The sequence below is a fragment of the Myroides albus genome (assembly GCF_009711045.1).
GTDB lineage: Bacteria > Bacteroidota > Bacteroidia > Flavobacteriales > Flavobacteriaceae > Flavobacterium > Flavobacterium album_A.
Genome location: NZ_WMJX01000019.1, coordinates 1 through 54,972, shown reverse-complemented (window position 1 = coordinate 54,972; position 54,972 = coordinate 1). Strand labels below are relative to the sequence as shown.

52 protein-coding genes are annotated in these 54,972 nt (G+C 33.4%); 21 read left to right on the top strand and 31 right to left on the bottom strand.

The annotated features are described in order from the left end of the window. Positions 1-17: 17 nt before the first annotated feature. Positions 18-329, bottom strand: a complete 312-nt coding sequence (locus tag GJV76_RS09960) for a hypothetical protein (RefSeq protein ID WP_155092468.1) — start codon at positions 327-329, stop codon at positions 18-20. Between the two features lie 423 nt (positions 330-752). Here GJV76_RS09960 and GJV76_RS09955 point away from each other — a divergent pair, with 423 nt between their 5' ends. Together GJV76_RS09955 and GJV76_RS09950 are read left to right on the top strand one after the other, a co-directional pair. Further along, positions 753-1,190 (top strand): hypothetical protein, encoded by a 438-nt coding sequence (locus GJV76_RS09955; protein WP_155092467.1) that lies wholly within the window; start codon positions 753-755, stop codon positions 1,188-1,190. A gap of 154 nt (positions 1,191-1,344) precedes the next feature. Then, a complete protein-coding gene (locus GJV76_RS09950) occupies positions 1,345-1,875 on the top strand; it encodes a hypothetical protein (protein WP_155092466.1) in 531 nt (176 codons plus the stop codon). Between the two features lie 58 nt (positions 1,876-1,933). On the opposite strand, the gene ytxJ is transcribed toward GJV76_RS09950, so the two are convergent. Further along, a complete protein-coding gene (gene ytxJ, locus GJV76_RS09945; RefSeq protein ID WP_155092465.1) occupies positions 1,934-2,272 on the bottom strand; it encodes a bacillithiol system redox-active protein YtxJ in 339 nt (112 codons plus the stop codon). Between the two features lie 301 nt (positions 2,273-2,573). On the opposite strand from ytxJ, the gene clpB reads away from it, so the two are divergent. Continuing rightward, positions 2,574-5,165, top strand: a complete 2,592-nt coding sequence (gene clpB / locus GJV76_RS09940; RefSeq protein WP_155092464.1) for an ATP-dependent chaperone ClpB — start codon at positions 2,574-2,576, stop codon at positions 5,163-5,165. Between the two features lie 73 nt (positions 5,166-5,238). Here clpB and GJV76_RS09935 read toward each other — a convergent pair whose 3' ends face one another. Both GJV76_RS09935 and GJV76_RS09930 read right to left on the bottom strand, forming a co-directional pair. After that, complete coding sequence (locus tag GJV76_RS09935; RefSeq protein ID WP_155092463.1) at positions 5,239-5,688, bottom strand: DUF4442 domain-containing protein; 450 nt, start codon at positions 5,686-5,688, stop codon at positions 5,239-5,241. Positions 5,689-5,753: 65 nt separating this feature from the next. Next, a complete protein-coding gene (locus GJV76_RS09930; protein WP_155092462.1) occupies positions 5,754-6,716 on the bottom strand; it encodes an NAD(P)H-dependent flavin oxidoreductase in 963 nt (320 codons plus the stop codon). A gap of 250 nt (positions 6,717-6,966) precedes the next feature. On the opposite strand from GJV76_RS09930, the gene GJV76_RS09925 reads away from it, so the two are divergent. Further along, positions 6,967-7,518, top strand: a complete 552-nt coding sequence (locus GJV76_RS09925; RefSeq protein ID WP_155092461.1) for a thioredoxin family protein — start codon at positions 6,967-6,969, stop codon at positions 7,516-7,518. A gap of 37 nt (positions 7,519-7,555) precedes the next feature. Here GJV76_RS09925 and GJV76_RS09920 read toward each other — a convergent pair whose 3' ends face one another. After that, on the bottom strand, positions 7,556-9,487 hold the full coding sequence (locus GJV76_RS09920; RefSeq protein ID WP_155092460.1) for a DUF262 domain-containing protein: 1,932 nt from the start codon (positions 9,485-9,487) through the stop codon (positions 7,556-7,558). A 239-nt stretch (positions 9,488-9,726) separates the two neighbouring features. Here GJV76_RS09920 and GJV76_RS09915 point away from each other — a divergent pair, with 239 nt between their 5' ends. Then, positions 9,727-10,143 carry a CBS domain-containing protein gene (locus GJV76_RS09915; RefSeq protein ID WP_155092459.1) on the top strand — a complete coding sequence of 139 codons (417 nt, stop codon included), beginning with the start codon at positions 9,727-9,729 and terminating at the stop codon, positions 10,141-10,143. A gap of 690 nt (positions 10,144-10,833) precedes the next feature. Here the strand turns inward: GJV76_RS09915 and GJV76_RS09910 are convergent. Beyond that, on the bottom strand, positions 10,834-11,544 hold the full coding sequence (locus GJV76_RS09910) for a hypothetical protein (protein WP_155092458.1): 711 nt from the start codon (positions 11,542-11,544) through the stop codon (positions 10,834-10,836). A gap of 789 nt (positions 11,545-12,333) precedes the next feature. On the opposite strand from GJV76_RS09910, the gene GJV76_RS09905 reads away from it, so the two are divergent. Beyond that, entirely contained in the window at positions 12,334-12,708 is a 375-nt protein-coding gene (locus GJV76_RS09905) for a hypothetical protein (protein WP_258204423.1), read from the top strand. Between the two features lie 114 nt (positions 12,709-12,822). Then, complete coding sequence (locus GJV76_RS09900; RefSeq protein WP_155092457.1) at positions 12,823-13,101, top strand: DUF3817 domain-containing protein; 279 nt, start codon at positions 12,823-12,825, stop codon at positions 13,099-13,101. A gap of 106 nt (positions 13,102-13,207) precedes the next feature. On the opposite strand, the gene GJV76_RS09895 is transcribed toward GJV76_RS09900, so the two are convergent. Next, positions 13,208-13,630, bottom strand: a complete 423-nt coding sequence (locus tag GJV76_RS09895) for an NUDIX domain-containing protein (protein ID WP_155092456.1) — start codon at positions 13,628-13,630, stop codon at positions 13,208-13,210. A 167-nt stretch (positions 13,631-13,797) separates the two neighbouring features. Between GJV76_RS09895 and GJV76_RS09890 the strand changes: the two genes are divergently transcribed. The 3 genes from GJV76_RS09890 (at position 13,798) to GJV76_RS09880 (ending at position 17,575) form a co-directional block, all read left to right on the top strand. Continuing rightward, positions 13,798-15,030, top strand: coding sequence for an OmpA family protein (locus GJV76_RS09890; protein ID WP_155092455.1), 1,233 nt, complete (start codon positions 13,798-13,800; stop codon positions 15,028-15,030). Between the two features lie 103 nt (positions 15,031-15,133). Continuing rightward, on the top strand, positions 15,134-17,119 hold the full coding sequence (gene uvrB, locus GJV76_RS09885; RefSeq protein ID WP_155092454.1) for an excinuclease ABC subunit UvrB: 1,986 nt from the start codon (positions 15,134-15,136) through the stop codon (positions 17,117-17,119). Positions 17,120-17,152: 33 nt separating this feature from the next. Further along, on the top strand, positions 17,153-17,575 hold the full coding sequence (locus GJV76_RS09880) for a DUF1456 family protein (protein WP_155092453.1): 423 nt from the start codon (positions 17,153-17,155) through the stop codon (positions 17,573-17,575). 101 nt (positions 17,576-17,676) lie between these two features. On the opposite strand, the gene sucC is transcribed toward GJV76_RS09880, so the two are convergent. The 3 genes from sucC to GJV76_RS09865 form a co-directional block, all read right to left on the bottom strand. Further along, a complete protein-coding gene (sucC, locus tag GJV76_RS09875) occupies positions 17,677-18,870 on the bottom strand; it encodes an ADP-forming succinate--CoA ligase subunit beta (RefSeq protein ID WP_155092452.1) in 1,194 nt (397 codons plus the stop codon). A 150-nt stretch (positions 18,871-19,020) separates the two neighbouring features. Beyond that, positions 19,021-19,641: an L-threonylcarbamoyladenylate synthase gene (locus GJV76_RS09870; RefSeq protein WP_155092451.1), complete on the bottom strand. Its 621-nt coding sequence runs from the start codon at positions 19,639-19,641 to the stop codon at positions 19,021-19,023. A 16-nt stretch (positions 19,642-19,657) separates the two neighbouring features. Then, on the bottom strand, positions 19,658-21,991 hold the full coding sequence (locus GJV76_RS09865; protein WP_155092450.1) for an ATP-dependent helicase: 2,334 nt from the start codon (positions 21,989-21,991) through the stop codon (positions 19,658-19,660). 120 nt (positions 21,992-22,111) lie between these two features. Here GJV76_RS09865 and GJV76_RS09860 point away from each other — a divergent pair, with 120 nt between their 5' ends. Continuing rightward, entirely contained in the window at positions 22,112-22,642 is a 531-nt protein-coding gene (locus tag GJV76_RS09860) for a DUF7935 family protein (RefSeq protein ID WP_155092449.1), read from the top strand. A gap of 35 nt (positions 22,643-22,677) precedes the next feature. Next, a complete protein-coding gene (locus GJV76_RS09855) occupies positions 22,678-23,496 on the top strand; it encodes a DUF4197 domain-containing protein (RefSeq protein WP_155092448.1) in 819 nt (272 codons plus the stop codon). 160 nt (positions 23,497-23,656) lie between these two features. Here the strand turns inward: GJV76_RS09855 and GJV76_RS09850 are convergent, their stop codons facing one another. The 8 genes from GJV76_RS09850 to GJV76_RS09815 all read right to left on the bottom strand — a co-directional run bounded on the left by GJV76_RS09850 (position 23,657) and on the right by GJV76_RS09815 (position 32,204). Continuing rightward, positions 23,657-24,457, bottom strand: coding sequence for an ABC transporter substrate-binding protein (locus tag GJV76_RS09850; RefSeq protein WP_155092447.1), 801 nt, complete (start codon positions 24,455-24,457; stop codon positions 23,657-23,659). Then, positions 24,454-25,275 carry an orotidine-5'-phosphate decarboxylase gene (gene pyrF / locus GJV76_RS09845; RefSeq protein ID WP_155092446.1) on the bottom strand — a complete coding sequence of 274 codons (822 nt, stop codon included), beginning with the start codon at positions 25,273-25,275 and terminating at the stop codon, positions 24,454-24,456. The genes GJV76_RS09850 and pyrF overlap by 4 nt, the downstream gene beginning before the upstream one ends. 72 nt (positions 25,276-25,347) lie before the next feature. Further along, positions 25,348-26,421, bottom strand: coding sequence for a peptide chain release factor 1 (gene prfA, locus GJV76_RS09840; RefSeq protein ID WP_155092445.1), 1,074 nt, complete (start codon positions 26,419-26,421; stop codon positions 25,348-25,350). Between the two features lie 96 nt (positions 26,422-26,517). Beyond that, entirely contained in the window at positions 26,518-27,114 is a 597-nt protein-coding gene (locus GJV76_RS09835) for a YceI family protein (RefSeq protein ID WP_155092444.1), read from the bottom strand. 143 nt (positions 27,115-27,257) lie between these two features. Then, positions 27,258-28,454: an aspartyl protease family protein gene (locus GJV76_RS09830; RefSeq protein WP_155092443.1), complete on the bottom strand. Its 1,197-nt coding sequence runs from the start codon at positions 28,452-28,454 to the stop codon at positions 27,258-27,260. Between the two features lie 155 nt (positions 28,455-28,609). Further along, entirely contained in the window at positions 28,610-30,082 is a 1,473-nt protein-coding gene (locus tag GJV76_RS09825; RefSeq protein WP_155092442.1) for an aminoacyl-histidine dipeptidase, read from the bottom strand. Between the two features lie 159 nt (positions 30,083-30,241). After that, a complete protein-coding gene (locus GJV76_RS09820; protein WP_155092441.1) occupies positions 30,242-31,735 on the bottom strand; it encodes a S41 family peptidase in 1,494 nt (497 codons plus the stop codon). Positions 31,736-31,940: 205 nt separating this feature from the next. Continuing rightward, positions 31,941-32,204, bottom strand: coding sequence for a (2Fe-2S) ferredoxin domain-containing protein (locus GJV76_RS09815; protein WP_155092440.1), 264 nt, complete (start codon positions 32,202-32,204; stop codon positions 31,941-31,943). 68 nt (positions 32,205-32,272) lie between these two features. Here GJV76_RS09815 and GJV76_RS09810 point away from each other — a divergent pair, with 68 nt between their 5' ends. Then, positions 32,273-33,382, top strand: coding sequence for a DUF3810 domain-containing protein (locus GJV76_RS09810; protein WP_155092439.1), 1,110 nt, complete (start codon positions 32,273-32,275; stop codon positions 33,380-33,382). Between the two features lie 66 nt (positions 33,383-33,448). Here GJV76_RS09810 and GJV76_RS09805 read toward each other — a convergent pair whose 3' ends face one another. The 5 genes from GJV76_RS09805 to guaA form a co-directional block, all read right to left on the bottom strand. Then, complete coding sequence (locus GJV76_RS09805) at positions 33,449-33,739, bottom strand: hypothetical protein (RefSeq protein ID WP_155092438.1); 291 nt, start codon at positions 33,737-33,739, stop codon at positions 33,449-33,451. Positions 33,740-34,143: 404 nt separating this feature from the next. Further along, a complete protein-coding gene (locus tag GJV76_RS09800; RefSeq protein ID WP_155092437.1) occupies positions 34,144-35,451 on the bottom strand; it encodes an NAD(P)/FAD-dependent oxidoreductase in 1,308 nt (435 codons plus the stop codon). 303 nt (positions 35,452-35,754) lie between these two features. Next, positions 35,755-35,982, bottom strand: coding sequence for a DUF3820 family protein (locus tag GJV76_RS09795; RefSeq protein WP_155092436.1), 228 nt, complete (start codon positions 35,980-35,982; stop codon positions 35,755-35,757). Continuing rightward, positions 35,983-38,019, bottom strand: a complete 2,037-nt coding sequence (locus GJV76_RS09790) for a LysM peptidoglycan-binding domain-containing protein (protein WP_155092435.1) — start codon at positions 38,017-38,019, stop codon at positions 35,983-35,985. Between the two features lie 72 nt (positions 38,020-38,091). After that, positions 38,092-39,618, bottom strand: a complete 1,527-nt coding sequence (gene guaA, locus GJV76_RS09785; protein ID WP_155092434.1) for a glutamine-hydrolyzing GMP synthase — start codon at positions 39,616-39,618, stop codon at positions 38,092-38,094. A gap of 249 nt (positions 39,619-39,867) precedes the next feature. Here guaA and gltS point away from each other — a divergent pair, with 249 nt between their 5' ends. Continuing rightward, entirely contained in the window at positions 39,868-41,073 is a 1,206-nt protein-coding gene (gltS, locus tag GJV76_RS09780; protein ID WP_155092433.1) for a sodium/glutamate symporter, read from the top strand. Positions 41,074-41,139: 66 nt separating this feature from the next. On the opposite strand, the gene GJV76_RS09775 is transcribed toward gltS, so the two are convergent. Both GJV76_RS09775 and ettA read right to left on the bottom strand, forming a co-directional pair. Next, the gene (locus GJV76_RS09775) at positions 41,140-41,871 is read right to left on the bottom strand and encodes an MBL fold metallo-hydrolase (RefSeq protein WP_155092432.1); all 732 of its coding nucleotides are present in this window, start codon (positions 41,869-41,871) and stop codon (positions 41,140-41,142) included. Between the two features lie 134 nt (positions 41,872-42,005). After that, the gene (ettA, locus tag GJV76_RS09770) at positions 42,006-43,694 is read right to left on the bottom strand and encodes an energy-dependent translational throttle protein EttA (RefSeq protein WP_155092431.1); all 1,689 of its coding nucleotides are present in this window, start codon (positions 43,692-43,694) and stop codon (positions 42,006-42,008) included. Between the two features lie 295 nt (positions 43,695-43,989). Here ettA and GJV76_RS09765 point away from each other — a divergent pair, with 295 nt between their 5' ends. Then, a complete protein-coding gene (locus GJV76_RS09765) occupies positions 43,990-44,172 on the top strand; it encodes a hypothetical protein (RefSeq protein ID WP_155092430.1) in 183 nt (60 codons plus the stop codon). A 102-nt stretch (positions 44,173-44,274) separates the two neighbouring features. On the opposite strand, the gene GJV76_RS09760 is transcribed toward GJV76_RS09765, so the two are convergent. The 3 genes from GJV76_RS09760 to holA form a co-directional block, all read right to left on the bottom strand. Next, positions 44,275-45,069 carry a YoaK family protein gene (locus tag GJV76_RS09760; RefSeq protein ID WP_155092429.1) on the bottom strand — a complete coding sequence of 265 codons (795 nt, stop codon included), beginning with the start codon at positions 45,067-45,069 and terminating at the stop codon, positions 44,275-44,277. A 377-nt stretch (positions 45,070-45,446) separates the two neighbouring features. After that, the gene (locus GJV76_RS09755; protein ID WP_155092428.1) at positions 45,447-45,635 is read right to left on the bottom strand and encodes a CAL67264 family membrane protein; all 189 of its coding nucleotides are present in this window, start codon (positions 45,633-45,635) and stop codon (positions 45,447-45,449) included. Between the two features lie 11 nt (positions 45,636-45,646). Beyond that, positions 45,647-46,651 carry a DNA polymerase III subunit delta gene (gene holA / locus GJV76_RS09750; RefSeq protein WP_155092427.1) on the bottom strand — a complete coding sequence of 335 codons (1,005 nt, stop codon included), beginning with the start codon at positions 46,649-46,651 and terminating at the stop codon, positions 45,647-45,649. Positions 46,652-46,708: 57 nt separating this feature from the next. Here holA and GJV76_RS09745 point away from each other — a divergent pair, with 57 nt between their 5' ends. From GJV76_RS09745 to GJV76_RS09725, 5 genes are all read left to right on the top strand, one after another. Further along, positions 46,709-47,176 (top strand): type I restriction enzyme HsdR N-terminal domain-containing protein, encoded by a 468-nt coding sequence (locus GJV76_RS09745; RefSeq protein ID WP_155092426.1) that lies wholly within the window; start codon positions 46,709-46,711, stop codon positions 47,174-47,176. Then, a complete protein-coding gene (locus GJV76_RS09740; RefSeq protein WP_155092425.1) occupies positions 47,173-48,165 on the top strand; it encodes a glycosyltransferase family 2 protein in 993 nt (330 codons plus the stop codon). Before GJV76_RS09745 ends, GJV76_RS09740 begins: the two co-directional genes overlap by 4 nt. Before the next feature lie 82 nt (positions 48,166-48,247). Further along, positions 48,248-49,084: an OmpA/MotB family protein gene (locus GJV76_RS09735; RefSeq protein ID WP_155092424.1), complete on the top strand. Its 837-nt coding sequence runs from the start codon at positions 48,248-48,250 to the stop codon at positions 49,082-49,084. Between the two features lie 243 nt (positions 49,085-49,327). After that, positions 49,328-50,275, top strand: coding sequence for a metallophosphoesterase (locus GJV76_RS09730; protein WP_155092423.1), 948 nt, complete (start codon positions 49,328-49,330; stop codon positions 50,273-50,275). Between the two features lie 94 nt (positions 50,276-50,369). Then, on the top strand, positions 50,370-50,783 hold the full coding sequence (locus tag GJV76_RS09725; protein WP_155092422.1) for an EamA family transporter: 414 nt from the start codon (positions 50,370-50,372) through the stop codon (positions 50,781-50,783). Positions 50,784-50,821: 38 nt separating this feature from the next. Here GJV76_RS09725 and GJV76_RS09720 read toward each other — a convergent pair whose 3' ends face one another. After that, the gene (locus GJV76_RS09720) at positions 50,822-52,324 is read right to left on the bottom strand and encodes a hypothetical protein (RefSeq protein ID WP_155092421.1); all 1,503 of its coding nucleotides are present in this window, start codon (positions 52,322-52,324) and stop codon (positions 50,822-50,824) included. A gap of 323 nt (positions 52,325-52,647) precedes the next feature. On the opposite strand from GJV76_RS09720, the gene GJV76_RS09715 reads away from it, so the two are divergent. Further along, on the top strand, positions 52,648-53,139 hold the full coding sequence (locus GJV76_RS09715; RefSeq protein ID WP_155092420.1) for a hypothetical protein: 492 nt from the start codon (positions 52,648-52,650) through the stop codon (positions 53,137-53,139). A gap of 164 nt (positions 53,140-53,303) precedes the next feature. On the opposite strand, the gene GJV76_RS09710 is transcribed toward GJV76_RS09715, so the two are convergent. Together GJV76_RS09710 and GJV76_RS15720 are read right to left on the bottom strand one after the other, a co-directional pair. Beyond that, positions 53,304-54,560: a hypothetical protein gene (locus tag GJV76_RS09710; RefSeq protein ID WP_155092419.1), complete on the bottom strand. Its 1,257-nt coding sequence runs from the start codon at positions 54,558-54,560 to the stop codon at positions 53,304-53,306. Between the two features lie 24 nt (positions 54,561-54,584). After that, positions 54,585-54,972: hypothetical protein (locus GJV76_RS15720; protein ID WP_394367067.1), on the bottom strand; the 388-nt coding region annotated here is incomplete at its 5' end.

Sequence of the window (54,972 nt, the reverse complement as noted above, 5' to 3'; positions counted from 1 at the left end):
AAAGTGCATAGTTTTAACTACAGTCTGCGACCAATAAAAGTAGACTTCTTTACTTTTCTACTAAACCCCTTCAATTCATTTCCATTCTTCTTTTCAAGAAAAACCCCATCTCCACCTGCTAACACATAAATAGTGTCGTTTCTTTCAAAATAATCGTAGTACTCTTTTTCATCTAAAATAGCAGTTCCTTTTCCGTCAAATTCTAAAGATGTATTATAAAAACTCCAAAAGGATTTGTTTTTATACTTTCCAACTAAATTATTTGAAGCTTTTTGCCCGAATGCAAAAACAGATTGTAAAATAATTACAAGTAATAGTAGTCTTTTCATGTCAATTCTTTTTTTCAAACTTAGGTAAATATATTAAATATTCGAAGAATCTTTACCTTTAGTTATAAAATTAAAAGAACAAAAGAACATTAGAGTCAATAGCAACTATTTATAATTACTTGATACTACACGAATCACCCTTACAACCAAAGTTAAAAAAAGCTTGTAAAAACAAATACAGAGCCGGTATCATCAAAACCCATAGCTCATTATCTATACTTTGAAAAACAATAAAAACTCCAAGGATTAATCGAATCCATCTTATTGCAGTCCATTGCTTAAAATAATTAATCATAACGTCTTTGATTTTCATTATCTACAAAACTAATCATTATAAAAATGGCAATATGTAACAATTGTTACTGTCAGACTATAGTAGATATAGTACTTTGGTCCAAGTAATAATTAATAACATTTATAGAGATGAAGAAAATAGTTTTGAGCTTAGCTCTAATTTTATCAATGAATACAATATCATTTGCATCAACTTCTATTTCAGAAAGTACAGAGAGTGTATTATTTCAAGAAACTAAGGGCAAAAAGTTTGCTATTCTTGTTCAGTCTACAAAAAACCTACGTTCATCTATAATGACGGCTTCAGAAATGATTAAAGATAATCCTGCTGTTAATTTTGAAATCGTTATAATGGGACAAATGGTACAAGAACTAAATAACGCAGAATTAAAACCTGAGTTAGACGCTGCTGATAAAGCTGGTATCAAACTAGTAGTTTGTGAATTTGCATTAAAAGTATACGGTGTTGAATTAAAAGATTTGCCTTCGTATTTTATAGGGACACCAAATGCTCATAAATATATGTTCCAATTGCAAGAGAAAAATTATAATACCTTATCAATATAAGTATTAAAAAAACTCACACTACAATTATCCATAGACTTATGTAAACTTTTGAAAGGGCTTTTTTTAAAAAAATGCCCTTTCTTTATTTTAAATTTAACATGAGTTAGCTTTGTTTTTTGTAATTTTAGGAGATAACCGTAAAAGAAATTCTAAAATGAAAAAGCTAATCTATTTATCCTTATTGCTATTGCCTATTTCTTCTATAGCAATTGCTAACAATACAGCAGCACATGCTACTACTGCTATCAATCAAAAAGCTACAAAGGAGTTCACTATTAAATACACGTCAGAATCAACCGATTTAACGCAAAAAGCAACAGAACTTTACCAACAACTGATCAGCTTTATTTCACAAGAAAACGAAGCGAAATCATTTAGAAGCGTCTCTTTCCTTACGCAAATTAATGAAAACACAAAAGAAATCACTATCAAAAACATACAATTTTCTCAAGAGAATTCATATGCAACTGCCTTGCAAAAATTACTCAAAAACGACAATGATGCAACAAAGATCTTAGAAGTGGATGGAGTATCCATTGAGGCTAATGAAGATACTAAAGAAATAGATTTAACTAAGGCTACTACTTTAGCCACTAACTTTGTAGAAGCTGTTAATTCTTCAAACTATGAAAAGGGAACTAACGTATCTTCAAGCATTGATATAGAGTACCACACTATTCAATAATAAAAATGTCCGATTATTCAAATCGGACATTTTTATTCTATACTTCACTTACGAGTGATTACAAACGCAATAATAGTTTTTCAACTTGAGCGCCGTCAATACTTTCATGAGATGTATTAAAAACTGCTTGTCCTTTTGAAACAATAAGGATTTGTGGTGATTGATGTTCAACCTTGAATACCTCTGCTATTTCTAAAGAAATTAAGCGATCAGCAACAACATCAACCATATAACAAGATACATGTGTTGAATTACTAAATGAACTTTGGAAATTCTTTAATGCAAACTTGCTAATAAAGCATCGTGTACTATTCTTAAAGATAACAACTGCCTTTTCTTGAGATTCTGCAATTAAATCTTCTAATTGTGAGCTTTTCGTTAATTGTATCCAGTCCATAGTTTCGATTATATTAAATTATTACGCTAAATTAAATAAAAATACACTACCCTCCTATTGTTTACCGTTATCTCCTGACTCTTTATACTCTATAGTCTTTCTTACTTCTATAACACTTAAAAATACAACCAATCCAAACAAGACAAAATGACACTAACAACGGCTAACAACCCCACCTATATATGACTTTTTGTCAATTTCTTGCAATAGTTTTCTCAAAAATTATGTCAATTAGACCATTTAGGTACATTGGAACATCTATTGCTTAAGTTATAACACAACAAAAAAAATACGCTTAATTATGAATTTGAACAATTTTACAATAAAATCACAAGAGGCTCTGCAACGTGCACAGGTAATTGTACAAGGGGCTGGCCAACAACAAATAGAGAATGAACACATTTTTAAAGCTATTCTTGAAGTAGATGAAAATGTAACCCCATTTATTCTCAAAAAGCTAAATGTAAATCTTGATACCTTCAAAAAGGTCTTAGATGCTACAATAGAAAGTTTTCCAAAAGTAGCTGGGGGACAAATGAGTTTATCACGAGAAGCGGGTGTAGCTGTAACAGAAGCACAAGCTATCGCAACAAAGATGAAAGACGAATTTGTTTCAATAGAGCACTTAGTATTAGCTATTTTTAAATCAAAAAGTAAAGTAGCTCAAATATTAAAAGATCAAGGTGTAACTGAAAAACAATTAATAGCTGCCATTGAAGAAATTCGAAATGGAGCAAGAGTTACATCAGCATCAGCAGAAGACACATACAACTCTTTGAATAAATATGCTAACAACTTAACTCAATTAGCCAATGAAGGTAAGTTGGACCCAGTAATAGGTAGAGATGAAGAAATTAGACGTGTATTGCAAATCTTAAGTCGTCGTACTAAAAACAACCCTATGTTAATTGGGGAACCTGGAGTTGGGAAAACAGCTATAGCTGAGGGATTAGCGCATCGTATTGTACAACAAGACGTTCCTGAAAACTTAAAAGATAAACAAATCTTTGCCTTGGATATGGGAGCACTAATTGCAGGTGCAAAATACAAAGGTGAGTTTGAAGAGCGATTAAAATCTGTCGTAAAAGAGGTTACTTCTGCTGAAGGAAATATTATTCTATTTATCGATGAAATACACACCTTAGTAGGTGCTGGTGGTGGTGAAGGTGCTATGGATGCAGCAAATATCCTAAAACCAGCTTTAGCTAGAGGTGAATTGCGCTCTATAGGAGCAACTACACTTGATGAATACCAAAAGTACTTTGAGAAAGACAAAGCTCTTGAAAGACGTTTCCAAAAGGTTGTCGTAGATGAACCTGATACAGAAAGTGCTATTTCAATCTTGAGAGGTATTAAAGAGAAATATGAGGCTCATCATAAAGTAAGAATTAAAGATGAGGCAATTATCGCAGCTGTCAATTTATCTGAAAGATATATTACCAATCGTTTCTTACCTGATAAGGCTATTGACTTAATGGACGAAGCTGCTGCTAAATTGAGAATGGAAATCAACTCTAAACCTGAAGAACTCGATGTGTTAGATCGAAAAATCATGCAGTTAGAGATTGAGATTGAAGCAATCAAAAGAGAGAATGACGATGAGAAATTGAAATCTCTGGGACTTGAACTTGCTAATTTAAAAGAAGAACGCAATGAAATCTTTACTAAGTGGCAGGGTGAAAAAGAAGTTGTCGATCGCGTTCAAAATATTAAACAGCAAATAGAGGCTTATAAACTGGAGGCCGAAAAAGCTGAACGTGAAGGTGATTATGGTAAGGTAGCGGAGATTCGATATGGCAAAGTCAAAACGGCACAAGAGGAGCTTGAACAAGCACAAAAGCAATTAGACGAAAACCAAAGTGGTCAATCACTTATCAAAGAGGAAGTGACAAGTGAGGATATCGCTGAAGTAGTTGCGAAGTGGACTGGAGTTCCTGTTGCAAAAATGCTACAAAGTGAAAGAGAAAAACTCTTACACCTTGAGGACGAACTACACAAACGCGTTATTGGTCAAGAAGAAGCGATTGAAGCAATTAGTGATGCTGTGCGTAGAAGTCGTGCTGGGTTACAAGATCCGAGAAAACCAATTGGTTCATTCCTATTTTTAGGAACAACTGGTGTAGGTAAGACAGAACTTGCTAAGGCACTTGCAGAATATCTATTTGATGATGAAAACGCCATGACTCGTATTGACATGAGCGAATATGGAGAAAGACACAGTGTGAGTAGATTGGTAGGAGCGCCTCCAGGATACGTAGGTTATGATGAAGGTGGTCAGTTAACTGAAGCTGTTCGAAGAAAACCTTACTCTGTTGTACTTTTAGATGAGATCGAAAAAGCACACCCAGATACTTTTAATATCTTATTACAAGTATTAGATGAAGGACGCTTAACAGATAACAAAGGTCGTTTAGCTGATTTTAAAAACACAATCATTATTATGACTTCTAATATGGGAAGCCATATTATACAAGAGAAATTTGAATCTATTTCAAATGTAGAACAGGCCTCAGAGGAAGCAAAACAAGGAGTGCTTAATGAATTAAAATTAACAGTGCGTCCTGAATTTCTTAACCGTATTGATGAGATTGTAATGTTTACACCATTGTCGAAAGGTAATATCCTCAACATTGTAGATATTCAGTTGAAAAATGTCATCAAGATGTTGAAACAACAAAATATCATTATGGAAGCGACACCAGAAGCTAAGGAGTTTTTAGCAGATAAAGGATATGATCCTGAGTTTGGTGCGCGTCCAGTTAAGCGCGTTGTTCAAAAAGAAGTTTTAAACCGCTTATCAAAAGAAATACTTGCTGGGCATGTAAAAGCAGATAGTATTATACTATTAGATTCATTTGACAATGAATTAGTTTTCAGAAACCATGAAGCTTAATAGCTTGTTTATAAATTCGTTTTTACAATAAAATAGAGGTTGCTCAATGAGCAACCTCTATTTTTATTATCAATTAGCCTCTTGCTTTGATACTCCACGTAAACAAAAACTTTGCTACTACATCACCTTGTTCGTCCTTAGCAATTGTTGTCAATGGGATTACTACTCCTTCTTTTGTTTCTATTGCTCTTTGTATTGCCTCGTCAATTTTTTGTCCTTCATCGCAGGTAAATGTAATTTTACCAACTGCTTTTTTAGTAAACTCCATCTCGTTCTTCACAACCAAAGAAGCTATATTCTGACCAGACATTTTAATTTTTGTCAATAGCATTAAGCCTCCCGAAAACTCAGCAGCCATTCCCTGTACTGCCCAAAACATACTCTGAAATGGATTCTGATTTAAAAAGTCAAACTCTACATATGTTATCACTTCGTCTTTTTTAAAACTTTCTAAGCGAACACCTGCAATCCAAGCAATTGGAATTTGCGTTGTTAGAATTTGTTTAAATGTCTCTTGATTCATATTCTATTATTTATTTTTCAGTTAATTAAGTTACTAATCTAAAAGCTCTCGCTTATCCTATGTAATTAGAATTTTAATGATTCTAAAATTTCTTTATTCTTGCACAGAGATTCTTTATACTCTCCTTTTAGTTGCTCTACCAAATCCCTGACTGTCAAAACACTTGTAATTCCAGCTGTCCCATGGCCTGCAGACCAAATATCTTTCCATGCTTTGCTATTTGCCGCAGTCAATTGAGAGAAATCTTCTTCTTTTTTGACACTAAGATCTAAACCTGCTTTCTCGATACTTGGTTTTAGAAAGTTTGCATTTACCCCTGATACGCCATCTGTATACATTATATCATCAATACCTGAATCTACGATCATTTGCTTATATTCATCTACTGCATCACATTCTTTTGTTGCTATAAATCGCGTTCCCATATAAGCAAAATCAGCTCCGATATTCTGTGCTGCTAAAACATCACTCCCCTTATCTATACTTCCCGCCAAAAGCACTACTCCATCAAAGAAACTCTTTATCTCCGCTATCAGTGCAAAAGGGCTTGCTGTACCTGCATGTCCTCCAGCTCCCGCAGCTACACAGATTAAACCATCTACTCCTGCCTCAGCTGCCTTTTCTGCATGGCGCTTTTTGATAATATCGTGAAAAACTAATCCTCCATAACTGTGAACTGCATCTACTAAGTCTTTGACAGCTCCTAAAGAAGTAATGATAATAGGTACTTTGTACTTAATACAAAGCTGTAAGTCAGGCATTACTCTTGGATTTGTCTTATTGACAATGATATTAACTCCAAATGGTGCTGGCTTCTTCCCTGTCTCTCTTTCAAACTTGTCCAGTTCTGTCGTAACTTCTATAAGCATTTGTTCAAAATCTTCTGTACTTCTACCATTCAAAGCTGGAAAAGTTCCTACTATTCCATTCTTACAGCTCTCTATCACTAATTTGGTTCCAGAAACAATAAACATTGGGGATACTACAATAGGTAATACTACCCTATCTTTTAACTCTTGTATTGTCATAATTAATTTATCGTTTTTTTTAATTGTGTAATTTAATCTAAAATAACAAGATTTCTAAACATATCCACTCTATTTTTGATTGAAAATCCCCTCATTTCAAGCTTTTAACACATAAACACACCTACTTTCTTACCTTGAAGGAAAGGAAGCACAAATTACCTACTCATTTTGATCAAAACACTTGATAGTATATCTCTAATTATTTTTTTACTTTGCAAGGTAAAATAAACAATGATAGATTAAATTTAATATGAAAAAACTAACATACGCTTGTTCCCTTGTACTCTCAGTGATGTTATTGGGTAGTTGTAATCAAAAAGCAACAGAAAGTAAAACTGAAGCCAAAACCGAAGAAGCTACTCCTACAGTAGAGAAAGATGAAGCTAAATCGGAAAAAGAATCCCTTTCTCAACCTTATAATGAGGAAGAAGATGCAGATGAGAAATTAAACGAATTAATCGCACAGGCAAAAAAAGAAGGAAAGAAAGTTTTTGTACAAGCGGGAGGAAACTGGTGTATCTGGTGTTTGAGATTCAATGATTTTGTTCAAAAAACAGAAGAACTTAAATCTATTGTAGATAAAGAATACGTGTATTACCATTTGAACTATTCAACTAAAAACAAGAACAAAGAGGTATTTGATAAATATGCGCCTGAGGGAAAGAAATTAGGTTTTCCTTTCTTTTTCGTGATTGACCAAGAAGGAAAAGTAACTAATATCATCAACTCTGTAGACTTAGAATTAGACAAAGGATATGATGTTGAGAAAGTAAAACAAATGTTTTTAGACAACGCCTTATAAACAAGAAAAAGAAACTCTCGATTGAGAGTTTCTTTTTTTATACCTCATACAACAACAACCTTCTCATCTCCGTATCCTGTATATCAGGAAGTTCCCAATGGGATATAAACTGTTCCATCATCTTACGCCCTCTATCCTCAATGCTATACTTATCCCATGTTTCATAACTCAATATTTCTTTCTCGAGCTCTGTAAGTCTATATTCGTGCTTAACTGCATTTTCTATTTTATGCTGGATTCTTTCAAAACTACTGGGTTCATAGCGATTAAAAGCCAAAATCATATTTCCCAATGAATAACTATACCTATCGCGATTCACTTTTTGCATGCTATTAATATCCTTGTAGGTACTTCGTTCTTCATAATGCCCTTCTTCTGGATATATTAGATAAACTTTAGGGTCTACATGACTTAACCCTCCTCCATTTAATTCTTCGATTGTCTTTAAAAAATAGTCTAAACCCGCCCAGGTTTTGAAGCGATTACCTTTGTGAATGTGATTGATTACCTCTTTCCATCTAAAGTGACTAACTCGTTGTTCCAACAGTACATTTATCAAATATTCATTGGTATGAGCCCTACCTCTTAAATAATAAAAATTAATATCTCTAAAAGTATCTTCTAAATTCAAGTTGGAATTATTGCCCTGCAATAAAAAGCACATAATATTATGTCGTTCTATTGCAAATAATAACCGCTCAATCTGATCTAACTTTTGCTGAACACTATAGTCTGTTTCCTCACCTGATTTCTGTGGTAAATCACGCATAAAAATAGACAATATTAAATTCAACATATACTTTCCATATCCCCTTGGAAAATTGTTTATCCTTAGTAGTGACTTTTGCAAAGCAACTGTGTAGTGAAAGTCAAAATCAATATCTGTATCAACTGCATAAGGATTATTGATAAAATACCACAAAACAACAGCTTTCTTCATACTTCCCAACCACTCGTTCAGTACTTTATAATCGACATAATTAATTAGCTCATTATCCTTTTCCAATTGAAAATCTACTGTAAAAAGTTGCTTTTGATAAGACTTAAAATCATTAGAAACCATAGTCGAATTAGAAAAATACAGAAGCCAAAACGCTTTTAAGAAGGCATCATCATCCATAGCCTGCGATGGATTCCTCCCAAGCCACTTATAAACTTCCAACCAAGCTTGATTCACTTTCTTCCTACTCCGATCTATAGTAGAAGAAACAGTTAACTGTTTCGATACAATGTACAATACCCGATTCTTTAAACGTTCCAGGCTTGACAATTGCTTTCCTCTAAAATTTAATGTTTCAAAAACCATAGAAACATCTAATGGACGTTCTTGAGACTCGCTCAAATCCAGAATAGAGAAAAGTAAATGCTTTGTAATCTTATTAATCCAGACTTCAACTTCTACCTGAGAAAGACTTTTAACTTGTTGATAAAAATAAGTCTTTGCTATGGATAAATTATGCGTGTATAGTGTTTCAGTTTCTTCGACCTGGTAGTCTTTCTCTGAAAAAATCTCTCTAATCAAGTAATTGTGTGACGGCACATCAATGTGATAACCAAAAATATACTTATTGACCTCGTTCTCTCTATGTCTAAAATAAGTATTTTCTAAGGCTGCTTTTAACTCTACATTATCTAAAACATTCACAAGTTCAGACAATAAAATCAACAAAGTAGTCAAACGCTGCTGCCCATCTACTATATTACAACCCGTATAAAATTGTCCTTTAATCAAAAGTTTGTTACTTCTAACTGTAAAACCTTCTTTGCGAATGCTTTCAAAATCTGCTGTAGTAAATGCATTTAGCGTTAAAATACCAGTGAAGTGAAATGTATTTCGATGATGATGTGTATTATAAAGATCATACCACAATTCGCTCAACTCTTTCTTTGTCCATGAATATCCTCTCTGATAATCGGGTATCCTAAAAATTCGGTCCTTAAATACTTCTTCAAATGCAATAATATTCATCCCTCAATTTGCTAAAAAATGCAGGCAAAAATAACTCAATTCGCCCTCTTTAGCTATATTAATTTGTTAACTTTTAAAAGTGTTATGATTGCAATATCTAAAGCTAATATTGAGAAGTTTAGCAATTATAGAAGATACAAAATTAATATGTCTTTTCCAATGTCTCTTATCATACTTTTTGTTGTCATATAACCCAATATTTGTAATATAAAAATATAACAACCTAAAGTAGAAACACTATGAAACAAAGAGTTCCAGTATCTCAGATTATGGCTAAAGTATTAATAGCTGTACCATCAACAAAAAAAATTAGTGAAGTAAATCAACTGTTTGCCGACTATAATATCCGACATATACCAGTAGTTGAATCAGAAAAACTCATTGGAATTATCAGTGTCAATGATATTCTAAAAATAGGATATAGCAACGCTGATATGGATAAAGACGCACTAAACGATATTTACGATGCCTATAAGCTCGAAGATATCATGACTAAAAATCCATTAGTTGTTACAGAAGACACAATCATTAAAGAAGTAGCTGAACTATTTTCAAAACAAAGATTCCACTCACTACCTATCACGGACAAAGCAGGAAAATTAGTTGGAATAGTCACAACTACAGATTTAATAAATTATTTAATTGCGCAATACTAATTGAACAATTCACACCTTTTTCAAGGTATAAAATGTATTTCAACGAAAAAAGACTATCACTGTTTGTGATAGTCTTTTTTACATAACTTCATTTCCCCTATTGAGAACAAAGTTAATTCAAGAGTTACCTCTATCAATATCTAAACTCTGTAACACCACACAAAAAGTATAAGCAACCCAAAGAAAAAAATCTTCTTATCCCTAAAATAATTGTGAATACATCCGTTAGAACTGCAAACTGCTTTGTCCCAATGTATCACACAAGTCTAATTACAATACTTCCACGTTATCCATCAAATTTCCGAAGCACTTATACACTCACTTACCACAAAAAAAGCGATACATTCTTGCGTCTTTCACTCAGTTTTCTTGCAGCATCCTTGCAGTTTTATAGGCGAAAAGGTGTGTTTTCCCAAGGAAACCCCAAGCAAACTGCAAGAAAACCCCAAGGAAGTGCAAGCATTACTACACCAATTCACGACCAATGAGGTAAAACAAATGTTATCAATTTAAAGTGAACTTAATCGTTAGACTTTGCGTATCATTTAGACAGATGCTCTATTACCAGTCTTGACTTTGTCGCTTTTGACAGATAGTCCAAGCTACTTTTGCTATCCTATGGCTATTTTTGAGTTAAAGACCAAAATTGTTCTACACTTTACAAAATGTTCTAAGGTTGATCGGATCCGATCAACCCTTATATACCAATTTACTTTTTATTTGTGCTGAATCAATTGCCACAAATTCAAACTGATCGAAATGAGTCAATACTTTACTGAATTTTTCCTCAGCTTCTTTTCTACTCCAATCTTCAGGATAGGTAAAACCAATAAACGAGATACTTTCTGCGACTATGCTAAACGCATGATCGAATTCTTCAAAACCACCATAAGTCAAAGCAATCTGACCTTTCCAATGTATTGTATATTTCTTGTCATGCTGTTTAGAAAACGTAATATTGTGATTTGCACACTGGTCATGACCTAACAAATAAATACTAAAGCTTGGCTCGGACTCATAAAAATCTTCCGCTAATGGCAGTACATCAAGTTGAAAACCAAACTCATCTTTGTCAAATAAATCAACCTTTTTTGATCCATCACTTAACAGGATTCCCTGCTCATCAGACCAATAGGTTGAGGATAAAATACACTGATGATAGTTATCCCAAACAATCTTCGATTTCCAGTGTAATTCGCTTGTATAAGGTCCATCAAAATCTTCTTCTTCATAGTCATCTTCCTCATCTGTGTTTTCTTCAGAATCATAGTAATCCTTGCTTTTCAAATGTAAATCAAACCACAAACGACCTTCCAAATCCATTCGTCCGGACCAAACAAACTCCTTTAATTGATGTGGTTCAGGATAAGCACTATCTTTAAACACAATCTCTCTTTTCATACCTATTTACTATTTCTATTATAAACTCACAAAAGTATGCATGTATGCGAAAAAACCAACCATACGAACATATAAGTTATCCCACTTTTTAATTGAGAAAAAAACAAGGAGCAACTTTAGTTTATACCTAAACAAAATTGTATTTATAATTCTCCCTTTATAGCTTAGAGAAAGCTTAATAACAGGTAGAAACGAGCACTTCAATTATCACAACTAAAAAAAACAGTAAATTTACTTTTGTCAGTTGCTATTCTTCTCTATTTTCCATTTTGCACAATGATTAAGTAACTAACTATTTACCACTCACAAATAATTTAAAACATAAGGGATCCGTTCACAAACGTTTCTGTAACAAGAAAAGAGGTCATGGCGTGTAAAAAACAATGAATGTATTGACCATTGAATCGACAAATAACACTATGGATTGCTCCCCAACTTCTCACTTTTCATTTATCAAAAGAATTTTAAATACAATCAAAAATCAAATCGCAACAATCAATTACTCAATGCGAAATTTATAACGCTCTTTAGAAAACACCTAATTTAGCAACCATTAGACTATAATCTATAGAATATACTTTAGTTTGAAACTCAAGAAATGAATGGCTTTAATGACAGGTAAATACAACTCCAAAAAGAGTGGACAAGAACAATAATAGTAACCTGTCCACACTTGTACACATGGTTGAATAAAACATATTCCAAAAAAATTCATTGTTTTATTCGTTTTTTAATAAGTAAAAAGATTACTTTTGCACCGAAATAATTTTTTATTAAAAGATTTATACTGTGGAAAACGCTAATGCCTTAAAATTAATCAAGCAAATTCAATCAGACCTAATCGCTAATGGTCTTGTTGTAGAATCAATTGTTGAAGATCTTAAGAAACTAAGAGAATTTGCTCTATTAGAAGAGAAACCAGTTTTAGTAAAAGGACTGAGATTAACTTATGAGCACATTGAAAACAATCAAGCTTTTTTAATTCCAATTCCATCAGACGAACCAATTGAAGAAGGAGAAGAAAGTACAGTAGAAGCATCGAAATCGACAGAAAAAACAGATTTAGAAAGTCTTCAATACTTATTATCACTTTTCAAAGATGTGGATAACAAACACAATCTTGCAGATTTAAGAGAATATAATAGTAGATTTCAAGCTTTCTAAGAAAGTCTACAATTTGAAATATAAAAAAGGTCTAATTTGGAAAAAATTAGACCTTTTTTAATTTATATACCATAAAATTCTATTTTAGCCTTTCAAACAATTAATATACACAAAATGCTTAAAACATTCAAATTCATCGCATTATTAGAAGGACTATCACTATTGGTATTATTGTTTATTGCCATGCCTTTAAAGTACATTTGGAAACAACCTGAATTAGTAAGTCAAGTAGGAATGGCTCACGGAGTTTTATTTATTGCATACATTGTTTTTGCAACTGTATTAAAATCTGATCAGAAGTGGAGTATGAAAACTTATGCCCTAATTTGTATAGCATCTATTATTCCTTTTGGAACATTTGTGATGGAAAAAAGAGTTCTAAGCAATGCTTAAAAAAAACAGTTCTCATGTAAATCAATAATTTAATCTGAGAAAAATACTATAACGAAATTATCACAAACACAAAATTGTGATTTATCTAAAAACCAAAAGCCATACTTTAAAGTATGGCTTTTTTAATAGCGTCTTGTAAGATATCACCATGATCAAATGCCAGCTCAGGCAATTCGTCAAGTGAGAACCAATCTAATTCCTTAGCGTCATCTGCAGCCTTTCCCTTCGTCTTAGTATCTACTAAACCTATATAAGCGACACTAACAACATGCGAGCGTGGATCTCTAAATGGTTTGCCGTAAGCACCTAATTGACTTAAACTTTTACAGTCAATTGTAGTTTCTTCCAATAATTCGCGTTTTGCGGCTACCATTAAATCTTCATTTTCATCGACAAATCCTCCAGGTAAAGCCCATTTATCTTTAAATGGTTCATTTTTTCTTTTAATCAACAGTACTTTTACTTCAGTATTTTCTTTCTTAAGTAAAACAATGTCAACAGTGACAAATATTTTTGAGATATAAGACATATATGATTTTAATAAATTTAATTAGTCAATTTCTGCGTGTTTTTTATAAAAAACTTCAAAAAATAAAGATAATCAAAATCTTTCTATTATATTTGCCTTGTAAAGCAATTAGTAAAAAGTGAGATAAATGAATAATCTTACTTTTAAAGGAAATTAAAATGATAACTATGAAAAAATTAACATTACCGTTATTAGCTTCTCTATTTGTATTTGGTACTGCTTCTGCGCAGGACTATAACAAATGGTCTATTGATTTAAATGGTGGTTTTGCAAAACCTGCAAGAACTCTTTCACCAGGATTTGCTGGAGAAACATTTAAAAATATGCACTTAGATGGAGGTGTACGTTATAGTATCAACAACAAATTTGGTGTTAAAGCATCATTTGGATACGATAGACTTAATGAGTGGACTAACAAGGCTGACATTGAGACAAACCACTACAGAACAAGTTTAGAAGGAGTTGTAAATTTAGGTAGAGTATTAAACTTCGAAAGCTGGACTAGTGTATTAAATGCACAAGTACACGCAGGGGGGGGATACTCTTGGATGAATGGAGACAAATTCAGTGGAACTGATAACATGGGACACTTAATGGCTGGTTTAACTGGACAAATTAAAGTTCACCGTAGAATCGCTTTAAACGCTGACTTTACTGTTATTCAAAGTTTACAACAAAACAATAACTGGGACGGTGTAACTGCAACTAATAGATCTGTATTCCAAGGAACTATGTTCAACGCAACTGTTGGGGTTTCTGTTTATCTTGGAAAACACGCTCAACATGCTGACTGGTATGCTGAAGCTGCTAAAGAAAACGAAGTTATTGCTGAGTTAACTAACAGATTAACTAAAATCGAGAATGATCTTAAAGACACTGACAATGACGGTGTGCCAGATTATTTAGATTTAGAACCTAATACACCTGCAAACACTTTAGTTGATTCTAAAGGAAGAAGTATCGATTCTAACAACAATGGTATCGCTGATAACATTGAGAAATTTATCGATGAGAAATATGGTGATTTAAACAAAGGAGTTAGTGCTGATGACGCTGCAATGATCAAAGAATTAGTAAACAAAGGATATGTTGCTGCTTACTTTGACTTTGATAAAGCTCAACCAACAACTGTTGACGGAATCAACTTTATCGTTAACTACTTAAGAAACAATCCATCTGCTTCTGTTGAAGTTATCGGATATGCTGATGCAGTAGGTAACAAAGATTACAACAATAAATTATCTGAAAGACGTGCAAACGCTGTTAAAGATATCATTGTAAAATCTGGAGTTAGCGCTTCTAAAGTTTCTGCTAAAGGAAACGGAATCGATGACGCTGTTTCTAAAGATTCAGCTGCAGCTCGTAAGATTGCAAGAAAAGTTGTTTTCAAAATCAACTAATTAAATTAAAACATTCTGTTTTTATATAGAAAGCGCAAGGTAACTCTTGCGCTTTTTTGCTTTATATTAACTAACTTTGCATATTCTATTATACCGTTTGAATATGAAGTTTGAAGTTAAATCAGATTACAACCCTACTGGAGATCAACCCCAAGCAATACAAAAGCTAAGTAAAGGAATACTTGACGATGAAAAATATCAGACTTTAGTCGGAGTGACTGGTTCAGGTAAAACATTCACAGTAGCCAATGTTATCCAAGAAGTACAACGCCCTACTCTTGTACTTGCGCACAATAAAACACTTGCAGCACAATTGTATTCAGAGTTCAAAAGCTTTTTTCCTAATAATGCAGTGGAATACTTTGTCTCTTACTATGATTACTATCAACCAGAAGCATTTATACCTGTTACAGGACAATATATAGAGAAAGACTTATCAATAAACGAGGAATTGGAGAAAATGCGTCTAAGCACCACCTCTGCCCTTTTATCAGGACGCAGAGATATATTGGTAGTCGCATCAGTATCGTGTCTTTATGGTATAGGAAATCCTACAGAATTTCAAAAGAATGTTATTTCTTTAGAATTAGATCAGCAGATAAGTAGAACTAAACTATTACATAAATTAGTTCAAAGTCTATATTCAAGAACAGAAGCTGATTTTACACCAGGAAACTTTAGAATCAAAGGAGACACTGTCGAAATATTTCCAAGTTATGCAGACGATCCTTTCCGAATTCACTTTTTTGGCGATGAGATTGAAGATATTGAAGTATTTGATAAGAACACTTCTCAAGTAATTGAAAAATACACACAACTGACCATCTATCCCGCAAATATGTTTGTTACTTCTCCCGATGTACTACAAAAAGCCATTTGGGAAATACAACAAGATATGGTAAAACAAGTAGAGTATTTCAAAGAAATTGGAAAACACCTCGAAGCAAAAAGGCTGGAAGAAAGAACGAATTTCGACCTTGAAATGATACGCGAATTAGGCTATTGTTCTGGTATAGAAAATTACTCAAGATACCTGGATGGCAGAGACCCTGGGACTCGCCCTTTCTGCTTATTAGATTATTTTCCAAAAGATTACTTGATGGTTATTGACGAAAGTCACGTAACAGTTTCACAAGTACACGCAATGTATGGAGGCGATAGATCAAGAAAAGAAAACTTGGTAGAATACGGTTTTAGATTACCAGCAGCTTTAGATAACAGACCTTTAAAATTTGAGGAGTTTGAGGCTATGCAGAATCAAGTCGTATATGTTTCGGCCACTCCTGCAGATTACGAATTACAAAAATCAGAAGGTATATATGTAGAGCAATTGATTAGACCGACAGGCCTTCTAGACCCTATTATAGAAGTACGACCAACCGAAAATCAAATTGATGATCTAATCAACGAAATACAAGAGAGAGTTGAAGTAGACGAAAGAATTCTTGTTACTACACTAACCAAAAGAATGGCAGAGGAACTTGCTAAATACTTTACCAAAGTTGGTGTTAGATGTAGATATGTACACTCAGATATTGACACCCTTGAAAGAGTTGAAATCATGCAAGATCTGAGAAAAGGATTATTTGATGTACTAATCGGAGTGAACTTGCTTAGAGAGGGATTAGACTTACCTGAAGTTTCCCTTGTAGCTATTTTGGATGCGGACAAAGAAGGGTTCCTAAGAAGTCACAGGTCACTTACTCAAACAGTTGGTAGAGCAGCCCGAAACGTTCATGGAAAAGCAATCATGTATGCAGACAAAATTACCGATAGCATGCAGAAAACTATTGACGAAACAAATTATCGCCGAAGCAAACAAATTGAGTACAACACCAAAAATAAGATAACTCCTCAGGCTATTCACAAGAAGATTGGAAGTGATTTACTAAAACCTACTTATGAAGAAAACCAACAAGCTATCTTGCAAAAAGCTGCAGAAAATGAAATAAAATACAAGTCAAAAGCAGATATAGAAAAAATGATTAGAGAGAAAAGAAAGGAAATGGAAAAGGCTGCGAAAGATCTTGACTTTATAAATGCTGCTCGTTTAAGAGATGAAATAAAAGCTTTAAAAGACAAACTGTAAATATTTTACTTACCTTTGCAAAAATCAGAGAGAATGAACAATAACGATATATTAAAAAAGCTGAGAGTCGCATTGCAATTGCGCGATGATCAAATAGTAGAGATTTTAGAATTAGTTGACTTTAGAATATCTAAAGGAGAAATAGGCAATTTCTTTAGAAATGATGAACATCCTAAATATGTAGAATGTGGTGATCAAATCTTGCGTAATTTCCTTAATGGATTAGTAATCCACCTTAGAGGTACGAAGGAAAACCCTAAGAATCCAAAAGAAGTTTTAGAAGGACATAAAAAAACTTTTACTAAAGATAAAAAAAGTACTACTGTCAACTCAAAAGAAGATAAAGACAATAAGTCTAAGTCAAGACCTAAAACTACAAATTCAAGTAAGAAGAACAATCCTAAAACACCGCTTTCAGGATTCAAGTTTAATAATGGAAAACAAAAAAGAGATTAAGTAATCTCTTTTTTTTTAGACCCGCTAATTACATTAGTAGAAAGCAAAAAAAAGAGCTATCAATATTGATAGCTCTTTTTTATTTTGTGTATGTAAATCAATTAAGATAATGCAACTTTAACTTGATCTGCAGCTTCTTGGAAAGCAACAGCTGATAAAATAGGCATACCTGATTTGTCAATTAATTCTTTTGCCAATTCAGCATTTGTTCCTTGTAAACGTACAATAATAGGCACTTTAATATCGTCACCCATGTTTTTGTAAGCATCAACAACACCTTGAGCAACACGGTCACAACGAACGATACCACCAAAGATATTGATTAAGATAGCTTTTACGTTTGGATCTTTTAAGATAATACGGAAAGCAGTTTCAACACGTTTTGCATCAGCTGTACCACCTACGTCTAAGAAGTTTGCAGGTTCAAAACCAGCATACTTAATTAAGTCCATTGTAGCCATTGCTAATCCAGCACCATTAACCATACAACCTACAGTACCATCTAAATCAACATAGTTTAACCCTGCTTCTTTAGCCTCAACTTCGATAGGTCTTTCTTCTGTAATATCTCTATACTCTGCATAAGTTTTCTGTCTGTATAATGCATTGTCATCTAAAGTAACTTTAGCATCAACAGCTAAGATTTTATCATCTGATGTTTTCAATACTGGGTTAATTTCGAACATTGAAGAATCACTTCCAATGTAAGCTCTATATAAAGCATCTACGAATTTAACCATCTCTTTAAAAGCATTACCAGATAACCCTAAGTTAAAAGCAATTCTTCTTGCTTGGAATCCTTGTAATCCTACAGCAGGATCAATTTCTTCTTTAAAGATTAAATGTGGAGTTTTCTCAGCTACTTCTTCGATATCCATACCTCCTTCAGTAGAGTACATAATCATATTACGTCCTTTAGCTCTATCAAGTAATACAGACATATAGAATTCACTTGTTTCGCTTTCACCTGGATAGTAAACATCTTCAGCTACTAAAACACGATTAACTCTTTTACCCTCTGGTGGAGTTTGTGGAGTAATTAAATCCATACCGATAATCTTACCAGCGATTTCTTTTACTTCGTCTAAGTTTTTAGCCAACTTAACTCCTCCTCCTTTACCTCTTCCTCCTGCGTGGATTTGAGCTTTAATTACATACCAACTTGTACCAGTTTCTTCTGTAAGTTGTTTAGCTTTTTCAACTGCCTCTTCTGCGTTGTTAGCCACTAATCCACGTTGTACTCTTACACCGTAGCTAGCTAATATTTCTTTACCTTGAAATTCATGTAAATTCATAGTGTGATACGTTTAGCTTTTTAAATAAACAGATACAAAAATAACAATTCAGTTTGAATTCCCCTAATTTAAAATAGGGAACTGTCATATTTTACAGTCTATTTAACCTTGTTTTATCTATTTTATTAATTAATTCTAATTTTTTGTTGATTATAATATATCAATTTCTCCTTTTCCCTGGCGGATAACCTCTGGTTCGTAGCCAGATAAGTCTATTACTGTAGACGCTGTATTATCTCCATAACCTCCATCAATAACTACATCAACAAGATTTTGCCATTTTTCGAAAATAAGTTCTGGATCAGTTGTATACTCAAGTACTTCATCTTCGTCATAAATTGACGTTGATACAATAGGATTTCCCAATCGCTTAACTATATCCCTTGCAATATTATTATCAGGTACGCGAATACCTACTGTCTTTTTCTTTTTAAACTCTTTAGGCAAATCATTATTTCCCGGAAGAATAAATGTATAAGGCCCAGGCAGGGCTTTCTTAAGAATTTTAAAAGTAGAAGTATCTATTTGCTTTACATAATCAGATATATTACTTAGGTCATAACAGATAAAAGAAAAGTTTGCTTTCTCTAACTTCACTCCTTTTATCTTTGCGATCCTTTCTAAAGCCTTTGTATTGGTAATATCACACCCTAACCCATAAACCGTATCGGTAGGATAGATAACAAGGCCTCCATCTCGAAGGATTTTCACGACCTTGTCTATTTCTTTTTCATTAGGATTATCTGGATATATCTTTATAAACTGTGCCATAACTTTTTATTACAATTTACGATAATACACGTAGCTTAGCAAATCTCAACAGTAGTTTTTTAATTCCTCCTACATCAAATCTAATCTCAGCTTTTCGATCTGCTCCTACACCTTCTAAGTTTAAAATTTCTCCCTTACCAAAACGCTCATGCATGACCATATTCCCTACTGCCAAATCTCCATTATTCACATTACTCACCTCCTTCTTACTACTGTCAATTGGCTTTAACCTTCTAATATTTCTATCAACTTTTGGTTCTTCATTCTCCGTAATATAAGCTGGAGGAGTTCCTCCTACTGGTTTTTTTAATCGCAGCTTACTCTTATCCGCATCTCCAAAAATATCAGTATTCATCATAGGCTTATATCGATAATTAGTCTCAACAGGAGTTAAGTACTCTAAGTACTGATCATCAATCTCATCAATAAAACAAGAAGGATCACTATCTACCAATTTACCCCAACGGTAACGAGATTGCGCATAAGTCAAATAAGCTTGATGTTCGGCCCTTGTCAATGCCACATAGAACAACCTTCTTTCTTCTTCTAATTCTGCTCTTGTACTTTTACTCATTGCACTTGGGAATAAATCTTCCTCCATTCCCACGCAAAATACCGTAGGAAATTCTAACCCTTTTGCCAAGTGAATAGTCATAAGCGCTACTCTATCATCATCTCCATTGTCTTTATCTAAATCCGTAGCCAAAGCAACATCCTCCAAGAACTCCCCTAAAGCACCTCTTGCTCCATCAATCTCTTTTTGACCTTCAATGAAATCTTTGATACCATTTAACAACTCCTCAATATTCTCCATTCTTGTAATTCCCTCTGGAGTAGTATCTTTTCTCAATTCCTGAACAAGTCCCGTTTTCTTTACTACATGTTCAGTCAATTGATAAGCATCCATCGTCTGTTCTTGTGCTTGAAATGCTTTAACCATGTTGACAAAGTCAGATAATTTACCTCTTGTTCCTGCAGTTATCTTAAGATCAATCTTATCGATATGTTCCATAACTTCAAAAATAGATCTCTTGTAGTGATTTGCAGCAATAGTAAGTTTATCCAGTGTCGTAGCTCCAATTCCTCGAGCAGGATAGTTAATTACGCGAACTAATGCCTCTTCATCTTTTGGATTAATGATCAAACGCAAATAACTAAGTACATCTTTAATCTCTTTTCGCTGATAAAAAGATAAACCTCCATAAATTCGATAAGGAATGTCTTTTTTACGCAAAGCATCTTCCATCGCACGAGATTGTGCATTGGTTCTATACAATATAGCAAAATCACTGTTGTTTTTTTGCCCTTGCATTTTCTCCTCAAAAATCGTTGAGGCTACAAATCGCCCTTCTTCACCATCGGTTAAAGAGCGGTGCACTTTAATCTTCGGTCCGAAATCATTTGCTGTCCAAACAACCTTTTCAAGTTTAACTCTGTTTTTATCAATTACAGTATTTGCCGCTTCAACAATATTGCGTGAAGAACGATAATTTTGCTCTAATCGATACGTTTGAACCCCCTCGTAGTCTTTTTGGAAATTCAATATATTATTAATATTTGCTCCCCTAAAGGCGTAAATACTCTGTGCATCATCACCAACAACACAAATATTCTGAAATCGATCAGACAAAGCCCTAACAATCAAATATTGTGAGTGATTTGTATCTTGATACTCGTCTACCAAAATATATCTAAAGCGATCTTGATACTTAGCCAACACATCTGGAAACATATTCAACAGCTCATTTGTCTTTAACAATAAGTCATCGAAGTCCATAGCTCCCGCTTTAAAACACCTATCAACGTAGTTTTGGTAAATATCACCGATTCTCGGACGTTTACTCATAGCATCCGCTTCCAGAAGCTCAGGATTTGCAAAATAATCTTTAACTGTAACTAAACTGTTTTTATACGACGAAATTCTACTGAGAATTTCCTTTGGTTTATATACATCTTTGTCAAGCTGCATTTCCTTGATTATTTGCCCGATCAAGCGTTGACTATCTTGAGAATCGTAAATAGAAAAGTTACTTGGATAACCCAATCGATCAGCTTCACTTCTCAAAATTCTCGCAAATACCGAGTGGAAAGTACCCATCCACAAATTCTTTGCTTCTGTACTCCCTACGATTTGTGAAATCCTCGCTTTCATTTCTCGTGCTGCTTTATTGGTAAAAGTTAGCGCGAGAATGTTAAATGCATCTACACCTTGATGCATCAAGTATGCTATACGCAAAGTCAATACTCTTGTTTTTCCTGAACCTGCACCAGCAATCACTATCATCGGCCCCTCTTTTTGTAAAACAGGCGCCCTTTGTGCTTCATTTAACTGATCAATATAATTTTGCATATCCTTTTTTCATAAAAAGCCAAAAATACAATTACTCTCCCTTTATAACAAGTTTTTTGAATACATAAAAAAGTTTATGCCCAAGTATTATATTGTTTATTTTTGTAAAAATTTCGCATTATGAACTTAACTTTTTTACTTGAATTAATTAGTTACACTATTCCTGCTTTGGTTGTTGCCGCATTATCTTATGTTTATTTTGACGCCATTCTGAAAAGACAAAGTCAAAGAGATAAATACATCATCGATTCCCTACAAAACAACAAGACAATTGATACAATAGCTTTGCGATTACAAGCTTATGAGAGATTAACTATTTTTATTGAGAGAATTGATTTGCAAAAATTACTATTGAGAATACAATTGCAAACAGATGACAAAGCTTTGTATAGCTTAGCACTGATACAACACATTACACAAGAATACGAGTATAATATTTCACAACAAGTATATGTTTCTGAAGAACTGTGGACTTTGCTTACCCAACACAAAAATGCAATTGTCAGCTTGATACAGCGTTCTTCAAACCTACATAATATTGACAATCCATTGAATTTACAACATTTATTAATAAAGGAAAGTCAAACTATGGCTAACAGTACTTCTATTTGTTTAACCGCAATCAAAACAGAAGCTAAGCAATACTTATAAAAAATAAACACTATATAAAACATAAAAAATCTACTATGAAGAAAAACATCATTATCCTAAGCACTTTGGCACTTTTTTTAAGCTCTACCCTTACAGAGAATGCTTATGCCCAAAAAGTAACAGACATTATTGGCAATATCAGTCAAGATAAAGTAGCAAAAGGATTAAAAGAAGCTTTAGATAAAGGGATTGAACAACAAGTTAGTAAACTAACTGAAAAAGATGGTTTTTACAAAAACGAATTAGTAAAAATTTTACTACCTGAAGAAGTACAGAAAGTAGACCAAACGCTAAGAAAATTAGGTTTAGGTAACTTGGCTGACCAAGGATTAATGCTAATCAATCGCGCAGCAGAAGATGCCGTGAAAGAAGCTACACCCATATTTGTAGACGCTGTAAAGAACATTACTTTTAACGATGCAAAGAATATCCTTCTTGGAGGAAAAGGCTCTGCAACGAATTATCTAAAAGAAAGTACTACTAAAGCTTTATACTCAAAGTTTTCTCCTGTAATCGAAAAATCACTCTCAAGTGTAGGTGCTGATAAAGTATGGGAAAAGATCTTCTCTACTTATAACGAACTACCACTTGTCTCGCAAATCAATACCAACCTAACAGATTACGTTACAAATCAAACTATGGCTGGTGTGTTTACTATGATTGCTGTTGAAGAAGATAAAATCAGAGAGAATATAGGAGGTTCGAGATCAAATAAATTACTTCAAGATGTATTCTCAATTCAAGATAACACAACAAATACATCGAATAAAAACACTTCAGATAATTCCTCTAAGAATAAAAAAGATAAAGATCAAAAAAAGCAAAGTATTTTTGATAAAATCGGAATTTTTTAAACAAAACACACTCATAACATTATTATAACATTCATTTAACTGATTAAGTCCGATTTTTTTTAGACATTTGTATCATTATATGATTGATTTCATAAAGTTAGGGTTAGTTAATAAAAAACCGAGTAGAAATAGGCCTCTACTCGGTTTTTATTTTTTATTATCACGACAACCTTTCGTGTATTTGTTTGAAGTAATCAAATGCTTTATACAAATGTGTGCCATACCATGAGAACATTTCACCATCGACAAAGACAGTTTTTCCATGATGAGTAAACCTACCTATTTCAAAAGCATGTTCTTCTGTAAAAGGAAAAGGTTCTGATGACAAAAACACTACTTCGGGATCTCCTTGAATTCGTATCTTTTTTAATTCTATTTCAGGATACCTTTCTTCCCTATTCTCATATACATTCACAAACTTATTCAACTTTAATAACTCGTTTATAAACGTATCTCGTCCAGCAACCATAAAAGGCTCTCTCCAAATAAAATAAGCCGCCTTATAAGAATTCTTATCCTTTACAAAATCCATAAAATCCCTCTGAGCGAAATTTAATTTATCAATCCATTTTCTCGCCTCCGTTCTTTTATTAAATAGATTCCCAAAGTCTTCAATCATTTGGATATTATCGTCCAAAGTAACCACATCGGTTACCCATACAGGACAAATCCCCTTCAAGCTCTCAACTATTTCAAGTGTATTCTCTTCTTTATTTGCTATAATGATATCAGGCTGTAACAACTTTATTTTCTCAAGGTGTACTTTCTTCGTACCCCCTACTTTTGTCTTAGTAGCCTTTAGGTGATATGGATGTACACAAAACTTTGTAATACCAACTATTTCATCTTCTAAACCTAAGTCAAATAATGTTTCCGTTTGTGAAGGAACCAACGAAACAATGCGTTTTGGAAGTGTTTCAAAACGATGTTCCTGTCCAACCTGATCTTTCATTGCAATCATAACCTTTCTTTTAAAATATCACTCATTTCTCTTTGCAATAGCAACGCTTGTTCACGCGCTTTCTCTGCAAAATCTTCTTTATTAGATGCAAAGATAATCCCTCTTGAGGAATTTATTAACAAACCAACCTGATCATTTAACCCATATTGACACACATCTTGCAAACTTCCACCTTGTGCCCCCACTCCAGGTACTAATAAAAAGCTATGAGGTACTATATTTCTGATTTCTTTAAAATACTCCGCCTTTGTAGCTCCCACAACATACATCAGATTATCCGCATTGTTATAAGTCTGTGATTTCTCTATTACTTTTTGATAAAGTGGTTTACCTTCGATAAGTTGAGTTTGAAAATCAAAAGCACCTTCATTAGAAGTCAAAGCTAATAAAATAGTATGCTTATTCTCAAAAGTTAGAAATGGCTCAACAGAATCCTTACCCATATAAGGAGCTACTGTAACACTGTCAAACTCCATATCTTCAAAAAAGGCTTTTGCATACATAGTGGCAGTATTTCCAATGTCTCCCCTTTTCGCATCTGCAATAGTGTACAGCTCTGGGTAATTTTGATTAATATAATCGATTGTTTTCTTTAGTGATTCCCATCCTTTAATACCATACGCCTCATAGAAGGCAATATTAGGTTTATAGGCAACGGCAACATCGTGTGTTGCATCAATTATAGCTTTATTAAAGCTAAAGATAGGATCTTCCTCTTTCAACAAGAAAGAAGGAATTTTAGTCATATCTACATCTAAACCAATACATAAAAAAGAATTCTTCTTTTTTATTTGCTCAAGTAATTGTTGTGTTGTCATTATAAAAGTATAGTTTAAAAAAAACCACACTCTACAAAGGTAAGTGTGGTTTTGAAATATCATAAACTTAAATTAGAATACATCGCTTTCTTTCAGCTTTTCAGTATTGCTAACTAATTGTAGTTCATCAATGATTTTTTGAATGTTTCCGTTCATTACACCGTCAAGATCATAAAGTGTCAATCCAATTCTATGATCAGTCACACGACCTTGTGGGTAATTATAGGTGCGAATCTTAGCAGATCTATCTCCACTACTTACTTGAGAGTTACGCTTTTTAGCATCTTCCTCTTGTTTCTTCGCTAACTCCATTTCATATAAACGAGAACGCAATACAGATAAAGCTTTGTCCTTGTTCTTATGTTGTGATTTTTCATCCTGACATTGAGCAACCAAACCTGTTGGGATGTGCGTCATACGCACAGCTGATTTAGTTGTATTTACAGACTGTCCTCCAGGTCCTGATGAACAGAATAAATCAATACGGACATCATTCATGTCAATTTGAACATCAAATTCTTCTGCTTCTGGCAGTACCATAACAGTTGCTGCAGATGTATGAACACGTCCTTGAGTCTCTGTTTGAGGAACACGCTGAACTCGGTGTACACCTGCTTCAAATTTTAAGGTTCCATAAACATCTTCTCCTGTTACCTCAAAAATCACCTCTTTGTATCCTCCTGAAGTTCCTTCGTTTACATCAACTACAGATGTTCTCCACCCTCTTGATTCACAATATTTAGTGTACATTCTAAATAAATCTCCTGCAAAGATACTCGCTTCATCACCTCCCGTACCTGCTCTCACCTCAACCATTACGTTCTTAGCATCCTCAGGATCTTTAGGTATCAATAAAAACTTAATCTCCTCTTCTAATTCAGGTAATCTTTCTTTTGCCTCTTCCAGTTGCATTTTTGCCATATCAACCATCTCCGCATCACTTCCGTCTGCAATGATCTCATTAGCTTCATCAATATTTCCTTTCAGAGTTAAATACTCAGCTCGTTTTTCCACAAGCTGTTTTAAATCTTTATATTCCTTATTTAGTTGCACGTAACGTTTTTGATCAGCAATTACATCTGGTTGAATAATCAAATCAGAAACCTCATCAAAACGTTGCTTTATAATTTGTAATCTATCTATCATATCTTTAAAATACAGATAATTAATTTGGAATGCAAAGTTAAAAAAAAAGAGGGATAATTCACTATCCCTCTCGCTTTTTACCAAATATATGTAAAATTATTTTTTAATCTCTATAGAAAGCTCAACATCAGACCATGTCTTACCTTCATGTAGATCTTTACATGCTTCATGTAAACTGTCAAATGCTGTATTTGCAGAGAAATCAGCTAAAATATCAATAGCTCCGTTTAGTTTCAACACACCATCTTTCTCCTCATAAGAGAATTCTTTCTCTTTGCTGATACCGTTCATTGTAATATTTACAACAACCTTACCATCTTTAAACTCTCCAAAATAACCATTGATATTTCCAAGCATTTTTGCAAAGAACTCCATTTTCAACTTCTCATCTCTACCTGCGTCATTAGTAAAAACAGACGATGTTACAACTACGAATTTTGCATCGCTTAATCCCTCTGTAACAGTAGCAGCACTTGCGTTTGCATCAATTAACTTAATGTCTTTGAACTGCCCTTTTACTCCAACTTTACCTGGTGTTTTAAATGCTGTCCATTCTAATCCATACGTATAGTTAGCTTCAGCTACTTGTTCTGTTTTAGCATTATCTTGAACGTCTTTTGTGTCTTGTTTTTTCTCTCCACATGAAGTAGCAAAAGCTGCTACTAATGCTATAGCAAGAAGTGATTTTTTCATTTTAACTGAGTTTTAATTTTTATAACGTCTAAAATACTAAAATCAGTACATTTAATTCTTAATTAAACATTAATTTTTTCTATTAGACAAAATTTATAAAGGAATAGAGCTAAAAAACTCACCTTTATCTATTGTAAAGGCTATTAAAGTATTCTTGTCAAAGAAAGCTTAACTGTCTTTACTTTTCCATTTGAATCGATGTATTTAACCTTCACCTTTGTGTTCTCTTTTCTCAATATCTTTTCGTAATCCGAAAAATCATTCGAAGTAAAACCATCAATGGCTAATATTATATCCCCTTCTCTTAACCCCTTTTTATAGGCATCAGTAGTCTCTATAATACTGGCAATCATAATTTGACTTCTATCGCTACTATATTTAAAAGAGATTGGGTTTATCAATGGCTTAAACTCCTTACTAAACAACTGATTTGGCTTGATGTAAATCACCTTAGAATTATAGTCGAGAATCAAGTCAAACCTGTGGATAATCTCACTCCCCATTATACCGACGATTCCCTCTGCAGCACTTACACCTGCTTCATCTGACGATAAGGAAATTGCCATATCGCTTTTTTCTATTTTATAATCTCCTAATTGGATATTCTTAATTATTCCTTTCTCGTAAAATGTCTTATTACTAAGATTGTTACCTGTATAAGTAATCTTCTGTTCTAACTTGTCATACAGCTGATGTTGTTCTTTATAAGGTCTATTCACGATAAGTGTCACTCCTGCCCCACTGTCAAATAGAATATCACCTTCAAATTTATCTCCATTTGAAAGTTCGAAAACAATGGGTAGTTTAGGTATATTCCCACCGTAAAATTCAATAGGTAATTTCTGATAAGCGCTATAGTCTAAAGCGGTACCAAATTCATATAAACTCATCGTCTGCGTACCAAAGTCAATTTTAGTTAGATACCTATCTAAAATAGTAGCCCCAATAATTCCGTCAAATTTCTTTTCATACAGTGCTGTTAACCTCGAAAGATCATCAAGAACAATAGACACATTATCTATAGCGACATTGTTACCTAACTGTAACTGATACCCCTTCATCATATCATAACTTTTCTTTCCTCCAGCTCCACTTACATTAATACTACTATTAATTTCAAATCCCCTTTCGCGAGCAACAGTTGAATCTACCATGGCAATTCCCGCACCTGTATCAAAGAAAAACAACAAACTATCAATTTGATTGTCAAAGGGCAATTTTAAAAATATAGAAGTGTCGTCTTTGGATAATATAAACGGCAATTTAACTTCTTGTCCAATCGAGTTTACAACACTTAACAGGACAAACACCCCAAATAATTTTCCCAAAATATTTTTCATACCTAATCATAACTTTAAAGCGCAAAGATAAGTAACCTATTGGCATTTTTAACAAAAATAAATATAGATAACCAAGATATTACGTTAATTTACCTATAAAACAAAAAAAGGAACTTCATAAATGAAGTTCCTTTTTATATAACTATTCTGCTATATTATTTCTTTTCAGGAATTTTAGTTAGAATCTCTAAAACAAATTTCCAATATTTCTGTACTGAAGAAATACTCGCTCTTTCTACAGGAGAGTGAGCTCCTCTAATTGTAGGACCAAAAGAGATCATGTCCATTTCCGGGTAATGAGTTCCCAAGATACCACATTCTAATCCTGCGTGACACGCTACAACATCTGGCTTACTTCCATTTTGTTTCTCATAAATATCCACCATGATGTCAAGTATTTCAGAATCTGGATTAGGGCTCCATCCTGGGTAAGACCCAGAAAACTCTACCTCACATCCCATTAACTCAAATGCAGCTCTTAAGCTATTAGCAACATCTAATTTCGAAGACTCTACAGAAGATCTCGTCAAGCATTTAACTACTAATTTCCCATCTGCTAAATCTACTTTTGCAATATTATTTGAAGCCTCTACTAAACCTTCAAAATCAGGACTCATTCTATAAACACCATTATGAGCAGTATACATAGAACGCACAAAGAAATACTGCGCCATAGAAGGCATCACTTTCTTAGGCATATCCTCTGCTGATAACTTCTCGAACTCAACTGTAAAATCAGGATCTACTGTGTGAAGTTCTGCTTTGATCTCATCTACTACAAGGTTCATATCATATACAAAAGCCTCATCGTAAACCCCTGCTATAATAACATCTGCAACACTTTCACGAGGAATAGCATTTCGCAAACTTCCTCCTTTTATCTTCGAAATCTGCAGTCCGAAATTGTCAAAAGAATCGAACAACAAACGGTTCATAATCTTATTCGCATTACCAAGTCCTTTGTGAATATCCATACCTGAATGTCCACCTTTCAGACCTTTAACTGTGATGCGATATCCTACAGACCCTTCCGGCGTATCTTCTTCATCATATTCTGCTGAAGCTGTTACATCTACACCACCAGCACATCCGATATCAATTTCATCATCTTCTTCTGTATCAAGATTCAAAAGAATCTCTCCTTCTAACAAACCTCCTTTTAAACCTTTTGCACCAGTCATTCCAGTCTCCTCATCTATCGTAAATAAAGCTTCAATAGCAGGATGAGGAATATCTGTACTCTCTAAAATTGCCATAATAGTTGCTACTCCCAAACCATTATCAGCTCCTAAAGTAGTTCCTTTTGCACGTACCCAATCTTCATCTATATACATTTCAATACCTTGAGTATCGAAATCAAAAACAGTATCGTTATTTTTTTGGTGAACCATATCCAAATGCGATTGCATCACAATTGTCTTTCTATTCTCCATACCTGCAGTTGCAGGTTTTTTGATGATCACATTTCCTACCTCATCTTTGATAGTAGGTAATCCTAAACTTTTACCAAAGTTCATCATAAACTCAATCACTCTTTCTTCTTTCTTAGAAGGACGAGGTACTGCATTAAGATCAGCAAACTTATTCCAAAGTTGTTTTGGTTCTAAATTTCTTACTTCTTGACTCATATTATTAGTTGTTCTTATTCAAATTATATTTCTTCAAATTTAGGGATTTCTAAATTAATATATAGTATACATCTAATACTTTAATATTCCTTAAACAGGAAAGAACTCAAAAATAGTATTAAAAACAAAAGCTCACTATACAGCGAACTTTTATTTTTATTATTTCTTTACACTTCCTATCAATTCACTTTCCTTTTGAATTAACTTCAAAACGAATTTCAATTCTGGATCTTCCATTTCTAACAATCCTTCGTAAAACTGATCTTCCGTTATCTGATAATCAGGAATAACACCTCTACAACCTTTACTTTTCTCAATTTTATCATTGAAGAAAACTTCTGAACGCGGCAAATCAACTATTGTTTGGGTATTGGGCAACTTATAGTTGATAAACCAAGAAGCAGTTGTAAAATTACTACAAGTTCGCGTTTCTTGCCCCACTATCACTCCCCTGTCATTTTCCTTAAACAAAGATGCAAAATAAGTAGCAGCAGAAACAGTATTATTATCTATCAATAGATACACTTTACCATCAAAGGCCTTTCTATCTCGAGGGTAGTTCTCCACGTAAGATTCATCTAACCTATTATTTCCATAATAGTAATCCTCCCCTTCTACTTCATCATAACGTTGATACATGAAGTTATCCATGTTCTTGATATCCATTTCAGAAAATTGACGACCATTGCTATCCACTAAATTCTCTCTTACTTTGATATCGAGAACCTTAGTTGCATAGCGGTATGTATTCTTAAACATTTTATCCTTAGATATAAAAGAGTAATACAGCGGAATATTACTGAGTAAACCACCTCCATTACCTCGTATATCAATAATTAAATTCTTGACACCTTTGGATTGTAATTGCTCAAAGAAAGTACTCAATTTATGATAGGCATACTCCTCAGAAAAACCAAATGTTTTAATCGTCAATACATAAGTTTCACTATTAATCTCTTGACCAAATATTCCGTATGAATAGCTAATGAGATCAATGGGAAATATCGATTTCTGTGAATTATAATAACTCCTTGCGTAGTTAACTGAATTTACAGTAATCTCCTTTAACTCATCATCCTCCAGATTTTCTCTATATTCAATCCTATATTCCTCTATCCCATTGTACATTAATGAAACATAAAGCGAAAAGTCTTTGGCATTTACCACATCGATTAATCCATCAGAGCTTATTCTAATATTGTCCAATAATTCTTTTGCTGACTTGCCATTTACCTTTTCGATAATTGCTCCGGCAGGAATATACTTGTTAAACTGATTAACAAATACCTTCTCATTAAAAACAACTGTGCTAAAAGGGAAAAAAGTAGCCGTTTTCGAAAAATCTTCAAACACCATTAAGTCAGTACTTAACCCAGAATGAGCATCTTTTATCAACGGTAAAGGGTTTGACAGTAAAAATTTAGAATAACTTGCGTCTTTCTCTAACTCACTTCTCAACTTTTTAACTGAAGAATTAAAATCTTGTTCACTTATAAAACGATAGGGATTGGGGTGTTGTTGTTTTATAACATCAACTAACACATCAAAATCTTTAAGATAATCTTCTTTAGTTAATTCTTCGTATTTCTTTTGACCATAAACTAAAAACTGAGTCAATAAACACGAAGTTAATAACAAATATTTCTTTATCATGAAAACAACTTCCTTTTTGATTGCTCCTGCAATACTTATTTTATCATAACGATTACAAATCCTGAATATTTTAAAGCATAGCAGAAGTAATAAACAAATATAAAAATATATATTCTCTTTTTAGCGAATACCCCGACAATTCAATCAACAAAAAAAGCAAGCTTAAAATCTAAGCTCGCCTTCTATTAACGATGAAAAAGAAAATTTAAATCTCAATATATTTTTCAAATATTTTCTTGGCCTTTTTCTTACAGACCTCTTTTTTGTACTTATCATGAGCCGATAGATACACAACAGGAGCTTTTTTACACATCCCCTGACACTTCATCTTACAGATAGAATATCCTCCTTCTAACCCTTTCTCCTCAATTAACTCTTTGAAACAACTTTTCGTTTCCTCATTATACCTACAACATTTTTTTCCTTCACAAATAAAGATTGTATTCTCTCCTTTCTTAACTTTACTCATCTAACTACAGATTTATAGAACAAATATATTTATTTTTATTTATTCTAAATTACAATATATCAAATAATATGAAAAAATTAAGTTTTTGGGTGCTCTTGTATATCATCAGTAAAATTGTGTTTTACTTTTTCACTCAAAATACAGCAGTTGTCGAGAAATACTATTCTGAAGGTTTTTACTTATCCTACAGCAAGCTGTTGAATAAAATGACATCTGCAATCCCCTTTTCTATCGGAGATCTACTTTATTTTGTTTTAGGCATCTACTTATTACTTAAAATCATTAAAACAATTAAAGCGAACACGAGTATAAGAAATAAAGCTTACTTATTTATTCTTTTGGCAACTAAGTGCTATGTGATTTTCTACCTCGCTTTCAATCTAATGTGGGGGTTAAATAATTACCGTATCCCCCTACAAAATCAACTCGATATTGCAATTACCTATACAGAAGAAGACCTTATCAAACTAAGCCATAAGATCATCAACACAGTAAATGCACAACAGTTGCAAATAACAAAAGACAGTACTGTTGCAGTAATTAACAACCAAGACATCAAAGAAATATATGAAAACTCTAAATACGGATTGGAAAAAGTAGCTATAGATACAAAGTTGTTTGATTTCTATGATACGAGTATCAATTCTTCACTATACAGCATTCCATTGACATACGCTGGTTTTGGTGGATATATAAATCCTTTCACTATTGAAGCTCAAGTAAACAACAAAATACCAAAGCTTACCATGATTGTAACCGCATCACACGAAATCTCACACCAAATGGGCTACGCAAGAGAATCTGATGCAAACTTTATTGGATTTCTCGCTACTTCCAAGCAAGACGAGCTAATCTACCAATATGCCGCAAATATCTTTGCTTTGAGATTTTGTTTAAGTGAACTACATAAAACAAACAGTGCATCTTTCGAATCAATAGTACAGAGAATATCCTCTGGTGTACTTGTCAATGTAAATGAGAATACGGTATTTTGGCAACAACACAAAAACTTTACAGACGAAATTTTCAAAAACTTCTATCATCTATTCTTAAAAGCAAATAATCAAAAAGAAGGGCTGCGTTCGTACAGTAAATTTCTTGCACTATTAATAAACTACGATAAAAAAACACCCCTTTATAAAACTGATAATTCAGAAGTAAAATCAACTTCCTTATAGACATCTATTCTTATGACTACAATGAAGCATCGCACTGAATCGACAATCTAAATGTAAGATAGTCCCTTATACTATACACAATGCAATATTACAAGTCTTATAGTCAACCAAAATCTTCAATCCGCTACAAGCAGTTGTATTTCGGATACTAACACCATAGATTATACCTAAAAATCGCATGGCAAAACAAGCACTTAATACCACTATATAGCTATTCGACGATATATAAACTTGTCTGCTACCGAAGGATATTTTCAATAAAACTTCATTCATCCCTGTTGACGATACAACTTTCGCATTAAATGTAAATCCACTGAACACAAAATAAAACAGTGGTTTGTTAGGTCTTTCTTGCACCTTTCTTGCAGTTTTACTGCCCGCAAGGGGTGTTTTAGCAAGGACACCCCCAGCAAACCGCAAGGATACCTCAAGAAAGTGCGACCAAAATAGTACTGATTCCTAATTGACTATGATCTAAAGAAGAAACACTTGATGTAGGACTAACTTTATCTTTGAGCTTTAGCAGTACTTGAAATAGACATTAAATTACAGCTTGTTACTTTGCTACTTCAATTGATACTATCAATTGACTACTTCGCATCTCTATCCATATCAAAACACTGTTATTCCATTGACATCAACTTTTAATAGCTATATCCGACTTCGCAAAACTGCTAATAAGAAAATAATTGAGTGTAGTAAGCAAGATTATGTGCACAAAAAAAGGATACCTATTGTTTAGATATCCTTATTTATATTATTTACTTAGCTAAATTATTGTCAAAACTCTCTGAATTTTTCTTCTTATAAGGTCTGACAATTAACCTCGCTTGTCTATCGAACATTAAATAGTTATACAACCAGTTCCAGAATACAACCAATTTATTTCTAAATCCAATCAATGACATCAAGTGAACAAACATCCACACGAACCAAGCAAAAAACCCGTTAAAGTGAAATTTAGGTAAATCTACAACAGCTTTATTTCTACCTATTGTAGCCATAGACCCTTTATCATTATACACAAATGGCTTTAGCGGTTTCTTCTCTTTCAAGCGCTCTAAGTTCTTTGCTAACAAATCACCCTGTTGTATAGCAGGTTGAGCCATCATCGGATGCCCCATTGGTGTTTTTTCTGTCATCATTGTAGCGACATCACCGATTGCAAATACATCCGTAAAACCTTCTACTTGATTAAACTCATTAACCTTGATACGATTACCTCTTTGGATAACTGTAGCATCAAATCCTTCTACAGGTGCTCCCATTACCCCAGCTGTCCAAATAACTGTTTCTGCTTGAAATTCTTTACCAGATTTAGTCTTGACAGTCTTTCCATCATAGCCGACAACTATCTCATTCAGCCAAACATTCACTCCTAACTTATCTAAAAATTTCTCAGCAGCTTTAGAAGATTTATCTGACATAGCATCCAAAACTTTTCCTGCCCCTTGAATAACGTTAATAGTCATTTTTCTAAAATCTAAATCAGGATAATCTTTAGGCAAGACGTGTTTCTTCATCTCTGCTAATGCACCAGCTAACTCTACACCTGTAGGTCCAGCCCCAACAATAACAAAATTCATTAATGCTTTTTGCTCATTAATATCGTTTGTCAATAAAGCAGATTCAAAATTCTCCAACACTAAACTGCGAATATTCAATGATTGAGGAATCGTTTTCATCGCCATACTATTGTTCTTGATCTCCTCATTTCCAAAGAAGTTAGTTTTAGAACCTGTAGCAATTACAACATAGTCATAAAATATTGTTCCTATATCCGCAATCACTTTCTTATTAACTGTATCAATGCGTTCTACTTCAGCTAATCGGAAATAAATTTCATCTAACTTCTGTACCACTTTTCGTATTGGATAAGCAATAGATCCTGACTCAAGACCTCCTGTTGCTACTTGATACAATAGCGGTTGAAAAGTATGATAATTGTGCTTGTCTAATAAGACTACTTGAAAATTCTTATTTTTCAATTTTTTAGCGAGCGAAAGTCCTCCAAAACCACCACCAATAATAACCACACGTGGTTGGCTTGAAGTAGGAATATTCATCATAATCAATCGATTTTTACAGTGCAAATTTACAATTAATTCTTGTCTTTTTTAGTTTATAAAGCTTTCAAACATATTACTCGTGCTATCATAAAATAACAACTAAGTAGTTTTTTAAGTCGTTTTTTAGCAATTTGACAAATCAAACAAGTGTAACTAAATAATTAATCTAAAAAAGCAAAAAACACCTTATTATTACTAATTATTTAAAAAAAATCAATCCTTTTTAAAACTAAAATAAGACTATCACAGCAATTATTTGACAGTCTTGATAGTATAAAAAAAAACTACTTAAAAAGTAGTTCTTTATTTTTTATAGTTACTGCGGATATTTTTTAATAACATCTCCAGACCATTGAGCTTTAACTCGTAAATCAATGCCATTTGCTCTCCTAACTTTCCTTTCGGAAACCCCTTATTGTGATACCACACAATATAATATTCAGGTAAATCGATTAAATACTTCCCTTCATATTTACCAAAGGGCATTTTAGCATGAGCAAGTTCAACTAAGTACTTTTGATTGTCGAGCATTTATTGCAATTGTTTAACTGTTAAGTCTTCTGTATACTGCAACAAATAAACTCCCGTATTGCGGATCCCTCCTTCTGGATTTTTACTATATTCAAACTTATTCTCGTTTACATGCGTTTTATACTTGAATGTGCTTTTGAATCCACCTTTTTGGAATGATCTCATAATCACATCGTACATGACATCATACCCTCTTGTCGCAAATCTACTTGGCAGTACATTATACTTTTCTTTATAGAGATTCTGAAAATTAGATTCCTCTAACGAATTGTTACTATCGCGAGTAACAGAAGGATAAGTATATTTTAAATCTATTAGACTCTGGATATCAATTTCACTATTCTCAAACACTTCACCTTTGTCAAGGGTAGCAATCTGAATATTAAAATCTTTTACTCGTCTTTTCAATTTATTCACCAACAAACTTGCTGATTCAATACTTCCAGAATCTAAAACAAACACATTGTTCTTACCTGACACTAAAGTCTTGTCAATATCATTCAATGCACTTGTATTAATCGTTTTTACATGACTGTAATACTTAGTCATAAATTCTTTGGTAGAAGTGCGTTTTGGGTCAACAATAACAGTTAGTTTCACATCTGGCTGTTTGATGAAATAATCCAACAATTCTTTTTTCAATACATCTGCATAAGGCATTGTTTGAATTAACTGATCAGAAGCAATTAACTTTTCATTCGATAGAGGCGAAACTACGACAATATCCTTATTAGGTAAATTCTGAACGGTTTGCTCTACATTAGTCTGAAAGAAAGGCCCAATAATTACATCTGTATTAGCAAAGCTTTTTGCTTTAATTAAATCAAGTATTGCAGATGAGTTCTTACTCTCATTTGAATCATACACATTTACAGTTAAAGGCAATCCTAAATCCTCTATTTTTTCAATAGCCAACTTAGCACCTAAATAAAAGTCTAACGTCATATTCAAGAAATTATCAGACGACAATTTCCCCTCTACACTCTCACCTAATCGACTTATGTTAAAAGGCAATAACAAAGCAATCTCTTTACTTTGTTTAACATAGAGTGATTCTTCAAGATTTGCAAACTCTCCAGCAAAGACAACATCCTCCTTACCTTCTTCTTCCACATCTTGAACAATACCTGCTACATTTGGCACCTTTAGCTCCATACCTACCTGCAACCCAGAACTCAATAATTCTTTATTCAATTCTACAAGCTCTGTAATAGATAAGTCGTATTCGCGAGAAATACTGTATAGCGTTTGCTTTGGTTTAACTTTTATCGTTATATACTCTGGCACTTCACCTCCTTGTGGCGCGATAGGTGTTACCTCAATTACCTCATCTTTAAATCCAAATGCAGGTACTTTGATCTTCTGACCACTTTTTAAGCCATCTTTTAACTCTGGATTCAGCTCCATTAAGCGTTGAATTGTCGTATTGTATAAAACAGCTAAACCATATAAGGTAGACTGTGGTTCAACATCGATGTATTTGTAATAAATATTAGAGATATCTTTAATCGTATCAGCAGAAGATGACATCAACTTACCGTTGTAATTAGGGGTTGACTTATCTCTACCTGTTACATCTTTTGCACGAGCAATCTGTCTTTGACGACCAACCACAATAATACTTTCAGCTTTCAGTCCCTCCTGTTTTAGAGTTGGATTCCACTGATAAAGTTGATCTACGGTCACTTTATACATTTTGCTAATACCGTACAATGTCTCTTTAGGTTGAACATAATGCGTTTTATCTTCATAATCTTGCGTTGATTTTGAAGTTGAATTAGCAATAAGTTTTGACGACTGATTATCGTTATTTAAAAATTCTTTGGTTGGGATAAGTATAAAACCTCCTTCTTTGATACCATTCTTTGCATCGGGATTATAAGTTAAAATATCCTTTACAGAAATACTGTATTCTCTGGCTATTTTACTTACAGTATCACCTTTTACAACTCTATATTGCACAAATGAACTGTCTTGTGCACTCATAGTAAATGATATCATAAATGCTGCTAATGCAGCGATAAAGTTCTTTCTCATCTTGCAATTTTTTTTAAAATAAACGAAAAGTCGCTGTACCAAAGGTACAGCGACTTATTGATATAATCTAAATTATTCCCATTCAATTGTTGCAGGTGGTTTTGAGCTTATATCATATACAACTCTATTAACCCCTTTAACTTTATTGATAATTTTATTTGAAATCTCCATTAAAAACTCATAAGGCAAATGTACCCAATCAGCTGTCATACCATCTGTAGAAGCAACAGCTCTAAGAGCTACCACTTTTTCATAAGTACGTTCATCTCCCATCACTCCTACACTATTAACAGGTAAAAGAATAGCTCCTGCTTGCCATACTTTGTCATATAACCCATGCTCTTTTAGTCCATTGATAAAGATAGCATCTACTTCTTGCAATAAACGAACTTTTTCTTGCGTTATATCTCCCAAAATACGAATCGCTAATCCAGGACCTGGGAAAGGGTGTCTTCCTAATAATTCAGGATCAATACCTAATGAAGCTCCTACTCTGCGAACCTCATCTTTAAACAACATTCTAAGAGGCTCCACAATCTTTAATTTCATAAAGTCAGGTAACCCTCCTACGTTGTGATGTGATTTAATTGTAGCAGAAGGTCCTTTCACAGAGATAGACTCAATTACGTCTGGATAAATTGTCCCTTGACCTAAGAAAGTAGCATCTTCTATCAACTTAGCTTCATCATCAAATACCTCGATAAATACACGACCGATTGCTTTTCGCTTTTGCTCTGGATCATCTAATCCTGCTAATGCATCCATAAACCTATCTGTAGCATCTACTCCTTTTACGTTCAAGCCCATTCCGTTGTATTGGTTTAATACATTTTGGAACTCGTTTTTACGCAATAGTCCATTATTTACGAAGATACAGTATAAGTTCTCTCCGATAGCTTTGTTCAATAATACAGCAGCTACAGTAGAGTCTACACCTCCTGACAATGCCAAAACTACCTTTTCGCTACCTACTTTATTTCTTAAGTCTTCAATTGTTTCTTCAACAAAAGCACTTGGTGTAAAGTCTTGCTTAACTCCTGCGATATCAACTAAGAAATTTTTAAGTAACTGAGCTCCATCTGTAGAGTGGTATACTTCAGGATGAAACTGTATAGCATAAGTATCCTCTCCTTCAATTTTATAAGCAGCATTTTTTACATCTTTAGTGCTTGCTAATAAAACTGCATTGGTAGGTAATACTTTAATTGTATCACTATGACTCATCCACACCTGGCTATTCTGAGGAATATCCTTCAAGAAACTATCATTTGCTATAAAGTCCAAGTTCGCTCTTCCATATTCTCGGGTATCTGAAGGTGCTACTTCACCACCAAAGAAATGAGCTAAATACTGTGCTCCATAACAAACAGCTAATAAAGGCATTTTTCCTTTAATATTTGACAAATCTGGATGTAACGCTTCTTCTGAGCGTACAGAGAAAGGACTACCAGATAAAATAACAGCTTTATATTCTGTTAAATCTGCTGGTAAATCATTATAAGGTAAGATTTCGCAGAAAATATTTAATTCTCGAACTCTTCGCGCAATTAACTGAGTATATTGCGATCCAAAATCTAAAATAAGTACATTGTGTTGCATGCGCAAAAATAGTTATTTAACACGTATCACAAAAACTTTCATTACTTTTTTTATATAGACTTCTACTCACTCATATTCCACCAAACAAAACTCTCATCTATTACCAATTTGTAACTATAGATACTAAACTTTTAGCAACTATGTAAAATACACCTATTATTTCTTTGATTAGAAACTTGTTTATTTATATTTGTGGAGCAGTCTTTGATATAAACATAGTCTGTATCCACAATAATAAATTACTTTTTTATGGAATTTGGTATATACGAAACCTTAATGCTTGCCTGTCTTGTTTTACTTTTAGGCCGTTTTATCGTACACAGAATAAACTTTTTTACTAAATATAATATTCCAGAGCCTGTAGTAGGGGGATTTTTAATTGCTTTAATTAGCTGGGCGATCTTTGCTATTTTCAAGATAGAATTTACTTACCACAAAGAGCTTCAAGAATCTATGATGTACGTGTTCTTTGCTACAATTGGTTTAAATGCTGACTTTGCAAAATTAATCAAAGGAGGTAAAGCCTTAATCGTCTTCTTAGTTGTAGCTGCTGTTTTTATTATTTTTCAAAATGGTTTAGGAACAGCCTTAGCCACATTACTTGGTTTAGATCCTCGATTCGGGTTGATAGCTGGCTCTATTACACTTACAGGTGGTCATGGAACGGCAATTGGCTGGGCAAAAGATTTTATGGCAAGTGGCAAACCATTGTTAGGTGCTGAAGAAATTGGAATGGCATGTGCTACTTTTGGTTTAATTTTCGGAGGAACTATTGGAGGTCCATTAGCTTACAGATTATTAAAGAAAAACAATAAAGAGGAACTAAGTCCTGAGGAAATTAGACACAGAGAAGACACACACGAAATGACGGACAAGGCCTTTCCTACTGAGAAAGTTACCTATAGATCAGTAATGTTAACCGTAACTCTTATCGCTGTTTGTTTAGTTCTTGGAAATGCACTTTCTGACTGGAATGCTCAATACAGCTTTAAGCTACCTACATTCGTTTGGTGTTTGTTTATTGGCGTGATTATTCGCAACCTTTTAGCACACATGTTTAAATTAGAGATAAACAATGAACCTGTTGATATATTAGGTAACGTAGGCCTTTCTATTTTCCTTGCATGTGCATTGATGTCGCTAAAGCTTTGGTTAATTATCGATTTAGCATTACCTATTTTATTTATCCTATTAGTCCAAGTGACAATGATGTGGTTATTTGCTTACTACATCACCTACAGAGTCATGGGAAAAGATTACGACGCCATTGTATTAAGTGCTGGTCATTGTGGTTTTGGACTTGGAGCAACTGCAACTGCTGTTGCAAACATCCAAGCCGTAACGAATCGATTTGGACCTTCCTATAAGGCTTTCTTAATTATACCTATGGTAGGAGCTTTCTTTATTGATATATTGAACGCGTTAATTTTAAATGTATTCATCACATTCTTATAAGAAGAAATAGTATAAAAATAAAGGCGACTGATTGAAATCAGTCGCCTTTATTCTTTTTGTTAATTGCTATTCAAACTTTTCGATAAGCCTACTTAATTTTCCTTCAATATCTTCTTCCACCATACCGCCGTGAAAACATATAATACGCTCTGGATTTAATTCTTTCAATTTTCTAACAGAAGCTAAAGCTGCTGGTAAATCAAGTGTGAATTGTGGGTTTGCAATATTAAACTCACCGTCTTCAACTACTATTGCATCAGACGCAATTAATGTACGTGTTTCAATATCAAAGAACGAAAGATGCCCTTTAGTATGTCCAGGAGTTGCTATTACCTGTAGCGTATCCTTAAAAAACTGCCCATCTACTAAGGTACTCGTCACCTCAAATCGCTTTACTGCTTCTAATTCAACAATAAAGTTATTTACCCATTGTTTCATTTCTTCTGGAATGTGATTCAAGCTCTCTCTAACTTGTACTAAACGCTCAGCATCAACCCTTCCTGAAACAGAATCTGCTTCTTCCACACTGCTTATCACTTCTAAATCGATATATTCTTTCTTAAAACAGTGAAGTCCTTCCAAATGGTCTATATCATCATGCGAAATAATGATCCCCTTTAAATCCGCTATCATTAACCCCAAGTTTCTCAACTCTTGTTTGAACTCTGAAAAATTATACGTAAATCCACAGTCTATCAGATAAGAAGTACCATCCGAAAACCCAACTACTACAGGGTTAAAAATAGCCGGTTCTCCCTCGGCTGACTTGGCATTGATATGCAATACATCTATATTCATTAGTATTCTATTTTTATGTTAACGCAGATAAATAAACTGCATCCTTATAAATCCCTATTGCAAGTACACGTTTAAAAATCGCTTTTGCTAAAAAAAGCCTAATTAGATATCTAATTAGGCTTTAACTATTTTGATTAGCGAACTAATTTTTTATACTTCAGACGCGTTGGAGCAACATCTCCTAAGCGCTTCTTGCGATTCTCTTCGTAGTCAGAGAAAGACCCTTCAAAGAAGTACACTTGAGAATCTCCTTCAAAAGCTAAGATATGCGTACAAATACGGTCTAAGAACCAACGGTCGTGGGAAATAACCACAGCACATCCTGCGAAATTCTCCAAACCTTCCTCCAAAGCACGCAATGTATTAACATCTAAATCATTCGTAGGCTCATCCAGCAACAGTACATTCCCTTCTTCTTTTAACGTCATAGCTAAGTGAAGACGGTTGCGCTCCCCTCCTGATAAAGTAGCTACCTTTTTATTCTGATCAGAACCACCAAAGTTAAATCTACTCAAATAAGCACGAGAGTTTACTTGACGCCCTCCCATCATGATCAACTCTTGACCATCACAGAAGTTCTCCCAAATAGATTTCTCTGGGTCTATATTAGAGTGAGATTGGTCTACATAAGCAATTTTAACCGTATCTCCGATAGCAAACGTACCAGCATCTGGCTGTTGCTCTCCCATGATCATACGGAAGATAGTAGACTTACCAGCACCATTTGGCCCGATAATACCAACAATACCTGCTTGAGGTAAAGTAAAGTTAAGATTATCATATAATAACTTATCGCCAAAAGCTTTAGCTACACCTTTTGCTTCGATTACATTTGTTCCTAAACGAGGTCCATTAGGTATGTAAATCTCTAATTTCTCTTCAAGTTCTTTTTGATCTTCGTTTAACAACTTATCGTAGTTCTGTAACCTTGCTTTTTGTTTTGTCTGACGACCTTTAGCCCCCTGACGTACCCAATCAAGCTCACGCTCTAAGTTCTTACGGCGTTTCGAAGCCACTTTTTCCTCTTGTTCTAAACGCTTTGCTTTTTGATCTAACCAAGATGAATAGTTTCCTTTCCATGGAATACCTTCTCCTCTATCTAATTCAAGAATCCAACCAGCTACATTGTCTAAGAAATAACGGTCGTGGGTTACAGCGATTACTGTACCTGCATATTGTTGTAAGTGTTGCTCTAACCAATGCACTGACTCTGCATCTAAGTGGTTGGTTGGCTCATCTAACAACAACACATCTGGATTCTGTAACAATAAACGACATAGAGCTACTCTACGACGCTCTCCTCCCGAAAGAATATTAATAGGCGTATCAGGCTCAGGTGTACGCAAAGCGTCCATCGCAATAGCCAGTTTAGTATCTAACTCCCATCCTCCTACAGCATCAATCTTATCTTGTAGCTCGGCCTGTCTATCCATCAGTTTCTGCATCTTATCAGCATCTTCATACACTTCTGGAAGACCAAACATATCATTAATCTTGTTGAACTCATCTAAGATAGCCACAGTCTCAGCTGCACCTTCTCTCACGATTTCAATCACAGTCTTTGTTTCATCTAACTGCGGCTCTTGCTCTAAATACCCTACGGTATACCCAGGTGCGAAAACCACATCTCCCTGATAGTTCTTATCTACTCCAGCAATAATCTTTAACAAGGAAGATTTACCTGAACCATTAAGACCTAAAATACCAATTTTAGCCCCGTAGAAAAAGCTTAAATAAATATCTTTTAATACAGTCTTGTTTGTCGATGAGTAAGTTTTACTCACCTTCGACATCGAAAAAATTACCTTTTTATCGTCTGACATAAAGTAAAATATATTGAATTTATTGATTACTAAGCTATAAACACTCTATAGCGAATGAGCCAAAAATAGCATTAATTAAGGAGATTAAGAAACTTTTTTTACCCGAACCAAAGTGTCCAAATCTCACTTCGCTACAATTAAGATTATTTAGCATTGACAAAAAGCAACTCCAAAACACATAATCACTCCATTATGAGTTGTTTTTAACAAAAATTTAAAACAAAACACAAGTTAAACCTCTTGTTTCGCCACTTTTTTATCACTATATTGTATACATAATTTAAAACTCACAATTATGTCTGAACATTTATTTTTTGCAAAAAGTGAACCGTGTGAAAACAATCACGAAAATCACTACTATGACCCATCAATTGATGCTTATGTGTGCTCTACATGTAGCGCTATTTCACCAGCTAATTCTATTTATGATTTAGAAGATAAATCAGACGATGAATACGAATTACACATTGGAATCTAAGGTCATCAGAATCTTGTAATTAATTTTTATGTGAGTAAAATTAATTACAAGATTTTTTTTTATCCTTTTCTTAGCGATTTACAGAAGGCCAAAAAACAAGTGTTATCGCCTTCTCCTTAAAATACGGTGAAGCCTGTGATCTTTCATCACAGCTCGTTTACTCCAATCCACAAGATGCCTTCCTTCTTCTAATACCAATATCATCTTTACCATAAGAAAATCGTACACTGTAGTCAGTAAAATTACTCCCATCCCAATATACAAAGTACGCAGATGTAAATACTGAAAACAATAGGCTGCAATAATCCCCCCTAATCCGAAAGAAAAGACAATTGCAACCTTTAAACCGATATGAGAAAACAATACACGTCGTACGGCTGTATTCTTACTATAGAAAATCAATCTTGCTGTTTCAATTCCTAAATCAGTTACTATTCCAGTGATATGTGTAGTTCTCACTACTGCCTTAGAAATAAATGTCACCAGTGAATTCTGAAGTCCCATGGCAAATAATAGTACATAAGCAATCTTCATAGGGTATTGAGAAAGAATATCTCCTTCGAGATAAGCAACTCCTCCTAACAGAATTGCCTCAAGAATCAAAGGAACAGTGAAGTATACTTTGTTCCACAACAACTTTTGTACTTGAAGAATTACGTGAGAAATAAATGAACCTAAAAAGAATGATACCAACAACAAAACAGACTTCAAAATAGCTGTTCTATTAAAAGACAAGAACTCTTGCGCAAAATTAGATAAATAGCCTGTCACGTTGGTTGTCATTAACTTTAATGCCAAAAATCCACAAACGTTAACAATTCCTCCTACAAAAGACAATAATACCGCTAAACGCAGATTTTGGCCAAAACTTCTCCCTTTCCCCCTATGTGATAACATGATCTTATAAATTACTCTTTCTCAGAATTATAATATAACAAAATTAAAGAGAATTACAAATATATAGGCTATTGGAAGGGATTTATATTAACTATTGTAGAATACACATCAAAATACACTCCGCAGCACTATACCTCATAGAATTTGAAAAGCCAACACAACATTGAACATCTATGATTTGCAATAAAGAATGGATTTTCTGTAAAATGGAAAGAGACTGGAAATCTAATGTAGCAATGATTAAGAAACAGACAGTCAGGAAAATAGTAAAGGAAACAAAAAATACTGACTATTAATCAGTATTTCTGTATAACCTTACTCGTAATTGTATGATAATAAAGAAGGGAAGCAATTGCTTCCCTTCTTTATTATCAAACTTATACTCTTCCTTTCAGTGCATTAAACACCCATGCAATAGCAAGGAATCCAATACCCACGGCAGTAAATCCCCATCCCGCAATTTCAGAATACTTAAATGCGCCTAAACAAATTAAAAGGGCTCCCATCGCGATCATGATCAAGGTAGCATAACCCAATATTTTGTTCTTGTCTAATTTATATGCCATAATTTCTATATTTAATTAAATATTTTAACCAACATTTCTTTAAGTAAATCTCCCTGAGATAAAGCATTTGCTCCAACTCCTTTACTTTTTAAATCAATATCCTTCAAGTGCCCAATCATTCCACTTACTCTTTTCATTGGATAAATCCTAAACCCTGCCTCATAATCCTTTATCGCATATTGACTCACCTTTAGTTGCTTCATAACATTAGAAGGAGATTTATCCTTTAGTCCATGATACAGTAAAAGTTTAGAAAAATAAGCATAAACTAACCCCATAGTTAAAACAATTGGATTGTTTTTAGGGTTCTGAGCAAAGTAATCAGCTATTTTATAAGCTTTAACTTGATTTCTCTCCACGATTGCTTTGATGAGTTCAAAGTTATTAAAGTCTTTACTTATTCCTATATTCTTCTCTACAATATCATCAGTAATTGTACTGCCTTTTGGAAGAATTAAGGCAAGTTTATTAAGTTCATTTGAGATTTTAGAGAGATCTGTACCTAAGAACTCAACCAACATTGTAGATGCTTTAGGCTCGATAGCATATCCTTTTGCAGTAAGTGCTTTCTTTATCCATCCCTCGATTTGATATTCCTTTAGTTTTTTACTATCAAATAAAACACCTGAGTTCTCAAGCGCTTTGTATACTTTCTTTCTCTTGTCTAAGGTTTTATACTTGTAACAAAAGACCAATACAGTTGAAGGCTGCAAGTTAACAGCATAACTTTCTAACTGGTCAATTGTTCGAGCCAAGTCTTGTGCTTCTTTTACAATCACAACCTGTCTTTCTGCCATTAAAGGAAAGCGTTTAGCATTGGAAATTATCTCTTGTATAGAAACATCTCTACCATACAAAACCATTTGATTAAACCCCTTCTCATCTTCAGTCAATACATTATCTTCAATATAGTCTGCAATAACGTCTATATAAAAAGGCTCTTCCCCCATTAAAAAATAAATAGGAGCAATGTTTTTATTCTTAATATTCTTTATTATCTCGTTAACTTCATCCAAAATACTATGGTCGCTTTTTTAATTGTACAATAGCTAAAGAAAAAATATATTTGCTTTATGCAAAAACTAAATTTCCCTAGCTTTGATTTACGCCTCAAAAATAGTGAAAATAAGCTAGCAATATTTGATGTTATCCGTAAAAAGTTTGTTCTACTCACTCCTGAAGAATGGGTTCGACAACATGTTATTCATTTTTTAATCATTGAGAAAAACTATCCTACCTCGTTAATTAGCGTTGAGAAAGTAGTCAAAATCAATGGAATGAATAAGAGATACGATATAGCAATCTTTAAACCCAATGGAACAATAGATGTGCTAATCGAATGTAAAGCACCTGAAGTAAATATTACCCAAGACACTTTTGATCAAATTGCTAGATATAATTTTCAACTTAGAGCAAATTACCTTTTTGTGACAAATGGTTTAAACCACTATTATTGTCAAATGGATTATGATGAGATGAGATACGTATTTTTAAAAACATTGCCGAGCTACCAACGCATTAGTAATAAAGAACAACAATGAATAAAAAATTTGCTATAGCTATATTGAATTGGAATGGAGAGAAACTGTTGAAACAATTCTTACCTTCGATTATCGCCTATTCTAATCAAGCTAATATCTACGTCATAGATAATAAGTCTTCAGATAATTCCCTTTCTTTAATCCAGAAAGAATTCCCTCAAATTAATATCATTGAAAATTTGGACAATGGAGGATACGCAAAAGGTTATAATCAAGGCTTAAAAAGCATTAGTGAACCTTATCTCGCACTTGTAAACTCTGATATAGAAGTAACCGAAAATTGGCTTGATCCAATTGAAAGAATCTTTGATCAGCAGCCTACGGTAGCGATAATTCAACCTAAAATATTAGATTTTAAAAACAAAACTCACTTTGAATATGCAGGTGCTGCTGGAGGTTTTATTGACAAATATGGTTTCCCTTACTGCAGAGGAAGAATATTTGACACCATAGAAGAAGACAAAGGACAATACGATGACGAAATAGAAATATTTTGGGCATCAGGAGCCTGTTTTTTTATTAGAAATAGTATCTACAAAGAATTGAACGGTTTCGACGAAGACTTTTTTGCTCACCAAGAAGAAATTGACTTATGTTGGCGTGCACATCATGTGGGATATATCATCAAATATTGTGGAAATTCTACAGTTTATCACGTTGGAGGTGCTACATTAAGTTATCAGAATCCCCAAAAAACATATCTAAACTTTCGAAATTCGCTTTTAATGATGTACAAGAATTTACCCTCAAGGTGTAAGTTTACAACTTTATTTTTGCGACTTTGTTTAGACGGAATTGCAGGTATTCGCTATTTCCTAAGCCTAAAACCAAAGCATTGTTTTGCCATAGTACGCTCGCACTTTGCGTTTTACAAGCGAATCAGTCAATTTAAACACAAACGTGCTAACTCCCCTATTAAATCATATTACCAAGTTTCATCAATTGTTTGGCAGTATTTTATTTCTAATAGAAAAAAGTATATTAAATAATTTTAATGCAAATTAACTGAGCGTTATATCAATAATTGCATACAATTTGATATATTTGGTACGAAATTCAATCAGTTTAATTATGAAAAAAGTAATTTTAGGTTTATCTGTTGTTGCTTTAGGTTTAACTTCTTGTGGTACACAACAAAAAATCGCAGATTTAGAAGCTAAGAACAAAGAAATACAAGATTTGTTAAATACTTGTACAGTTAAGTTAAATTCAACTATTGCTGAAAAACAAGCTTTAGCTAACCAAGTAGATTATTTAAAAAAGAATACATCTGACTTAATTAGCAATGTTGGTAACTTGACAATGTTATCTTCTAAAGGAGCAGAAAATCTTGAAAAATCATTAGAGAGTTTAAAAGAGAAAGATCTTAAAATCTCTCGTTTACAAGATGCTATCACGAAAAAAGATTCTGTGACATTAGCATTAGTTAGAAGTGTTAAGAAAGAAGTTGGATTTGATGATCCAGATATCCAAGTGAACGTAGAAAAAGGAGTTGTTTATATTTCAATTGCGGATAAATTATTATTCAAAACAGCAAGTTGGGATGTAAATACAAATGCTAAAAACGTTTTGGCAAAAGTAGCTAAAATCGCACAAAGCAAACCTGAGTTCGAAGTAATGGTAGAAGGACACACTGATAATGTGCCAATTAAGAACGCTAATATGCGTGACAACTGGGACTTGAGTGTTAAGCGTGCTGCTTCTATTGTTCAAGTTTTACAAAAAGACTTTAATATCGCACCTGAAAGATTAGTTGCTGCTGGACGTGGAGAATACCAACCTCTAGTAGAGAACGATTCAAACGATAACAAAGCAAGAAATAGAAGAACAAGAATTGTTCTATTACCGAAAATTGATCAATTCTATGATATGATCGAGAAAGAAATGAAAGATTTAGCTAAACAATAAATCTTAACTAAACCACCTTTTAAAGGTGGTTTTTTTATTTTACAACAAACTACCAAGTACTGATTAAGATAAAAGCTATTGACCTTTAACTTTTAGCTTATTAATCAACTGCATGCTATTGCATTTAAAAATTACCTCTCTCCCAAATATGCTCAATGCATAGGTTTTTTCTATAAAATCATTCTTTGTATTATAAATTTCACTAAATTTAGAATATAACATACCAAAATCAAATATTGCAACATGAATAATTCTATTCCTCAAAACTTTAATAACTTCGATATAATTGGAGATATACATGGACATAGCAACGATTTAAAAAAACTCCTATCCGCTCTTGGATATTCAATAAAAAACAACACCTATCAACATCCTGAAAGAAAAGTTCTCTTTTTAGGAGATTATATAGATCGAGGAGTTAATGTGGTAGAAGTATTAGAAATAGTAAAGAATATGGTAGAGAGCGGCAATGCCATTGCATTAATGGGAAATCACGAGTACAATGCTATTTGCTACAATACGTTATCTTCACAAGGTACATATCTACGAGAACACAGCAAAAAGAACTTTAATCAACACGCAATCACTATGGCTGCCTTTATGCAATATCCACAATTGTATAAAATGTATATAGATTGGTTCAAGACTCTACCACTCTTTTATGAGAATGATTCTTTCCGAGCTGTACACGCTTGTTGGGATACAGAAAACATAGAATATCTTAAAAGCCAACTGACAAATAATTGCCTTACTACAGACCTACTTGAAGAATCAAGCTTAGAAGGCACCGAGTTACACAAAGCTGTATATGAAACATTAAAGGGAAAAGAAATTACCCTCCCTAAAAACCAAACTTTTATTGATAAAGACGGAGTTCTAAGAACTGAATTTCGAATTAAATGGTGGCAAATACCTGCCGAATCAACCTATCAAGCTATAAGTGCATTACCAATTAGAGATCTGCCTGCAGATGATTTTGACAGCTCGAAGATTAACTTTTACAGCAAAGAAGATAAGCCCGTTTTCTTTGGTCATTATTGGATGAAATTACAAGCAAACCAACGAGCGAGAATACTAAGTGAAAATAGCTGTTGCTTAGATTACAGCGTAGCTAAAGAAGGCAGTTTAGTTTGCTACAGATATAGTGGAGAACAAAAATTAGATTCAAAACAAATTAATTACATAAAGTAAAAAAGAGACAAAGATGCTATACTTCTATATTTAGCATCTTTTCTTTTTTCTAATTCTCTACTATAAACTAACTTTACCACTTAAAAACATTCTTATGTGGAAGTACTATGCTTTATTATCTGCTATTTTTGCTGCCTTAACGGCTATATTATCTAAATTAGGTGTAAAGGGAGTCAATGGCAATATTGCAACCGCAATTCGAACTACAGTGGTTCTCTTTCTTGCCTGGGGTATTGTATTATTTACAACTGAACTCAAAAGCTTTAAAGAATTATCCAAACAAAACTTATACTTCTTAATCGCCTCTGGATTAGCCACAGGGTTATCGTGGATATTCTACTTCAAAGCATTAGAAACAGGAGAAGTTTCAAAGGTCGCTCCAATAGATAAATTAAGCATTGTATTTGTCATGATTATCTCTTTTATTTTCTTAAAAGAACCAATGGATCTAAAAACAATACTTGGAGGCACACTCATTTTTGCTGGAGCACTTGTATTAATTCTATAGTATCTTAAGATAACAACTCATTCTATTAAACAGGATTTTCAATCAACTTCAATAGGTAGTTCTTCAATTTTCTGAATACCTGTTCGCTGCACTAACATTCTAAACCTTCTATAAGCAACCTGATCCAGGTTCTTAAACTGTACAATCACATTAAGATAGTAGACTTTATCCGCTAAGACCATTTCTACTTGACCTTTTGAACTAAGCTCACTTAATGTATAACCCGTAATATGAGGATTATCCATACGTTGGGCAATACGAGTTATATTAAAATTCACAATGTCATTGATTCCTTCAAAAGAATACGTTTCTTCTTTCATTGCATTTATATTATCCAACCTTACTTTCTTTCTATACAGGATAATTTTTTCGTTGTGTATCTTATTTTCAACTTCCAAGAGAGCCGAACGACTGCGTATATTCAATACCTCCTCAGGTACCTTATCGTCCGTTATAAAGTCAACAGCCTCTTTGATCCATCCCACTTTCTCATCCTTGATACTAATTGCCGTTTTGTGATCAAAGTACTTTCCACCAAGCTTACCTGCAAAATAAAAGCGCATTAACTCCTTTATCCTGTCCTTTAGAATATAAGATATAACCAACGCTACAAACAAAGGCATAGTAAAATTCCCGTATTTCTGCTGGAAAGAAAAAGCAACAATAGTAGCAAATATCATCGATGTTCCTGCAGCCAAACTATAGTAAATTTGCTGAACTAATACCCCATCACCATCTCTCTTCTTTGTGGAGTTTAGTATTAAATCGGATTCTATGTACTTATTAAGCATCAAATGCCTATAAATAACTTTCTGATTATTCTCTTTATCACCCTGTATTAAGTCAACATAGCCATTCTTAGCCATATACTCCTTCTCTGTAAGGATTAAATCCTTTAGATAAATTATAAGGTCAGAGAACTGGTTTTTAAAACTCGCTTCTAAGTAATTAAGCAATAAAAATGAATGCTGAAGTATAGCATATGATAAAAACTCATCGCTAAAATTAAAATAGTTATAAACTTGTTCTTCTTCTTGTCTATAGGAGATAATATCTCTTAGTTGACGAAATTTTGTGCGAATTTCTTCAATGCTATCAATAAACAACTGAACTTTCTCTTTCATAAGATTAAGATCGTTAGCTTGTTTTACTTCACTAATAAAGTCCCGTATAGCACTTCTAAAGATAGCCATAAACATTTTCAACTGAAACTCATACTCGTAAAGATTACCTTCCTTCTTTTCAATATCTAACGTTTGACATAACGCAAGCATTGCAGCTCGAAGATTATTATACGGTATAGCACCTTTGTTGACAATCTCCTCCAATCGATAAATCGGCGTGATAAACCTCACTTTTGACTTCACATCTGAATAAAATTGATTCTTAGAATATGTAGAAGAATTTATATCTAAGCTATTTGGAATAAAAATCCATGAATTAATATCAAACTCACTAAACTTTTCATTCTCATCAATTGAGAACTTAGTCTTCATTTCTAAGGAGAATGAATTTCTAATATATGTTTCTATATCTACCATAATCACATACAATCAAATTATAAACAAACAGAAGTAATCTATTAAATATCAATACCAAAAGTAGTTAAAACAAGTAAATTAGACTATAAATAGCGTAATTAATAACAACATTATAGAAAATGACTATTTATGTCATTTAATTTCTTCTAACCAATTATACTACTATTCGCATATTATACATAAAATAATATTATATAATATCAATATTGTACTTATTTACATAACGATTATTAAAAAACCCTTTCCCGTAAAGACGAATAATTTATTTATATATCACAAAAACTTTAATTATATTTGTTTAAATCAAAACAATACAGCATAATATGAAGCACTTTAACACTAACTTAGAATTTTACTTCAATGAAGTACTCCAGAAGAAAAGTTATAACAAAATTGTACAAGATGTGATTTACTACATCTCTACAAACTCATTCACACAACTTGGGATAAATAGTATTCTTGAATCATACAATCTTTCAAGTATCAAAAGCTTAAAGCTTTCCTTCTTGGACATTTACTGTGAAATTAAGAAGGTAATCCTTGAAACCGAAAATTACATTAAGTTAAACCAAATGCAAGACCTTATCCTGTTTAAGAAAACTTGTCAAATAGAAGAACACGAATTACAGGAATACAAAAAAGATCAGTTGACAACCATGTACATTATGCAAACGCAATCTATCTCTATGGCAAACAACTTAGAGGATAAAGAAAAACAAGAGAATTTACAATTATTCAAGTCACTTGTAGGTATACAAGAAGATTATAATTATTTAATGAGATCTAAGTTGAATATTCCAAACTGCTTCTCCTAACTAAGACCAATGCCAAACTCACAAATAACAATACGAAATACATTCTTATCTCTATGCTTTATAATTATAAAGCATTTTTTTTGCTATATAAATAAAAAAACCACCTGCATCTACAAGTGGTTTTCTTAGTATTCAAAACTATTCAATCAAATGAATAATTAATCTTAGTTTTCAACAAACTCAACAATTACATCAAAAGTCTGATTTGTAGGGAATGTTCTATACATCATTCCGTTTCCTAAACTAAATTCAAGTTTAGCCCCTGCAACTTCAATGTCACAAACACCGATACCCAAATCATTACCATTAGCATCCAGTAATTTAATAGATAATACATTACCTATCATCACTGCAACATCTTTTGGCATTCTAATACCTTCAGTTTCAGCATCACCTGCTTTAACTCCTACAGTACCAGCAAATTTGTAAATATCTTTACCTTGGTATTTGTTACCTGTAAATACAGCTTTTGCAGTAATATCATATCCGATACTTGCGCGAATCTCCTTGATAATTTCTTCTTTACTATCAGTAAATATTTTCAAGATAGAACTTGAAATATCAATCGGTTGCTTCTCATCTTTATCATTAATAATATATAAGATTTCAGCTGTTTTAGCATCTGCATCGTGATCCCCGAAATAAACGTTACCACCTTGACTTAAATGTTCATTTACAGTTTCGTTGATAATATGTTGGATTGTCTCATTATTCTCAATTGTTTGATACAAATCATGTGTCATATCAATAAAGAAATCACCCTCCTCAGACTCATACTTATAAATGATTGCATTCTTTGTAGCGCCAGGTTCAACTCCTACCTCAGTATACGCACCTTTAGTTCCGTTAGCAGCATCACTTCTTCTATAAAACTTAGTTTTAGTCTCATCACGCTTAACTAACTCCTCAAAGTCAATCGGTTTAATTGTAGGCTTGCCATCTATATCATTCTCAACTACAGAAAACTGTTTAGTATCTCCATTAAAAGTAACAAAAAGATCCTTTCCTTTATCACCTGGTTTAACTTCAGGTAAAGTTGGAATAGCCTTTGTTATCTCTTCTTTGATAGTACTATGTAAAGTTTTAGTATCTGTAACTTTCGTCCACTCAAGACCTGTCCAATAGTAAAAACCAGCAGATAAACTACTTGCAACGTCTACCTTTGTATTATAGATAATAAGTCCAATGTTTCTAGGATCTGTCTTTAAATCTCGACCGTCCTTATCTCTTTCAAGTAGTGGAGAAAATGATGTCAAAGATGTCAAAGCCACTTGAGGTAAAATAACCCCTTGGTTTCCATCTTTAGATGTAATCTCCAATAAAGAAGAAGGCGAAGGATTCTTTGTACCTATCCCCACTTGGGCATGTCCTAAAAAGGACATCCCGAGTAAGGCAGTACATGCAATTATATACTTCTTCATTCTTTCAATTTTTTAATTATTTTATTATTTAGTTGGAGCTGCTTCTGTACTGATAAACTCAAGAATTACATCGTAGTCACCATTAAATACAGGAGTATACATCTCCCCAACTCCAAAGCTAAATTTTAAAGTTTTTGCACCCTTGTCGAAAACAACTTCTGTAGCTGAATCAGCAACTAATTGTCCATCAACACCACCTTTTAAAACTGTAGCTTTAAGTAAACGTGCAAAAGAATCTCCTACAGGAATAGCTGTCTTGAAAGTACTGTCATATCCATAAGTAGTATCCTCAACCGTAACCTTAGTTACAAGCTTTTTAACTTGAAAACCATTGATTACCTCTCCAGTATTAACAGCTCCCTCTCCATCTTTCACTACTACAGTAGTTTGCTCTTTTAACTTCTCAATGATA

Bases quoted from the DNA above. Each gene is read 5' to 3' on its own strand.
- GJV76_RS09960 (WP_155092468.1), bottom strand. From the start codon at position 329: ATGAAAAGACTACTATTACTTGTAATTATTTTACAATCTGTTTTTGCA.
- GJV76_RS09955 (WP_155092467.1), top strand. From the start codon at position 753: ATGAAGAAAATAGTTTTGAGCTTAGCTCTAATTTTATCAATGAATACA.
- GJV76_RS09950 (WP_155092466.1), top strand. From the start codon at position 1,345: ATGAAAAAGCTAATCTATTTATCCTTATTGCTATTGCCTATTTCTTCT.
- ytxJ (WP_155092465.1), bottom strand. From the start codon at position 2,272: ATGGACTGGATACAATTAACGAAAAGCTCACAATTAGAAGATTTAATT.
- clpB (WP_155092464.1), top strand. From the start codon at position 2,574: ATGAATTTGAACAATTTTACAATAAAATCACAAGAGGCTCTGCAACGT.
- GJV76_RS09935 (WP_155092463.1), bottom strand. From the start codon at position 5,688: ATGAATCAAGAGACATTTAAACAAATTCTAACAACGCAAATTCCAATT.
- GJV76_RS09930 (WP_155092462.1), bottom strand. From the start codon at position 6,716: ATGACAATACAAGAGTTAAAAGATAGGGTAGTATTACCTATTGTAGTA.
- GJV76_RS09925 (WP_155092461.1), top strand. From the start codon at position 6,967: ATGAAAAAACTAACATACGCTTGTTCCCTTGTACTCTCAGTGATGTTA.
- GJV76_RS09920 (WP_155092460.1), bottom strand. From the start codon at position 9,487: ATGAATATTATTGCATTTGAAGAAGTATTTAAGGACCGAATTTTTAGG.
- GJV76_RS09915 (WP_155092459.1), top strand. From the start codon at position 9,727: ATGAAACAAAGAGTTCCAGTATCTCAGATTATGGCTAAAGTATTAATA.
- GJV76_RS09910 (WP_155092458.1), bottom strand. From the start codon at position 11,544: ATGAAAAGAGAGATTGTGTTTAAAGATAGTGCTTATCCTGAACCACAT.
- GJV76_RS09900 (WP_155092457.1), top strand. From the start codon at position 12,823: ATGCTTAAAACATTCAAATTCATCGCATTATTAGAAGGACTATCACTA.
- GJV76_RS09895 (WP_155092456.1), bottom strand. From the start codon at position 13,630: ATGTCTTATATCTCAAAAATATTTGTCACTGTTGACATTGTTTTACTT.
- GJV76_RS09890 (WP_155092455.1), top strand. From the start codon at position 13,798: ATGAAAAAATTAACATTACCGTTATTAGCTTCTCTATTTGTATTTGGT.
- uvrB (WP_155092454.1), top strand. From the start codon at position 15,134: ATGAAGTTTGAAGTTAAATCAGATTACAACCCTACTGGAGATCAACCC.
- GJV76_RS09880 (WP_155092453.1), top strand. From the start codon at position 17,153: ATGAACAATAACGATATATTAAAAAAGCTGAGAGTCGCATTGCAATTG.
- sucC (WP_155092452.1), bottom strand. From the start codon at position 18,870: ATGAATTTACATGAATTTCAAGGTAAAGAAATATTAGCTAGCTACGGT.
- GJV76_RS09870 (WP_155092451.1), bottom strand. From the start codon at position 19,641: ATGGCACAGTTTATAAAGATATATCCAGATAATCCTAATGAAAAAGAA.
- GJV76_RS09865 (WP_155092450.1), bottom strand. From the start codon at position 21,991: ATGCAAAATTATATTGATCAGTTAAATGAAGCACAAAGGGCGCCTGTT.
- GJV76_RS09860 (WP_155092449.1), top strand. From the start codon at position 22,112: ATGAACTTAACTTTTTTACTTGAATTAATTAGTTACACTATTCCTGCT.
- GJV76_RS09855 (WP_155092448.1), top strand. From the start codon at position 22,678: ATGAAGAAAAACATCATTATCCTAAGCACTTTGGCACTTTTTTTAAGC.
- GJV76_RS09850 (WP_155092447.1), bottom strand. From the start codon at position 24,457: ATGATTGCAATGAAAGATCAGGTTGGACAGGAACATCGTTTTGAAACA.
- pyrF (WP_155092446.1), bottom strand. From the start codon at position 25,275: ATGACAACACAACAATTACTTGAGCAAATAAAAAAGAAGAATTCTTTT.
- prfA (WP_155092445.1), bottom strand. From the start codon at position 26,421: ATGATAGATAGATTACAAATTATAAAGCAACGTTTTGATGAGGTTTCT.
- GJV76_RS09835 (WP_155092444.1), bottom strand. From the start codon at position 27,114: ATGAAAAAATCACTTCTTGCTATAGCATTAGTAGCAGCTTTTGCTACT.
- GJV76_RS09830 (WP_155092443.1), bottom strand. From the start codon at position 28,454: ATGAAAAATATTTTGGGAAAATTATTTGGGGTGTTTGTCCTGTTAAGT.
- GJV76_RS09825 (WP_155092442.1), bottom strand. From the start codon at position 30,082: ATGAGTCAAGAAGTAAGAAATTTAGAACCAAAACAACTTTGGAATAAG.
- GJV76_RS09820 (WP_155092441.1), bottom strand. From the start codon at position 31,735: ATGATAAAGAAATATTTGTTATTAACTTCGTGTTTATTGACTCAGTTT.
- GJV76_RS09815 (WP_155092440.1), bottom strand. From the start codon at position 32,204: ATGAGTAAAGTTAAGAAAGGAGAGAATACAATCTTTATTTGTGAAGGA.
- GJV76_RS09810 (WP_155092439.1), top strand. From the start codon at position 32,273: ATGAAAAAATTAAGTTTTTGGGTGCTCTTGTATATCATCAGTAAAATT.
- GJV76_RS09800 (WP_155092437.1), bottom strand. From the start codon at position 35,451: ATGATGAATATTCCTACTTCAAGCCAACCACGTGTGGTTATTATTGGT.
- GJV76_RS09795 (WP_155092436.1), bottom strand. From the start codon at position 35,982: ATGCTCGACAATCAAAAGTACTTAGTTGAACTTGCTCATGCTAAAATG.
- GJV76_RS09790 (WP_155092435.1), bottom strand. From the start codon at position 38,019: ATGAGAAAGAACTTTATCGCTGCATTAGCAGCATTTATGATATCATTT.
- guaA (WP_155092434.1), bottom strand. From the start codon at position 39,618: ATGCAACACAATGTACTTATTTTAGATTTTGGATCGCAATATACTCAG.
- gltS (WP_155092433.1), top strand. From the start codon at position 39,868: ATGGAATTTGGTATATACGAAACCTTAATGCTTGCCTGTCTTGTTTTA.
- GJV76_RS09775 (WP_155092432.1), bottom strand. From the start codon at position 41,871: ATGAATATAGATGTATTGCATATCAATGCCAAGTCAGCCGAGGGAGAA.
- ettA (WP_155092431.1), bottom strand. From the start codon at position 43,694: ATGTCAGACGATAAAAAGGTAATTTTTTCGATGTCGAAGGTGAGTAAA.
- GJV76_RS09765 (WP_155092430.1), top strand. From the start codon at position 43,990: ATGTCTGAACATTTATTTTTTGCAAAAAGTGAACCGTGTGAAAACAAT.
- GJV76_RS09760 (WP_155092429.1), bottom strand. From the start codon at position 45,069: ATGTTATCACATAGGGGGAAAGGGAGAAGTTTTGGCCAAAATCTGCGT.
- GJV76_RS09755 (WP_155092428.1), bottom strand. From the start codon at position 45,635: ATGGCATATAAATTAGACAAGAACAAAATATTGGGTTATGCTACCTTG.
- GJV76_RS09745 (WP_155092426.1), top strand. From the start codon at position 46,709: ATGCAAAAACTAAATTTCCCTAGCTTTGATTTACGCCTCAAAAATAGT.
- GJV76_RS09740 (WP_155092425.1), top strand. From the start codon at position 47,173: ATGAATAAAAAATTTGCTATAGCTATATTGAATTGGAATGGAGAGAAA.
- GJV76_RS09735 (WP_155092424.1), top strand. From the start codon at position 48,248: ATGAAAAAAGTAATTTTAGGTTTATCTGTTGTTGCTTTAGGTTTAACT.
- GJV76_RS09730 (WP_155092423.1), top strand. From the start codon at position 49,328: ATGAATAATTCTATTCCTCAAAACTTTAATAACTTCGATATAATTGGA.
- GJV76_RS09725 (WP_155092422.1), top strand. From the start codon at position 50,370: ATGTGGAAGTACTATGCTTTATTATCTGCTATTTTTGCTGCCTTAACG.
- GJV76_RS09720 (WP_155092421.1), bottom strand. From the start codon at position 52,324: ATGGTAGATATAGAAACATATATTAGAAATTCATTCTCCTTAGAAATG.
- GJV76_RS09715 (WP_155092420.1), top strand. From the start codon at position 52,648: ATGAAGCACTTTAACACTAACTTAGAATTTTACTTCAATGAAGTACTC.
- GJV76_RS09710 (WP_155092419.1), bottom strand. From the start codon at position 54,560: ATGAAGAAGTATATAATTGCATGTACTGCCTTACTCGGGATGTCCTTT.